The sequence below is a fragment of the Bacteroides sp. D1 genome (genome assembly GCF_000157095.2).
Taxonomy (GTDB): Bacteria; Bacteroidota; Bacteroidia; order Bacteroidales; family Bacteroidaceae; genus Bacteroides; species Bacteroides xylanisolvens.
This window is the reverse complement of record NZ_JH114348.1, coordinates 111,648-166,892: the sequence shown is the minus strand read 5'-3', so window position 1 is coordinate 166,892 and position 55,245 is coordinate 111,648. Positions and strand designations below refer to the sequence as shown.

Genomic DNA, 55,245 nt, shown 5'->3' with positions numbered 1-55,245 from the left:
CGTAAATAAACGGCTTTACCACGGATAGGGAAGTCCTGAACTTCAATCTCAGGGAGGAAACCTTTTGAGTGAAGATGGAGATCAGAGTACTCAGCAGGAATAGTGGCTTTCTCCTCTAAATAAAGAATAAAGCAAGTATCCTGAGAAACATGATTGACTAGGGTAAAGTAATCAAGGATTCCTGAAGGCAAGAACAAGCTTAAAGAAGCAACAGGATCAATCGTTTGGGAAGAGGATGTTTTCATGATGCAAAAATAAGAATTTTAACGCAATCCCCCAAGGTTTCAGACTGAGCCTTCTACACGGGGGTACGGAACCGCCATATAGAATGAACATGAACAGGCATAAAAATGCCTGCCACGGAAATTGGCAGGTTTCCCCGCCTTCTGGTATGAAATGCACTACAAAGGTACGACAATTTTCTTCTTTGTCAAGAATAAAGTGATAAATAAAAAGGTAAGAGTAAGCATTTCTCTTTTTTATGCAGTTCTTAATTAAATGGGAATTTATCGGTTAAATGAGAATTTATCGGTTAGGCTGAAAGCCTTACAATTATATATTTATTGGGGTGCCCTGAAAGGGCTTAATTATATAGCGTAGGGCAACGCCCTACGAAAAAGACACACCAGCCACAAGCCCTGAAAGGGCGGAACTGTATACAATTATGCCCTTTCAGGGCGCAAATTCAAATTGTCGTTTTTACGTAGGGCGTTGCCCTACACTATATAATTAAGCCCTTTCAGGGCACTCCGCAAAATTATCATTTAGTTCATTTATGCACCGTTATGAATCAAACTAGCGGTGGTTTGATTATTTTCAAAAATCATGGTAAAATAAAGTATATCAACTTCTCTGCCAACTTAGAAATAAAAGTTTACTTTTGCCTTCCACAAGTTTCACAGACTCGTAAGTTGTAGTATGACAGATGTTTGCTGTGATTTAATGACCTCGTTTTAGCTTTTCACACTCTTCACACTCTAACGAAAAGCCCCCCGGTTCAAACAAAAGCTTAGGCGTTTCCTAATATGGAAGGATATAAGAAGATGAATATGACCGGATAACAGATTGAAATAGTTAACATGGTATCAGCCGACTGCTGTTGACCATACAGCCGACTGCAGTTGTCTAAGTCGCTGACTTTAGTTGACCGAACAGACGACTCTAGTTGTCTATTCATAAATCAACTTTAAAATCGTGATATAGAGTCGATATTACGTAGTATCAAACCATATACTTCATGTTAGGTATTGGTTTGATTTTATTTTATCCCATACTTGACACTATTCAACAAAAAAACTCTATCTTTGTTCTATAATTGAGATACAAGATATAATGGGAAGATTTATCAATCCCTTTACCGATTTTGGCTTTAAGTTTTTATTCGGCAGAGAGGTAGAAAAGGAGTTATTAATCGACTTCTTGAATGATTTGCTCGTAGGAGAGCATGTAATTACCGACATCCAGTTCCTAAACAACGAACAGCAGCCGGAAGTAAAAACAGAACGAGGACTTATCTATGATATATATTGTAGAACCAACACGGGGGAGCATATTATCGTAGAAATGCAGAACCGGGAACAGCCTTACTTTAAAGACCGTGCCCTCTTCTATCTTTCGAGGGCCATTACCCAACAAGCGAGAAAGGGGATTTGGAACTTTCAATTAGATGCTGTGTACGGAGTGTTCTTCATGAACTTCGTGATGGACAAGGATATACCCTCTAAAATCAGAACGGATGTTGTCCTTTCTGACAGGGATACAGGTAAGCTTTTCAATAGTAAGTTCCGGCAGATTTTTATTGAATTGCCGAACTTTAATAAAGAAGAGGATGAATGTGAAAATGATTTTGAACGCTGGATTTATATATTAAAGCACATGGATACACTTGATCGAATGCCTTTCAAGGCTCGTAAAGCCGTTTTTGAACGACTGGAAAAGTTAGCCTCCAAAGCGAATATGACCCAGGAGGAAAGAATGCAGTACGAGGAAGAATGGAAAATTTACAACGATTATTTTAATACGTTGGACTTTGCAGAACAAAAAGGTATACAAAAAGGTATACGAGAAACAGCCCGTAAATTGAAAGAACTAGGAGTGGATGATGATATTATCATAAAATCTACGGGTATTTCGAAAGAAGAAATAGAGAAATTATAATCTTTCTCCTATTATTAATAGACGACTCATGCATTCAAACATGAGTCGTTTTTGTTTATTCTTATATTCATATTAATCCAGTGTGAAAAGCTTCCTTCCCCTGATAACTCTTTTTAGTAGCTTAATTCCATTGCTTTTCGATATTCTTTTTTATATTTGCCTACGTTAATGAAGGAGATACGACGATTGAGAGATAAAATATTGATAGGATGCATATTGTGCCTGTTCTCTTTTATAGCAAAGGGGGCAGCCAATAATTATATAATGAATCCTTATACTCATCAGGAAATCTCCGCTGATTCCATTATAGAACGTGTGATGACCTTTGCACCTTTGTATGAAACGATAGTCAGCGATTATCGCGCGAACCTATATATAAAAGGTAAGATGGACATTCAGAAGAAGAATTTTATTCTCCGTTACGTGCCTTCGATGTTTCGTTTGCAAAAGGGGGTTCGCGAATATCTGCTTGAAACATACAGTGACCTGCATTATACGGCTCCCAATATTTACGACCAAAAAGTAAAAGCCTCTCAGGGAACTGTGAGGGGAAACAGAGGGTTGCCGGGTTTGCTCGAATACTTTAATGTAAATATCTACTCTTCGTCTCTGCTGAATGATGAACGCTTATTATCACCGTTGGCTAAAAACGGACAGAAATACTATAAGTACCGGATAGACAGCGTGATGGGTGACCCTAATAACCTGGATTATCGGATACGTTTTATTCCCCGTACCAAGAGCGATCAGTTGGTGGGTGGCTATATGGTGGTTAGCAGCAACGTTTGGAGTGTTCGTGAGATTCGTTTTTCGGGAAGATCGGAACTGATAACATTTACCTGTTGGATTAAGATGGGAGATGTAGGCAAGAAAAATGAATTTCTGCCGGTGCGTTATGATGTAGAAGCCCTTTTCAAATTCCTCGGAAATAAGGTAGATGGTAATTATACAGCTTCTTTAGATTATAAATCCATCGAACTGAAAGAAAAAAAGGTACGTAAGAAAGAGAAGAGGAAATATAATCTTTCGGAATCTTTCTCTTTACAGTGTGATACGAATGCTTATAAGACGGATGCCTCTACCTTTGCTATCATGCGCCCGATTCCTTTGAACGAAAGTGAGAAGAAACTATATTTCGACAATGCGCTTAGACGTGACACGGCTACCATACAAAAGCCATCCAAGAGTCAGGCCTTTTGGGGAACAATGGGCGATTTGATGGTAGAAGATTATAAATTCAATTTGTCCAATATCGGAAGCGTACGGTTCTCTCCGTTTATAAATCCGCTTTTATTCAGTTATAGCGGAAGCAACGGTTTGTCTTATCGACAGGATTTCCGTTACAACCGTCTTTTCAGAGGGGATAAATTACTTCGTATTGTACCTAAACTCGGATACAACTTTACGCGTAAGGAATTCTACTGGTCATTGAATGCCGACTTTGAATACTGGCCACAGAAACGGGGATTCTTCCGGTTGAATGTGGGTAATGGTAACCGTATTTATAGCAGTAAGGTGCTCGACGAACTGAAAGCCATGCCGGATAGTATCTTTAATTTCGATTTAATTCATCTTGATTATTTCAAGGACTTGTATTTTAATTTCCGCCATACAGTTGAGGTAGTCAACGGACTGGATATCGGTCTGGGTTTCTCTGCCCATAAAAGAACAGCCGTAGAGCCTTCCCGTTTTGTGATTACCGGTGATTATCCGATGCCACCTCCGGAGTTTATGGATAAATTCAAGAACACTTATATCAGTTTTGCTCCCCGCATCCGGATAGAGTGGACGCCGGGACTCTATTATTATATGAACGGAAAGCGAAAGATAAACTTACATTCTATCTATCCAACTTTCTCGGTCGATTATGAACGGGGAATTAAAGGAGTATTTAAAAGTACGGGCGAATATGAAAGAATAGAGTTTGACCTTCAGCATCAAATCCGGATGGGATTGATGCGTAATATTTATTATCGTTTCGGATTCGGGGCATTCACCAATCAGGATGAGTTGTATTTTGTGGACTTTGCCAATTTCTCCCGCCATAATCTTCCCGTAGGCTGGAATGATGAAATCGGCGGAGTATTTCAGGTGCTTGACTCACGTTGGTATAACTCCTCCCGTCGTTATGTGCGGGGACATTTCACCTACGAAGCTCCGTTCCTTATTCTCCGGCATCTGATGAAGTACACCCGTTATGTGCAGAATGAACGTATTTACATCAGTGCACTTTCTATGCCGCATCTTCAACCTTATCTGGAAGTCGGATATGGCATCGGTACGCATATTTTCGACGTGGGAGTCTTCGTAAGCAGCGAAAACTGGAAATTCGGAGGAATAGGCTGTAAGTTCACGTTTGAGTTGTTCAACCGATAGTTTTTCCCCGTTCCGGTTGTTTTATCGAAAGATTATACTTATCTTTGTATAAGAGAGGATGAGGGCCAAATTTAGCATCAAAGAGGTGTAGTCGCCTCGTAAGCACAGGTATTTTTCCTAGAAAATAAATTCTAAGGTATAAATACCTAAATTTATTTTAGTAAATAACTCATCCTCTCTTCTCTTTGTTTATATACATAATACAAAATGGACGGAATTCTAATAACGATACTTATTGTCACTGGTTTTCTGATTTATAAAATGATTTCCTCAAGCAGAAAACAAGAGGGGTATAAAAGATGGAAAGCGACAGACGGTAGTAAAGAAGAAAAGACTACTAAAGTAAAATGGGAGCATGGAGCCTGGCTTAGGCATGCTTTGGGAGCGACAGTTCCAAGAGCACAGTATGTTCAAAAGTATGATGAATCGGCTGTTGTCTGGTGTGCTAATCTGTTGGGAATGGAAACGGGACAATTGAAGGAAATACTACGAAACGTTTCTGTACATTACCGGGAATTTTGGATGAGAAAAAGAAAAGGAGGGTATCGTATGATCTCTGCTCCTAACAAAACAATGCAATCCATTCAAGCGACTATTAATTCTCGTATATTATCACCTGTAACAATGATTCATCCGGCAGCGGTAGGTTTCCGGAACGGTCATTCTGTAGTCGACAATGCCAATCCTCATTTGGGAAAGCGGTATGTGTTGAAAATGGATATTCATGATTTTTTCTTTTCTATACGGAGTCCGAGAGTGAAAAAGACATTTGAGAAGATCGGTTATCCGGAAAATGTATCTAAAGTATTGGGAACGTTGTGTTGTTTGCACAGACACTTGCCGCAGGGAGCGCCTACAAGTCCGTCGTTAAGTAATATCGTTGGTTATGAGATGGATCGGAAGTTGGCGGCATTGGCGGCGGAATACGGATTGACTTATACCCGGTATGCCGATGACCTGACTTTTTCGGGAGATGTATTTCCCAAAGAGCAAATCATTCCCCGTATTAAACAAATCATTCGTGATGAGAAATTCGAACCGAATCATAAAAAGACCCGTTTCATCAATGAGTATGGTAGAAAGATTATCACGGGAGTGTCCATCTCTTCCGGTGTGAAACTGACTATCCCTAAAGCCAGAAAGAGAGAGAGCCGGAAGAATGTCTATTTCATTCTGACAAAAGGTTTGGCAGAACATCAACGACGGATTGGTTCGAGTGATCCTGTCTATCTGAAACGGCTGATTGGAGAGCTTTGTTATTGGCGGTCAATAGAACCGGACAATAGCTATGTATCCGATTCTATTGCTGCCCTGAAACGTTTGGAGAAAGGGTATTAATCTAATTTCTCTCACCTGAATCTACTAGACAGGATCACTCGAACCAACATTTAATCCGCAATCGTCACCCGTTCGTTTTCAATTTTGGCATAATTCCTTTTCACGGCTTCGCGAATACCTCTTTGCATGGCAGCGTCTATGTTCGATCCCATACGGGCAAAGCCGAATTGTTGTGCACATGCTTTTATCAAATCTGCCACAGGCAGGCTGATGGAGTCTGTCAACAGTTGTCGGATGGCATTGGCTATCTCTTCGGGAGCTATATCTGTCGCTTCCCGCTCGGAAACCGGACGATAAATAGAGTAGGAGATGCATTGCTCTCTATCTTTCCAGCAGAAAACAAATCCTTCATGTTCGGTGCGATAGATATTTAGTGTATCTAAAGCCGTCTCTATCTGTGTTTCTACCCGTGCTCCCAGACGACTGATTCCCCATTCAGACAGAATCTTCTTGCAAAGTAATGATTTGCTGACCGGAGCTTCATTCTCTATAATCTTCCGTATTTGAGAAGTGAGGATAGAATAGCTTTCACTAAAGAAAAAGTCTTCCGGCGAATAGCTGCCTGGAGTGATCTTTGCCGATCGGTACTTTTGCTGTATTCCGCTTTGTGCGGAAGATGCGGAAGCAGTTTGCTTTTCAGAAGTGGCAGGTGATGCTTTGAGTACAAATGAAATTTCATTGTTATCTCTCTCTGCAGTCGGTACTGCTTCTTTTATTGACTCTTCTTTTATTGGCTCTTCTTTTGTTATTTTTTCTTTGTCTGTCGACTCTTTGTTCACAGATTCTTTTTCTGCTGTCATTGGGGCAGAATCAATTTCGGTGGTTGTCGTTGTTTGGGCATTAACCTTTGAACTCTTTTTGCGTGCGATAGCCTCTTGAATAGCAGCTATTACTTCGTCCGGTTTTTCCCACCAGTCCATAGTCCATATCCGGTAGATATCCCAGCCGAGTGCTTTCAGTACATTGTTTTGCACAATTTCCCGGTCACGTGCGGTCTTGGTACGTTTGTAGTTTTTGCCGTCGCAGATAATACCTAATTGATAGTTGGAGGTATTTTCGGTGTCAACGATACCTATATCTATTTTGTAACCGGAGCATCCGATGTCTGTATGCACGGTGTATCCCAATGAACGCAGTTTATCGGCAATGATATTCTCGATGGAGGCTGCTGTTTCCGTTGATTGGGCTGTCACACTGTTGATTGTATTCCTAGTTCCTTTCTCCGCATATTCGAGGAAACGTTTTAATCCGGCTACTCCGATAGAGGAAGTCCGGTTCAGGTCAATCATATCCGATCTTAAAGTGGAATAGATAATCATCTCATACCGGGCACGGGAAACGGCCACATTCAACCTTCTTTCGCCACCTACCCGGTTCAATGGGCCGAAATTCATGCTGACACGTCCTTCCGCATCCGGACCGTAGCCCACAGAAAAGAGAATAACGTCCCGTTCATCTCCCTGCACATTCTCCAGGTTTTTGATAAACAACGGTTCGTCACATTCCAGAGCAAGAGTTTCCAGTTCGGGATGGAAGATAAAGAGGTCGGAAAGTAAGTCTTCTATCAAGGCTTGCTGAACGATGCTGAAAGTCACCACACCGATACTTTTCTTTCTCAATTCCTCGCTTCTCAATCTTCTGGCTATTTCGTCTACCACCGCTTGAGCTTCCGCCCGGTTTTGGCGCGATTTGCCTTTATCATAATAACCGTTGATGTTGACTATCCTGACTTTCGATTCAATGTTGTCCGGAGAAGGGAAAGTCATCAGTTTGTTATCGTAATATTCGGAGTTGCTGAAAGCGATGAGGCTCTCATGTTTGCTTCGATAGTGCCACAATAAATATTTGGAAGGGATAGACAAAGCAAGGCAGTCGTCAAGAATACTCTCCAAATCCTCCATCTCAATATTATCTTCATCTACGGTGCTGACCGAGAAGAAGCTGGTAGGAGGCATTTGTTTCGGGTCCCCCACGATAATCACGTTTTTGCCTCGGGCAATAGCGCCCACCGCTTCATAAGTAGGCATCTGTGACGCTTCGTCAAAGACAATCAAATCGAATTTGTCAGCATCCGTATCAATGAATTGAGCAACGGAAAGCGGGCTCATTAGCATACACGGACACATACGCGACAATAAAGTAGGAATCTGATCGAACAGCTTGCGGATGGATATGCCACGAGCATTGTTGCGGATATTCTTTTGAAGGATGCCCACTTCGGAACTTTGGATAGCTTCGTGAGTAAAAGACGGAATGTTGGAAGCCAGCCGCGCAAACAATTCTTTTTTGGTCGTTTCTTCGAATTTGGCGGATATTTGTTTGTATTTAGCAATAATATCGTTGAAAATTTTGCCGTTGAATAATTCCAGCGTGGGTTCTTTGGCAATGATATACTGAATAACCGCCTGGTAGAAACTCTTGCAGAAGATGTCTGTCAGTTGGTCGGTAGGGATATTCTTTTCCTTATATTCTGTCGCGACAAATCCGATTCCTAGTTTATTCAGAGTTTGGTATGCTTGTAACCACTGATACCAGTCTTTGAGTTTGTCGAGGTTATGTTTCCAGGTTTGGGCTTTCGATAGCGCGATCGTTATCCAGTCGGCTGAAGAGGTATAAAGCTCTTCTGTTGATATACCCAACGTGCCGGACAACTTCTTTTCAATGACTGTGAGTGTATCCGACAACTGATACAGTTCATTGAAAGAGTGAGCGTGAATATCTCTGAATGTTTGAATCCCTTCTGTGAGCTGTACAGACAAATTCTGTTTGATTTGTGACACCTTGGCAATGTCCTTTGCGTAATTCAGCAAATGTGAGTGAAGAGAAGCCATATCATTGATAATCTGCTCAATGGCAGTCCAATCCTCATTCTTGCCGAATCGTCCGAACAAAGAGGGGAGTTGGCCAGTGTATTTCTGAACAGCGTCCTTTTCTTCCTGATACCGGATAATCCGGTGGAGTAGCGGTTTGATGTCTTCTGTTTCAATGGTTTTTAAAGCATAGATGTTGATAGCCTTTTTGATTTTTCGCTGACCGAAATATCTGGGAAGGAACCATTGATCGGATACCCGGTTCCATTCGGCTACCGTCTGCTTTGCGTTGATAGACAGAATCTCTTTGGTGAATCCTGCCTCTATTTCTTTTCTTTGTTCATCACGTTTTTGCCCATGAACCACCACTTCACGATATTCATTCAGCGTTTCATTCAATAACGGCAGAGTCAGCAATCCCGGAGTCAGCTCCGGAATATCGAGTATTCTCCGGATGATACAGGCAATCGTTTGGAAATCCTTGCGTGTAGGGTGTATATCCGTATCTTTCAGAAGTACGGAAAATACATCCAACTTCTGCCGGATGGTATTTAATAAATCTATGAAGCCGGTAAGTAATTGAGAGGCTTCTTCTTTTCCGGCAGATGAATACTCGGAAATCGAGATACCTGTTAATGGATGCCGATAAGGGTGTCCGCACGCATTGGCGGTTCTGACTAACGATTCGATAGCCTCTTCCCATTGCGCAAATGTATCCTTGTCTAATGTATCCAGATAAGGTTGTGGAATCTCAAAACAAGGTTCGACGTCTACAGATTGATAATGGATAATGGCGTCGTATAGTGAAACTCCGAACGGATATTCTTTATGCAGGGCTTCAATATACTGATTCAGTTCTGCCCGCAAATTCAGCAAACGTTCCGCTTCCTTTTTGAATTCTTCGGGAGGTGTCTGCCTGATAATTTCCGTTGTTTCTTTCAGTTGTGAAATAACGGCGGATTTCTTTGTTTTGTTGGAATGAATTTCCAAACAGAACGGAGCCAAACCGATAGCTGCCAGTCGGTTTTGAACAACGGAGAGGGCAGCCATTTTTTCCGCAACGAATAAGACACGTTTCCCTTTGTAAAGCGCGTTGGCGATGATATTGGTAATTGTTTGCGATTTACCCGTTCCCGGAGGGCCGTGCAGGATAAAAGTCTTATCGTGTACGGCTTCGTAAATGGCTTCCAATTGCGAAGAATCGGCGATGATAGGCAAAACGATGTCCGTTGGCGACAGTTGTTTGTCCATATCCGTTGCGTCTATTTCTTCTGTTGCGGCTTCCCATTCTATCTTTCCGTTGATGAGGCTTGACACAATTTTGTTCTGAACCAGTTTATTGGCATTATTGTGAATGTCATTCCACATGATGAACTTATTGAAAGAGAAGATGCCTAAGATGGCCTGCTCTTCCACGTCCCATTTGCGTTGGTTTTTGATACTGTTACGAATGATGGAATAAATCAGTTTGACGTTAACGCCGCTTTCATCGGTGGGCAACGGGTCTAATCCCGATACGGTAATTCCGAAGTTTTGGCGAAGCATTTCTAATAACGTAATATTCATCATCGTTTCCTCTTCCCGTGAACGGATTACATAGCCTTTAGCTGCCGATTTACGGATGATTTCAACCGGCATTAGCAGGATGGGAGCGTAGCGGAGACGTTCGCTGGAAGGAGTCTCATACCATTTCAAAAGTCCGAGAGCCAGATAAAGAGTGTTGGCTCCGTTTTCTTCAATAGAGGTACGCGAGGAACGGTATAGGTGAGTCAGTGCTTTGCCTAAATCGTTTTCGGACAGATAAAAACGCAGTCTTTTCTGTGAAAGCTCCGAGTTGATGAAACCAACCACCGGATCAGACTCCGGTACAGAGGAATAAATTCCGAAATCCATCGCCGGGCTTTCCCAATCGGCAGGGCGGTGCAGGATGCGGAATTCTTCACCGTCGGCCAATGCATCTTCCAGGCAGGCCAGATTAGCCGGGATCAGTTGGAGCGTGTTTTTGGTAATCCGGATATTCAGCAGGTTGTTGCGAAGGCTCAAGTCCAGCAACCGCCTTTCCCATAACAGTTGTTTGGTGATTACGGTCTGGGTTTCATTGCCCGATAAATCATACGGATTGATACTTTGCGGGGTGGCATGAACGGCACTTTTCTGAATGTTGGTCTCTTTTTCGTCGACTTCCCATACCTGTCCGTGCAAAATACGTTGAGGGATGGGGCGTACACCCGAATATCTCGCTCTCTTGATGTCTATTGCAAGAAGGAAGTTATTCCCGTCCGCCAACTTTCCGTTTGCTTTCTTCACCGCATCGTCAAAATCGGACGAATGTCCCATATTCATGCAGGTCGTTTCAACCAAAGTAATGTCGTAGATTCCTTCCGCTGTTCTTTTCGTTAATAGAGAAACATCATCAATCGTAGGATCCGGGAAAGTTTCCGGCACCAGCCAGGCGCCTGCAAAGGCATGCCCTTGCGTGATGACGATTAAAGCATTCAGCCCGATTGCCTCCAGACAGGAAGCATAGAGCAAAGCCATATCCAGGCAGGTTCCCAATTTCTGTGCCATCACAGAATCGGCTAACCGGACACGCTGCCCATATTCTTCGAAACTGGCGGGAACGGTACTGTATATAATCTGTTGCTCCGCGATAGCTGTATAGATGGCAGCCATCTGTTTCCTCACCCTGTCCGGAGTGCGGCTTTGATATTCATCGAGAGACGGGTTGCCGGTCCATTGCCCCAGGATGGAAGCAGCTCTTTTGATAATCGGCGAGATAGCCGTATGATTGGGAGTGATGAAAGCAGCCAGCATTTCGGGCAATACGTTGAGTCCGCCCCATTGGTCGTATGCCAGGATGTCGATAGGATATGTTTGGCAGAATATCGGTTCTGCTTCAGCAGTAATTTCAATTTTCAGGTTGCCGGATAAACGTTCGGTCAGTTGTGTGAAGTAGTTGGCGGACAAAGTGAGATTGAATGACGACAGACGGATCGAATCGTTGGCCGGGATCTGTTCAACAGCCATCGGAGCGGCGTTTCCGAAAGTCGGTTCTGTCGTGATTACTACTTGAATGTCCTTCAGTGGGACAGGTGTCGTGTTCTCAATAGAAAGCTGATGAATGATCGATGCTCCGTTTTGTTGTATCGCAAAATTAATAAGCGGTAAATAGTCGCATTGCACCTTGACTTTGTCCAATCTCTCGTCCATGGCAAAAACTGTATAAATTAAAGATTGCAATATTACAAAAAATACGGATATAAATCTCTTTTCTTCTGCCATTCTTTTGTCAATCAAGAAAATATTTCTACCTTTGCGCCCGATTTATAGATAATATAATGTCTTATTTAATTAAAGTATTAAACAATTTTATTATTAATGGAAAACTTAAAGAACGTAGCTCCTATTGAAGATTTCAACTGGGATGCTTATGAAAATGGCGAAACAGTAACCAACGTTAGCCACGATGAACTTGAAAAAGCTTACGACGGTACGCTTAACAAAGTGAACGACCGTGAGGTTGTTGACGGAACCGTAATCGCAATGAACAAGCGTGAAGTAGTTGTGAACATCGGTTACAAATCAGACGGTATCATCCCTTTGAATGAATTCCGTTACAATCCGGACCTGAAAGTAGGTGATACTGTAGAAGTATACATCGAAAACCAGGAAGACAAAAAAGGACAGCTCGTTCTGTCACACAGAAAAGCCCGCGCTACTCGTTCTTGGGATCGCGTTAACGCTGCTCTGGAAAATGAAGAAATTATCAAGGGTTACATCAAGTGCCGCACGAAGGGTGGTATGATCGTAGACGTATTCGGAATCGAAGCATTCTTGCCGGGTTCTCAAATCGACGTTAAACCGATCCGCGACTATGATGTATTCGTTGGCAAAACAATGGAATTCAAAGTGGTTAAAATCAACCAGGAATTCAAAAACGTTGTTGTATCTCACAAGGCTCTTATCGAAGCTGAACTGGAACAACAGAAGAAAGAAATCATCGGTAAACTCGAAAAAGGACAAGTTCTTGAAGGAACTGTTAAAAATATCACATCTTACGGTGTATTCATCGACCTTGGTGGCGTAGACGGTTTGATCCACATCACTGACCTTTCTTGGGGACGTGTTAGCGATCCGAAAGAAGTGGTTGAACTGGATCAGAAGCTCAACGTTGTTATCCTTGACTTCGATGACGAAAAGAAACGTATCGCTCTTGGCTTGAAACAACTGACCCCGCACCCATGGGATGCGCTTGATACTGACTTGAAGGTTGGTGACAAGGTGAAAGGTAAAGTGGTCGTTATGGCTGACTACGGTGCATTCATCGAAATCGCTCCGGGCGTAGAAGGTTTGATCCACGTTTCAGAAATGTCTTGGAGCCAACACCTGCGTTCTGCACAAGATTTCATGAAGGTAGGCGACGAAGTAGAAGCTGTTGTTCTTACACTTGACCGTGAAGAACGTAAGATGTCTTTGGGTATCAAACAACTGAAACAAGATCCATGGGAAACAATCGAAGAAAAGTATCCTGTAGGTTCTAAGCATACTGCAAAAGTACGTAACTTCACTAACTTCGGTGTATTCGTAGAAATCGAAGAAGGTGTAGACGGCTTGATCCATATCTCTGACCTTTCTTGGACTAAGAAAGTGAAACATCCGTCAGAATTTACACAGATTGGTGCTGACATCGAAGTTCAGGTATTGGAAATCGATAAAGACAACCGTCGTTTGAGCCTTGGCCACAAACAACTCGAAGAAAATCCTTGGGATGTATTCGAAACTGTGTTCACTGTAGGTTCTGTACACGAAGGTACTATCATCGAAATGTTGGATAAGGGTGCTGTTGTAGCTCTTCCTTACGGTGTAGAAGGTTTCGCAACTCCGAAACACCTTGTAAAAGAAGACGGTTCACAAGCACAGTTGGATGAGAAACTTGAATTCAAAGTGATCGAGTTCAACAAAGACGCTAAGAGAATCATCTTGTCTCACAGCCGTATCTTCGAAGATGTAGCTAAAGCTGAAGAAAGAGCAGAAAAGAAAGCTGCTTCTGGCGCAAAGAAAGCATCTTCTGGTAAGAGAGAAGATTCTCCGATGATCCAAAACCAAGCTGCTTCAACTACTCTGGGCGACATCGACGCTCTGGCTGCATTGAAAGAACAGTTGGAAGGAAAGAAATAATCTGAACAGAATATTTTCTGATGAAGGCGCTCCCGGTTGGGGGCGCCTTTTTCTATTCACCACAGAGGACGTAGAGGACACAGAGGGTAAGAAGGGTAAGGAGGATATGGAGAGGATATGGAGGACAGGAAGGATATGGAGAATACAGAGGATGTGAAGGATTGATTTAACAAACTAACGATGGCGATATATTTTATTTATATAAATCTACCCTCTTCTTCTCCTCCGCATCCTCTCCATATGCTCCTTACCCTTCTTACCCTCTGCGTCCTCCGTGTCCTCTGTGGTGAATAGAAAAAAAAGTTTCTTCCTTTGCAAGATTGAATCTGAAATGCTTTATCTTTGCATACCATGGAAAAATTTGAGTTACATATATTGGGATGCGGTTCCGCTTTGCCTACTACGCGACATTTTGCGACCTCTCAAGTCGTAAACCTGCGTGAAAAACTATTTATGATTGATTGTGGCGAGGGAGCACAAATGCAGTTACGCCGTTCGCGACTGAAATTTTCCCGATTGAATCATATCTTCATCTCTCATTTACATGGTGACCATTGTTTCGGATTGTTGGGGCTGATTTCTACATTCGGATTATTGGGAAGAACAGCCGATTTGCATATTCATTCTCCACGAGGACTGGAAGAACTGTTTGCACCGATGCTTGCTTTCTTTTGTAAGACTTTGACTTATAAGGTGTTCTTCCATGAATTCGAAACGAAAGAGCCGATGCTTGTCTACGACGACCGTTCGGTGACTGTAACTACTATCCCTTTAAAACATCGAATTCCCTGCTGCGGTTTCCTTTTTGAAGAGAAACAGCGTCCGAACCATATTATCAGAGACATGGTGGACTTTTATAAAGTCCCCGTCTATGAACTGAACCGTATCAAGAACGGAGCAGACTTTGTAACTCCCGAAGGAGAAGTAATACCCAATTTGCGTCTGACCCGTCCTTCGGCTCCGGCTCGTAAATATGCTTATTGCTCCGATACAATCTATCGCCCGTCGCTTGCCGAACAAATCAGCAATGTAGATTTGCTTTTCCATGAGGCTACCTTTGCGCAGACAGAGCAGGCACGTGCCAAGGAAACTTATCATACTACGGCTGCGCAAGCCGCACAACTAGCTTTGGACGCCAATGTGAAACAATTGGTGATCGGACACTTTTCAGCCCGTTACGAGGATGAATCTATTTTGCTTAATGAAGCGTCTGCCATTTTCCCGCAAACCATTTTAGCGAAAGAGAATATGTGTATTGACGTTGATGGAGGAACTGTGTATGAGAAATAGACGCCTGCTTTGGGGAGCGGTAATCCTGTTCGTCGTTTGTTTGGCAGCCTGTAAGAAAGAGAAACCCCAATCTCCGATACCGGACTCTCTGGCTTCCCTGCAAGAACTGTTCAACCCTGCTTATCAAATAGATGCCGACAGTATTCGTCTGATGATTCGTTCCTATTTGAACGAAAACCCTATAACTCCCTGGGATTCGGCTTTGTTGGCCCATTATCGGGAAAAAGATGAATTCTTCTGGTTGAATGACTCGCTTGTGTCCGATAAACCTGCCGCACAGGTGGCGGACTCTATGTTGTTCTGGTTGGGAGACATCTCACGGCATGGCATTAACCCGAATCTTTATTCGGTCGATAGCATCCGTGAGAGATTGCAACAAATACGTTCTTTGAAGTTGCAGGAAGGAAAGACAATGAACCGTCTGTTGGCAGATGTGGAATATCAGTTGACAGCCGCATATCTTTCGTATGTGTGCCAGTTGAAGTTTGGTTTCTTGCCTTCGGAACGCAGATGGAATGATTCGATCAATCGTATTCCCTTAAAACATTGTGATGTTACTTTTGCAAATGCCGCCCTCGATTCCTTGCGTGCAAATCCAATTGCTGCTTTTCACGGAGCACAGCCTTCTTCTCCGCTTTATCGCAAGATGCAGGAAGAACTGGTTCGTGTAAATGCTTGGGGGAAAACGGATACTACGGATTATTACCGGAATCGTCTGTTGGTAAATATGGAGCGGGCACGTTGGCAATATGCATTGGACAAAGGACAGAAATATGTGATAGCCAATGTGGCGGCATTCATGTTGCAGGCAATCAACGAAGAAACGGACTCTATCCTGGAGATGCGTATCTGTGTGGGGAGTGTGAAAAATAAAACTCCTCTGTTGTCGAGCAGGATTTATTATATGGAACTGAATCCGTATTGGAATGTACCTCAAAGTATTATCCGGAAAGAAATCATCCCTACTTATCGCAGAGATACGACCTATTTCACCCGTAATCGCATGAAGGTATACGATAAGAACGGCTTACAAGTAAACCCTCATCAGGTTAATTGGGCTAAATATGCAGGAAAAGGTGTACCTTATACGGTGAAGCAGGACAATAAAACGGGGAATTCATTGGGACGCATCATCTTCCGCTTTCCTAATCCTCATTCTGTATATCTGCACGATACTCCTTCCCGGTGGGCTTTCACGCGAAACAATCGTGCGGTGAGCCACGGTTGCGTCCGCCTTCAGAAAGCACTCGACTTCGCTTTCTTCCTGTTGAAAGAACCGGATGAATTATTGGAAGACCGTATCCGTATTGCAATGGATATCAAGCCGGTAAGTGAAGAGGGGAAGAAGCTGCCTGTCAGTGCGGCCTACCGCGAACTGAAACATTATAGTTTAGAGAAATATATACCTTTATTTATAGATTATCAGACGGTTTATCTGTCTGCCGATAATAATTTGAGGTATTGTGAGGACACTTATAAATATGATTCGTCTTTACTAGAGGCAATGAACAACCTGAATTTGAAACCATAAATAAACATACAGATACAAGAGATTATGATTCCTTATAACGAACGCGAAGTTCTGAAACTCCTTCAGGAGGAGAGTACACAGCGGAAAGGATTTGAAATGATTGTGGCGCAGTATAGCGAGCAATTATATTGGCAAATCCGCCGGATGGTACTGTCGCATGAGGATGCGAACGATCTCCTGCAAAACACTTTCATCAAGGCATGGACGAATATTGATTATTTCCGTGCCGAGGCGAAACTGTCTACCTGGCTCTATCGCATCGCGCTGAACGAATGTCTTACCTTTCTGAACAAGCAGCGCGCTATGACTACCGTGGATATTGACGATCCTGAAGCTGCGATTGTGCAGAAGCTGGAAAGTGACTCCTACTTTTCGGGCGACGAAATACAGTTGTGTCTGCAAAAAGCTCTATTGACTTTGCCGGAAAAACAGCGTATGGTGTTCAACCTGAAATATTATCAGGAAATGAAATACGAAGAGATGTCGGAAATCTTCGGCACATCGGTTGGTGCGCTCAAAGCGTCATATCATCATGCGGTGAAGAAAATAGAGAAGTTTTTAGAAGAAATAGATTAAACCTTTTAAATTGGACGTTGTCTAAGTAAAAGAGAGGAGAAAAACGTATGAAAGAAGAAGATATCCTATTGAAGAAGCTTGGTAAGGAAAATTCCTTCAAAGTGCCTGATGGTTACTTTGAAAACCTGACTTCGGAGGTAATGAATAAACTTCCTGAAAAAGAAAAAGTTGTTTTCAAGGAAGAATCTGTCAGCACATGGACAAGACTGAAACCATTGCTCTATCTCGCTGCTATGTTTGTAGGTGCGGCCCTGATTATCCGGGTAGCGTCGACAGATCACAAGCCTGCTGCGGTCGATGAAGTGGCGGTGACGGAGGTGGATACTGAAGTCGTATCGGACGAAATGCTGGATGTGGCACTGGACCGTGCTATGCTGGATGATTATTCGTTATATGTTTATTTGAGTGACGCAAGTGTAGAATGATTTATTAAAACTGATTGAATACAGAAAATGAGAAAACTAATCGCATGGGTTGTTTTGTTGTGTGGCTTTATGCCTGTTCTTTGGGCTGCTGACGGATGTGATCAGCATTTATCCCGGGAGGAGTTCAGGGCAAAACAAAAGGAATTCATTACCGAACAGGCAGGATTGAGTAAAAAGGAGGCAGCCAAGTTCTTTCCCGTCTATTTTGAACTCCAGGATAAGAAGAAGAAGCTGAATGATGAATCGTGGGATTTGATGCGCAAAGGTAAAGATGATAAGACAACGGAAGCTCAATATGCAGAAATCAACGATAAGATAGCCAACAATCGTATTGCTGCCGATCAGCTTGATAAGACTTATCTGGGTAAGTTCAAAAAGATTCTTTCCAGTAAGAAGATATTTCTCGTGCAGCGTGCGGAAATGCGCTTCCACCGGGAGATGATAAAAGGAATGAATCGTGGCAAGGATAAAGGAAACGATTCGAAGAAGAAATAAAGAAAAATAGAGCGTCTGACTCGTATGAATAGACGTTCTGTTTGAGTAAAATAGAGGCTCTACTCGCACGGAATAGAGCCTCTATTTTTTTATTTAGATAGCATTGATTTTAAGTATTCTATTTCTGCAATCAATAGTGGAATATCCTGTTTGGCATGTATTATGAACTCCCAATCATCTTTCAATGATGGCATGTAAATCAATGTTACTCATAGGTCTTACAGTCCTTTTTTCTTTGCTTCATTCCAAATAGCATCCATCTCTTCAAGAGACATATCCTTCAGGCTTTTTCCTTCCTTGATAGTATGTTCCTCCAAATAATTGAAGCGACGGATAAACTTTTGGTTGGTAAGTTCCAAAGCGTTATCAGGATTGATCTTGTAGAGACGCGCTGCATTGATAAGGCTAAACATGACGTCACCGAATTCAGCTTCCGCCTTGTCCTTATTCATATTAGCCACTTCATCCTGAAATTCTCCGATTTCTTCCTTCACTTTATCCCATACCTGTTCACGCTCTTCCCAGTCGAAACCTACATTGCGGGCTTTGTCTTGAATACGATAAGCCTTGATGAGCGAGGGGAGGGCAGCGGGTACACCGCTCAATACACTCTTATTGCCGTCTTTCTCCTTTAGCTTCAACTGTTCCCAATTTTCGGAAACTTGTCCTGCTGTCTCTGCTTTTACCTCTCCGAATACATGCGGGTGACGGAAAATCAGTTTATCACACAGTTTGTCGCAAACATCTTTGATGTCAAAATCTCCTGTTTCCGAGCCTATCTTGGCATAGAAAGCAACGTGCAATAATACGTCACCCAATTCCTTGCAGATTTCTTTCTTGTCATCCCTCATCAGGGCGTCGCAAAGTTCGTAAGTCTCTTCTATGGTGTTGGGACGCAGACTTTCATTGGTCTGTTTGCGGTCCCAGGGACATTTAACACGCAGTTCGTCGAGAATGTCCAGGAAGCGTCCGAAGGCTTCCATCTGTTCTTGTCTGGTATGTGACATAAATATATTTTGTATTAAAATTGTTATAAGGCTATTATTAATAATTCATTCCGAAATTCCAAAGTGGAATAATATTCCCGTATCCGGTTTCTATATCATCTTTTACAATGTATCCTTCTTTGGCTCCGGTTATTTGTTGTTGTCCTTTGTTTTTTCCGCCTATTTCAAATGTTCTTTCTCCTATTTGGAAATCTGAGATTTTGGAAGATATAATATCCTGTTTAACTCGCATTTGGTTATAAAAAAATGTTTCGCGGATATTACCGATATTGGAATTCTCTCTTCCTAATGCATAAATGAGATTAGTATTATCAAGATATATTTTTTCTACTTTGCCCAGACCTCTGACCCCGCCTGTGTCATCGCGAACTTGAGCTATCATCCCCGCTTTCTCGATATAAAGTAAGTAATCGCTTAAATAATTACGACTAACTCCAATGATGTCAGCAAGTTTTTGCATGACAGGCTTAAATGGAACGCTTTTGGCAATAATCATCAACAGTTGTTTCAATTTACGTCCTGTGGAGACATTCATATTAGCATATTGAGGTATGTCATTTTCCATAGTCTGGTTGATTACTTGGTTCAACTCGATTTCAAAAGTGATATCTTTGCTAAACGGGTAATAGCCGTGTTGTATATATTCAGCGAATAGCGGAAGTGGATGTGCTATTCCCGGAATTTCAACTTTATGTTCCAGTATCTCTTCTAATGTGTAGACTGGTACATGAATTTGATGGAACATACTTAAATATTCTCTGAAAGACAGCCCTTGCATTTCATAGATGGGGGCACGTCTGCTTAAATCTGCCGTTCCTTTATAAATATCCAAAATAGAGGAACCGGTGAAAAGAACTTGCATATCAGGATAAGAATCGAATATCTGCTTCAATTCACGAGACCAGTTAGGGTATTTGTGTATTTCATCAATAAATAGGTGCTTGCCACCTCGTTTGCTGAATTTGTCTGTTAGGTCAATCAGGGAATTATCGGCAAAGTACATATTGTCTGCTGAAACATACAATGTGTCTTTCGGATTCATGTTCTGCTTGATATGTTGAAGGAACATGGTGGTTTTACCTACCCCGCGTGGCCCAACAAGTCCGAGCATATGGCTATCCCAGTTTATTTCAGTATACTTGTATCGGATGAAATCGGTACTTGTAGCTTTAAGGAGTTTATTGAAGTTTTCGTATAATCTGTCCATGGTTGGTATATATTTATATGCAAATATACGTCAATTGCACAACAAAAGTGCAGAAAACTATAATTTTCTGCACTTTTGTTGTGCAATTGGTAAGGCTAATCAAATGAAAATGTCTTCTTGAGGGATTTAGTTGGCTCAATCCGTTAATAATTCCGCTTGTATATATAGAATATAGCTGATTATCCAAAACTCAATAAAAGAAATAATTGTATTAGTCATACTAAATTCATCTTCTGATATTAGAGCGGCGGCAGATATAACTATGATTAGAGATGCCAACATTCCCCATCCTAATTTATTTAATAGTCCGTTGAAGTGTCGGATAAATTGGACTCCAATTATGGTTGATGTAATAAGCATACCTAATATAACAAAAAGAGAGATAAGTATTCCAATGTAATCTTCGTCTGCAATAGAGATTAAATCCATACATAAAATCAAAAAAGATACTACTACAGTGATTATAATATTGGTAATTAATAAGCCGCTCATGGGTTTGGTTTGTTGTTTCATCCCTATATATAAGGCGTAAGCGAATATTATATCGACCAAGCCAGACAATAAGTCAGCCACCCATTCTGGAATATAGGTTGCCCACTGCATGATTTGTAGCCATTTGTGTGGATTGGTAAGGTGGCATACTCCACTTTGATGTGACATTGAAATGAATGTCGCAATGACTCCTGTCCAAAATAGGATTAGGACAAAGTCAGAAATGGGAGTTTTTAAATGATTCACTTCTGTTTTATGATTATTTGAATCCCTTTGAAAGGACACTTCTGTAGTGGCTTGATTTTTTGTATTGGAAACTGAGTCTTCCAACCATTCTCCGCAGTGCCTGCATTTCTTTGCAGTTGCTTGTATCTCTTCGCCACAGAAAGGGCATTGTTTGGTATTGTTTATCATGTTTTCAAGTTTTATTTTATTCTTATCAGTTTAATAACTCCATCTGTTGCATCGAACGACATATTGTCTCCTTTAATATTCACATTCTGGTAACAGTCTTCGTTGTTTTCGTTTTCTGAATACCAATTATAGAGATGTTCTTTCAATTCTTCTATTGATTCTTGAATGAGTGATTGCCCATAGTTTTTAATAAAACTTTGTGCAAGAGATTCGGATAATCTATCTGCGCCCGGGAAACTAATCCCCTCAAAAGTGACTTTCAGAGTCGACAGGTCGTAAGTGAAATAGATGTCACCGACTTCTATCTTCCATGTACCTTCAATGATACTTTTGCATTGCATATTATATTCTTGTCCGTCTTCAACTTCTCCACATTCGGTGAAGTAGGTTGTTTCTTTTAAGTCTCCTCCAGGAATACTCCCTTTCACAGAACCGAAATCATAATAGGTTTTCTCTTTGCATCCGTCTTCTTCGACTATGCGGATGCTTTCCCATGTGCCGCACGCTTTTTTTGCCATTTCCATATCGTTGCATGAGGTGCAGAAGATACACAAAAGAGATAATAGAGTGAATGATGTAAGTAAGTTGTTATGTTTCATGATGGTAAAATTTAATTCGTTGTAATGGTAAGTCCGTTGGCATAGCTGACGTTATATACGAAATTGGGAGATATGTTGTGAAAACCATCGAATACAACCTGATACTCTTTATTTCCCAAATTATGAAACTCTTCTATTTGTACTTCGTCATGGGGCAGATAGTTGTCGAATATCTCAAACCATTGGCTGTTGAAAACAACTTTGCGTTTTTTAAGACATTCTATTGCTGTATGCCCCAAGTCACTCTCGGTGAAATCACTCCTGAAGCTCCTGTTGCCACTTGCGTATGCCTGTAATAGTCGAGAGAAGTTTGAGAAATCGAATTGTTGCAATAACCATTTAAATTCGGTATTGGAGATGACAAGTAAATCGTCATTTTCTACAAGTTCTTCGGTGAGGGTTAGCAAACCTTCTCCTTTGTATCCTTTAGTTATGGCTTGTTTCATGTTGTAGCAGAAGGTATAAATGGCATAATAGCAAGAGAAATCGTGTATAATGCGTTTTTTTATTTCCGCATTGTTTCCGCTATTGATGCTTTGCCTGTTTTTTGAATAACCTATATTGCCCAATGTATCCACTCCTGCGGTGTCTCCGTCAAGAGTCCAATCGCTGTGTTGAAGTTGAGGCATTTGGAGATGGTTGGCAGATTTGAAATAGGTGAGTACAACCAGAATGGCTACAACTACTATCGACGCATTGAGCACAATTTTGTCGGTAATGGTTAAAGGAGTGGAGGCGTTAGCTGCATTTCCTTTCTTGCACAGCAGGAAGAGTAGCCAAAAGATACCGACTAAGGGGAGGAGGACAATCAGAAACCACCATCCGCTTTTTCCAATGTCGTGCAAGCGACGTATACCGATGGCGAGTGAAGGAATGGTGAGAGTCAGTGAGACGATTGTGAATAGCCAACCATAGCCGAGGCTTTCTCCAAATAGTTGGAAGTCGATTCCCGATAATATATCTATGCATGATGCGGCAATAGCTATGATGTTGTAGAATAGGATGTAAAGCCAATATTGCTTTCTTGTGGCCATTCCGTTAAAGTCGGCATATTGCTTGCATATGACACGGATGAAATAGTGGGATAAGAAAGAGGGCTGTGGGGTCTCTTTGTTCTCGCAGCTTGTGGCATCTTCTTCTCTTTGTTCGGTGCAAACAGGGCAGGCAACCATTTTCTTAGTTACCGTTTGCTTTTCTTCTAACCATTCACCACAGTATTTGCATTTTTTGGCTACAGCCAAAATCTCTTCTCCGCAAAAAGGGCATTTTTTTGTTTCTTTTTCCATAGTATCTTATTTCTTTTGAAGTGAAGAAATTGTATATAAAACATTTTTTTTCTCATTGACAAAGAATGAAACTTTCACGCTAAACGTTTTTTTTCCTTCATTATTACGGAATTGATAGGTGAAGTTGGTTCCATCTATTCTTTGAATGGTATATTCCCCAATTAATGATTTGTTATCAGTACGTAATTGTTCCAGATATCTTTTCCCTGCATTTATTTCCGGACTGTTGCTATCCGCCATTTCTTGATATACCGTTCCGGTGAATTTGGCACCCAATTTTGTTTTAATTCTATTGTAGGTGTTCAAATCAATTTCTCCTTTGCGTAGCCTTTCTTGTGCTATACGGAGTTTGCTTGCATTGGCTATCATTTCTTTATATACAGGACTGTCAGTCGGCTCCAGCTGTTTTTTAAGTCCTAATTTCTGTTTTATGTATTCTTGGGTTTTAGGTGATTCTTTTTGTATCTCATATTTGTTATTCAGAAAATCTTGTTGGCATAAAAAAGTCATCACGTCTATGCGAAAACAACGTTCTTTTTCGCTATTGTTTTTATTGTTTTTAGCCGGATGGCATACTCCTACTAATTTTCCATTCAGATAGGCATTTTGGTCTATTACTTGATATTGGGGAAATAGTGAATTTACTTGGTAATGCTCTTCTTTAGGATATGAACGGTCTATTGTTTCCCATTTTCCTTTCTTATCATGTAACCATTCCCATGTTTGGGCGGCCCGAATTAAATATAAAGAATCAGCTATTCTTTCTTGTACTATTCTTTCGGCATCATTGACCTTTTGGATGGAGTCTACTCTTTTTTGTTCTAACTCTTTCTTGCTAATAGCATTTTCTATTTCTACTTTGATTTTTTCGAATTCTTTTGATTTAGCTTTTAAACTTTCCATTGATTCACCTAAGTAAATAGTTGGAAATTTATATTTGAAATCTTCTAATTTATATATTTTGCAGATTCTTAGAAGTGAATCTCTCGTATTTTGTAATTTTTGAGAGAATACTTCTGTCTTGCTTTTCTTTGCCTTAACGAATTTTGATAAGTCTACTATTTGTGCACTTGTCTTACATATTCCTGTACAGAGGAATAGGCATATTAATAGAAATTTTCCCATAGTTACCAATATCTTAACCAAAACTCGTTAAACAAATCGCTTTCCGAATCTTGCTGTTCATAATCATTTAAATCTCCCAAGCAGAATGGAATATATCCGTTCTCTTTACATTCGTTTGCCAGCATAGCCGGCATTTCATCCAAGGCGGTGATTAGTATATAATGCCTTTTAGTATTAGGCATATACTCTTCACATACTTGGTCGAAAATGGCCTTGTATCTTGCTAATTGATTATGGTGAGTTGGTGTATACGCTTTGTTCTCAATCAAAACAGCATGAAATTCTTCTTTTCCATTGCATGTAATCCGTATGTTTGCCCATAGGTCAATATATTTCCATTGTTTCCAAGTTTCAACAGAAGTGACTTGCACGTCGTCTGTCATTTCGATGCCAATCAGTTTGCCGAGAATCTTTCTACAATATTGATAAAGGATAGGTTTCTCTTCACTGTATTGCTGTATAGATCTACGTAATGTCCATGAAAGAATAAAGTCTATCATGGTTTCTTTTTGAGAATCTCCTTCGGAAGAATCTTTCATTAGTAATGATACTTTTTCCATGTTTTATATAATTTAAAATGAATGTATGGGTACAAAAAAAAGAGCGTAAAACTAACTTTTAGCTTATTTGATTAGGTAGGTTCTGGTAAACCTTATGATCCAAATAAGTAAAAGCAGTCCACGCCCTATTCGGGTGTGAACGTCACTTCAACTTATTATTTCGGATCATTGAATAAATTTACCAGATTTACCTAATCGAAATAATACGTCTTAACGTTCAATCAATATGTCTGAAAATTTTAGTTCTCTGTTTCTTACTACTTCTTTTTAATGATTATACATCACAAAACTAAGAAACATTTTTTAGAATTAAAAGAATTTTATCAGAAAAGATGACCGGACTGCTTTATTATTTACTAATGAATACTCACTTCATTACATTTATGATAATATTCATTGATATAGTTGATTCATTTTTTGAATCATTGTTCCGATTTGAATTCTGAACCATTGAGGTTCTAGAACTTCTACAAGATTTCCATGCGATAGTATAGCTTGACAGAAATCATAGGTAGGACGTAATGAATAATCGAAAATGGAATAGTTACTATGTGTTTCACTTTCTTTTTGAGAATGGTGTAACGGGAGGGAACGGAAATACTTACATTGGTTTCCGTAGACTTTTATTCTGATTTTTTCTACATCATATTCTTCATCGACAATAACTCCGAAACTGTTGTCGAAGTAGACTTTAGGATTGAACGTTTGAGGACACTCAAATGATAAATCTGTTTGTTCCATTTCGAGTATTCGCTCGAGGGAGTAGATCAACACTTTGTTGTAATACGGACTTCGTGCTGCGATATACCAACGCTGTTTGAAGGCTTTTATACAATAAGGTTCAATTTGAAATGTATATGATTTGTCCTGCCAATAACTTTGATATGTTATTTCCAACGTTATACAATTATGAATAGCTTCAATGGCTGGTATCAGATATTGTTCTCCTGAGGGATAGTCTTCTAGTAGAATTTTATCCTTTAATTTGTGGCTTTTATTGAGGGTTGTATTGACTGCAAATGTATTCAAGAGCCATTTTCTGAGTCCTTCCTTTTTAAGTTCTTCAGTGTTTTCTATGTAATAATTACATCCGTTATGTCTATCGCATTCTATGTTAATGTCGAATAGTTCCTCAATAGCTTTCCGGTGATTATGAAAAGTCCGATTGGGGATTTCCTCTCCATTACTCATTTCACACTGCAGCCATTTACGATTAATTTCATCCAGTGTTATTGTTCCAGCCCGATAGATTGTGTCTACTAACCAGAGATATCTATTAAAGAGATCTTTTGCCATAAAGAAATCAGTTTATCCGTTTTATATTAGTGCTGCAAATATCGTGAAACTATGTGCCAAAACAAGGCACAATCTATACTTATTTCTTTTTCCACTCCTGATAGGAAATCAGCAGTCCCACTACTTCCGAGTAGTTCTGCCGTCCGCTTTCTATCTTATTCCCTTTCAGATAAAGATCGTATATCCAATCCTGCACAGCACCAACTACAGGGCTATACTTGGCAGCCCAATACGCCTGGTTATTCTTAGCCAATTCGATAATTTCCGGTCGGATGCGTTTAAACAGTCGGGTGTATTTTTCTTCCGGGAGTAATCTTTGCGCATTTCCCAATACATGTCCCAATATAGAAAAATATCCGGAAAAACGGATTCCCATCGCTTCTGAACGGGTGCAAATCTGATAAGCATAGAAATTAGCTTCCGCTTCGCTGGTGATACCTAATAAATGGGCTAGTTCGTGAGCATAAGTGGCCGGATAATTAACGGGAAGCAAATCTCCGTTGAGTGTAAACTCGCAGAAGAAAGGCCCCATGCTACCCGTTACCCCTACCATCGAAATGAAGGGAGTGAATAACATTGTTTTTACCCTCGGATGCTCGTGTGGAGGGCGATTTACGCCCAGGCTATCACTTAACTGATGATAGATTCGCACAGTTTCCTCTCGTATCAAATCTTGATTGATACTATTGACAGGAGTATACGAACGGTTCAGTTGAGTAATATAATCATCTACGAATTCTTGGAAAATCTCGGGAGTATAGGCGGTATACGGGATTTCTGTTCGTTGATAGAAATTTTTCTGCGAGTAGTTCAGTCCCCATGCCAGATAGAACCATACATAAATCCATAATAAGTATTCCCCGTCGCGCAATAAGATTTTCTTCCAAGGCAACTTCTTGCGGAGACGGGCATAAAAGGGATAAACAATCACGCCTGTGATGCTAAGGAAAATAAATAAATCCCCTATGGCAAAAGGAAATAAACCGGAAAAAAACGACAGGACGTAGGAGATAAGGGGATAGATTGTTTGAGAATAGATCGTTGCCAGAGCAGGAATCCATTGCGTTAGCCACACCAGGATTAATAATGCTCCTAAGGCTACATATCTTACATTTGGCTTATTTTTCATCATTTGTATAAAATCAGTCAACAAAAATATGCATTTAATAAACGTCGCGCGAAAAAATACCTCTATATTTGCAAAAAATCTGTTAACAGTGACTTTGTGTACCTGCGTAATCAGAGAAAGTTATTCAACATAAACCGGATAAGATGGCTACATCAGAAGAAATAGAAAAGTATTGCAGGAATTGCGTGTCACGTGATTTTGTGAACGGAAAAGGACTCGTTTGTAAACGTACCGGAGAACTTCCCGCTTTTGAAGAAGAATGTGACAGTTTTGAGCAAGATAAGGAACTGGAAAGATTAGCGCCTCCCAAGCCGGAAGATTTTCCGGTATTCATGACAGAAGAGGAAATGCTTGCCGAAGAGAATCTGCCCAAAGGAATATTGTGTGCAGTTGTCGCATGCATCGTTGGTGCGGTGGCATGGGGGCTGATCTCCGTTTCTACAGGTCGTCAGATAGGATTTATGCCCATTGCTATCGGATTCATGGTAGGTTTTGCGATGCGGCAGGGCAAGGGAATACGTCCCATTTTCGGAATTACCGGTGCGGCATTATCTCTGGTTAGTTGCATCTTAGGTGATTTCTTGTCTATTATCGGGTATATCTCCCAAGATTATGAAATGGGCTATTTTCAAGTCCTGGCAGGTGTAGACTATGGAGAGATATTCTCTATTCTGTTGAAAAATGTAATGTCGATGACTGCCCTGTTCTACGGATTCGCTCTTTATGAGGGATATAAATTCTCTTTCCGTGCACAGAAACACCCCGAGGGTGGTAAGATTTGAATTTAAATTATTAATTTTGCACCCGTTATTTTTAGAATATACATTATCATATACATAAAACAATATGGAATTAGCAAGTAAGTACAATCCCGCTGACGTGGAGGGAAAGTGGTACCAGTATTGGCTGGACCACAAATTATTCAGTTCAAAACCCGATGGCCGTGAACCTTACACCATCGTCATCCCGCCCCCGAACGTCACCGGTGTGTTACACATGGGACACATGCTTAATAATACCATCCAGGATATTTTAGTTCGTCGTGCCCGTATGGAAGGCAAGAATGCTTGCTGGGTGCCGGGAACTGACCACGCTTCTATTGCTACCGAAGCTAAAGTTGTAAACAAACTCGCTTCTCAAGGTATCAAGAAAACCGATCTATCTCGTGACGAATTCTTGAAACATGCCTGGGAATGGACAGACGAGCACGGTGGTATTATCCTGAAACAACTCCGTAAACTCGGCGCATCCTGCGACTGGGATCGTACTGCTTTCACTATGGATGAGAAACGTAGCGAAAGTGTAATCAAGGTATTTGTCGATCTGTTCGATAAAGGATTGATCTACCGGGGCGTCCGCATGGTAAACTGGGACCCGAAAGCCTTGACTGCCCTTTCTGACGAGGAAGTAATCTACAAGGAAGAACACGGAAAACTGTATTACCTTCGCTATAAAGTAGAAGGTGATCCGGAAGGTCGCTACGCGGTTGTTGCAACAACCCGTCCTGAAACAATTATGGGTGATACGGCTATGTGTATCAATCCGAACGACCCGAAGAACGAATGGCTGAAAGGAAAGAAAGTGATCGTTCCGCTGGTAAACCGTGTCATTCCTGTGATTGAGGATGATTATGTAGACATCGAATTCGGTACGGGTTGTCTGAAAGTAACCCCGGCCCATGATGTAAACGACTATATGCTGGGTGAAAAATACAACTTGCCTAGTATCGATATTTTCAATGACAACGGTACATTGAGCGAAGCTGCCGGTATGTATATCGGTATGGACCGTTTCGATGTTCGTAAGCAAATAGAGAAAGACCTCGAAGCTGCCGGATTGCTGGAAAAAATAGAAGCCTATACTAATAAGGTAGGATATTCGGAACGTACCAACGTTGTGATCGAACCGAAATTGTCTATGCAATGGTTCCTCAAGATGCAACATTTCGCAGATATGGCATTGCCTCCGGTAATGAACGACGATTTGAAATTCTACCCTGCAAAATACAAGAATACCTACCGTCACTGGATGGAAAACATCAAAGACTGGTGTATCAGCCGTCAGTTGTGGTGGGGACATCGTATTCCTGCATACTTCCTGCCGGAAGGTGGTTATGTAGTAGCCGCTACTCCCGAGGAAGCTCTGGCAAAAGCAAAAGAAAAGACGGGTAATGCCGCCCTGACAATGGAAGACCTTCGTCAGGATGAAGATTGCCTGGACACTTGGTTCTCTTCTTGGTTGTGGCCTATCTCTTTGTTCGACGGAATCAACAACCCGGGCAACGAAGAAATCAAATACTACTATCCGACAAGCGACCTTGTGACAGGACCGGACATTATCTTCTTCTGGGTAGCCCGTATGATTATGGCAGGCTACGAATACGAGGGACAGATGCCGTTTAAGAACGTATACTTCACAGGAATCGTTCGTGATAAACAGGGACGTAAGATGTCTAAATCGCTCGGTAACTCTCCCGATCCATTGGAACTGATCGAAAAGTATGGTGCCGACGGTGTGCGTATGGGTATGATGCTTTCAGCTCCCGCCGGAAACGACATTCTTTTCGACGACACCCTTTGCGAACAGGGACGTAACTTCTGCAACAAGATATGGAATGCTTTCCGTCTGATTAAAGGATGGACTAATGGCAAAGGTTCCATTCCGGTTCCACCCGATGCTCATCTGGCTGTTCAATGGTTCGACCAGAGACTGGATGCAGCTGCGGTTGAAGTTGCCGATTTGTTCTCTAAATATCGTTTGAGCGAAGCATTGATGTTGGTTTACAAACTGTTCTGGGATGAGTTCTCTTCCTGGTTGCTGGAAATTGTGAAACCTGCTTATGGACAGCCCATTAATGGCTTTATTTATAGTATGGTGCTTAGTTCTTTCGAACGTCTGCTTGAGTTGCTTCATCCTTTCATGCCGTTTATCACAGAAGAACTGTGGCAACAACTGCGTGAGCGCGAACCGGGTGCAAGTTTGATGGTTACTCTCATGAAGGAGCCTCTTGAGGTAAACGAGCAATTCCTGCAAGAATTTGAATTGGCTAAGGAAATTATCAGCAATGTTCGCAGTATTCGTTTGCAGAAGAATATTGCTTTGAAGGAACAACTCGAATTGCAGGTTGTGGGTAGTCATCCGGTAGAAAAAATGAATCCGGTGATTATCAAGATGTGTAACCTTTCTGCTATTAATGTAGTATTCAAAAAAGCAGAAGGTGCTGCTTCTTTCATGGTTGGAACGACAGAATTTGCCGTACCATTGATTGACATGATTGATATAGATGCGGAAATCACTCGTCTGTTGGCCGAACTTAAACATAAGGAAAGCTTCCTGCAAGGCATCGTGAAGAAATTGAGCAACGAGAAATTCGTGAACAATGCTCCGGCAGCCGTCATAGAACTTGAACGCAAGAAACAGGCGGATGCGGAAAGTATCATTCGTTCTTTGAAAGAAAGCCTTACTATCTTGTTGAAGAAATAACTCTTTGATACCTGGTTTTATATAATATAAGGCATCTCAATTAATTTTGAGATGCCTTTTTTTTGCGAAATAGAAATAAATACTACCTTTGCCGTAGCTATTATAGAACATCACAAATGAAACAAGTACTCCGAACCATCTCATTCTTAGGCTTATTCCTTTTTATAGAAGGATTCTTATTATCTGTGTCAGCCCGAACTGAAATAACAAATAAAGAAGTACTGGTTTTAAACTCCATTAATTTTAATCTGCCTTGGGCTAAAAATTTCTATTGGTGCATACACGATGCTCTTCAGAAGCAGGGGATATCTGCCAAAGCGGAATCTCTTTCCGTACCAGCTTTGGTGGATAAGATGGAAGCAGATGCCGTAGTCACCCATTTGCGTGAGAAATACCCGGTAGCTCCCGCTGCCATCGTCCTGATTGGAGATCCGGGATGGATTGTCTGCCGTGAACTGTTTGATGACGTATGGAAAGATGTTCCGGTAATAGTGACAAATGCCCGCGACCGCCTGCCTGCTTCTCTCGACGTTTTGCTGTCTCATGCTCCACTAACAGAAACCAATAGTGTCCCCGGTGAAGAATGGAGAAGAGGCTATAATCTGACACTTTTAAAGCAGCATTATTATGTGAAGGAAACAGTGGAACTGATTTATAAACTAATACCGGATATGCAACGTCTGGCATTTATTTCAGACGACAGATATATTAGTGAAGAAACCCGTAGAGATGTAAAGGAAGCCGTCGAAGAGAATTTTCCGGATTTACGTCTGGATTTGCTTTCTACCACTCAATTATCGACAGAAATGTTGCTGGATACCCTGCATAGTTATAAACCTAATACAGGGATTATTTACTATTCCTGGTTTGAGTCTCATAATGAAAATGATAACAATTACCTTTTCGACCACATACAGGAAATTATAACCAATTTTACTCCCTCACCTCTGTTTTTGCTATCTCCCGAAAATTTATCGAACAATACTTTCGCAGGAGGGTATTATGTATCGACGGAGTCTTTTTGCGATTCTTTGCTGGAAATCCTGAATCGCATATTGAATGGAGAACAAGCCCGCAATATTCCCGGTGGAGTGGGAGGGGAAGGAAATTCCTATCTTTGTTATCCTGTATTAAAGTCTTATAATATTCCGTCAAGTCGTTATCCCGACGATGCAGTATATATTGATAAACCTCAAACTTTTTTTCAGCAACACTATGTTAAGATTATTGCTAGTTCTGTTTTTCTATTACTTTTGATAGCTGCTATTGTCTATTATATTCGTATTCTTCGGAAAACGTATAGCCGTTTGAGTGAAGCGGTGGAGAAAGCGGAGCAGGCTAATCAATTGAAATCTGCCTTTCTGGCGAACATGAGCCATGAAATACGTACTCCTTTGAACGCAATCGTGGGCTTTTCAAATATGCTTCCCCATACAGAAGATCCTGTCGAAATGCGCGAGTACGCAGATATCATCGAAACAAATACCGATTTGTTGCTCCAATTAATTAATGATATTCTGGATTTGTCGAAGATTGAAGCCGGAACATTTGATTTCTATCCTTCCTCGATCGATGTTAATCAGACAATGGAGGAAATCGAACAAAGTATGCGGTTACGTTTGAAAAACAGTGATGTTACCCTTGCATTTACCGAACGCTTGCCGGGTTGTCTTTTTTATATTGATAAGAATCGACTGATACAATTGCTTGCCAACTTTGTCAATAACGCTATCAAATTTACTCAAACAGGCACTATCTGTATGGGGTATCGTATGACAGATACCGATACTATTTATTTTTATGTATCAGATACCGGCTGTGGTATGTCAAACGAACAGTGTGAACATGTTTTCGAACGATTCGTAAAATATAACCCATTCATTCAAGGTACCGGCTTAGGACTTTCCATCTGTCGTACGATTGTTGAGCGTCTCGGGGGAAAAATAGGAGTAGATTCAGAAGAAGGTAAAGGATCTACTTTCTGGTTTACACTTCCTTATAGAAAGAGATGAAGTTAGTTAATAGATAAGTTACTGTCTCCTTATTGCAAACTTCCTTTTCCTTACTGCCAAAGTTGTTTTTGTCTAAGAGAAATCTATAAACGGAAGCTTTGTTTTTATAAATGAAACTTGCATTTATAAAAATGAAGGTTGCATTTATATAATTGGAACTTTTGTTTATAGTTTGTTTCAGGTCAAAGGGAACTTTTGCCTTAGAGGAACGTAAGTTTATCTTTAATACAACGTAAGTTGTCTATTAATACTTTAGCTGACAGGTAATAGCCAAATGGAATAATATTGGTGGTTACTTATATGTTTCGTCTCTCTAGGGAAATAAGAGAGGTAGTAGTAACGGGAGGTAATCTTTCAAATCCACGCGCAGTTGCTTTAACGCTTGTTGAATACGGTAATCTATTGTTTTGGGAGATACCCCCAGTGTTTCTGCAATCTCCTTGTAACTCATATCCCGGAATCGGTGCATCACAAAAGCTTCCCGATAACTTTCGGGCAGTGCCGCGACAGCATCTTCAATCCGTTTCGCAAGTTCTTCAATCTGATAATAGTCCGTATCTTGCAGCATTTCCTGCATTTCTTCATAAAAGCGGGTATCCGCCCGTTGGGTGGCATCGATATGTGCAAGCTTGTTCAAAGCCCTGCGATACACCATCTTAAAAAGATAAGAATTAAGAGAGGACTCGATAACCAGTGTTTCCCGATTTTCCCAAATCCATAAAAGAGAATCCTCTACAATCTCTTCTGCATCTTCCAACTCGACAAACCGGTGACCATACGCGCACAGCATCGGATAATATCTCCGAAACAGTGTATCGAACGCTTTTTGATCTCCGCGTTGAACGGCTGATAATAGAAAATCATTGTCTGATTGATAAGTTCCTTTCATGTATTAGCTCCATAATTTAACTGCAAATATAGCTTTTTTAGATAGAAACAAAGATTTTTCTAAAAAAAATGGTTTTTAGTTTAGGAGTCTTCCTATTCTCCCTTGTCTTATAGTAAAAGGCAATAAAAACAGATATGGATAAAACAGATAGAAATACGATAGAAGAACTGCTTCCCCGTTATTGTGAAGGGGTGGCAACGGAAGAAGAACGTCTGCAAGTTGAGATGTGGATGAGTGAATCGGACGAAAATCGACGGATGGCAAAACAGATACATGCTCTTTTTCTTGCCACGGATACAGTTAATGTTATGAAGAAAGTCGATACGGAGAAAGCATTGTTGAAGGTGAAAAGTAGAATGTCGGGTAACAGACACAAGGGAACGATGTGGTGGCAATGGGCACAACGTGCGGCAGCAATTTTGTTCATTCCACTTCTCGTTACATTGATGCTCCAATATTGGGGAGGAAACGAACAGGAATTGGCACAAATCATGGAAGTGAAAACAAATCCTGGGATGATGACCTCATTGACCCTGCCCGATGGTACGCTTGTTTACCTGAATTCGGAGTCAACACTAAGTTATCCTTCACGTTTCGATAATGATACAAGAAATGTGACTTTACAGGGAGAAGCTTATTTTGAAGTGGCTAAGAATCCGGAAAAGAAATTTATAGTCTCCACTTCCCATCAATCACAAATAGAAGTACTGGGAACTCATTTCAATGTAGAAGCTTATGAAAAGGAAGACAGAGTGTCGGCGACATTAGTTGAAGGAAAGATCGGCTTTATCTTCAAGCGTGACAATGTTTCGAAAAAAGTGCTGATGAAGCCAGGACAAAAATTGGTCTATGATTTTAAAGACAGTAAGGTGCAACTTTATACTACTTCCTGTGAATCTGAGATTGCTTGGAAAGAGGGGAAAATCATTTTCAAGGACACTCCTTTGGAAGAAAGCTTGCGAATGTTGGAGAAACGATATAACGTAGAATTTATAATAAAGAATGAACGTTTGAAAAAATATTCGTTTACCGGAACATTTACACATCAGCGTTTAGAAAGAATATTGGAATATTTTAAAATCTCATCCCGAATTCGTTGGCGATACATAGATTCTGCTGATATAAAAGATGAGAAAAGTAGAATAGAGATTTATTGATTTACAAACCTTAAAAAATAAATAATATGAAAAACAGAGCTCCTTAAAAGAAAAACATACGGGAAGATATTGGCGTATCTCCCGTATGAAAATAAGTAAATCTTTCTACCGCTTGTTTGGCGACAAGCTTAGATAAACTTTTTATTAACTTTAAGTCATTACAAAATTATGCAAAATTATTGTAGCATCCAATTATTACGGATGATAAACTCGTTTTGGATTACCTTAAAACAAATTCCACTATCTATGAAACTATTTATTATTTGCCTCATTTGTTCTGTCAGTATCACATGGGCTACTGAAGTGTATGCGCAGCAAGCAATGATAAGTATTGATGTGCGTAACCAAACAGTAGGGGAAATCTTGGAGGAAATAGAATCTCAATCGGATTTTGACTTCTTTTTTAACAACAAGCATGTTGATTTGAGCCGCCGTGTATCCGTATCTGTCAATAACAGTAATATCTTTCAAGTTTTGAAAGAAGTTTTTGCCGGCACGGGTGTAAAGTTTTCAGTATTGGATAAGAAAATAATTCTGTCAACAGATATTTTGGTACCTGAACAAGATAAAAAAATGAAAGTTTCTGGTAAAGTCGTTGATAGAAATGATGAGCCTGTCATAGGAGCTACTATTAAAGAAGAAGACGGTTCTGTTGGTACTGTAACTGATATCGAAGGAAATTTTACTTTATCCGTATCGTCAGATAAAGCAATGATTAACGTATCCTATATCGGTTATCAACCTCAATTAGTTAAGGTAAAAGAAGGAAAAACACTAAAAGTAGTCTTGGAAGAAGATACAAAACTGCTCGACGAAGTAGTAGTGGTGGGTTATGGTACGCAGAAAAAGGTAAATTTGACCGGTTCTGTTGCGACTATTTCTTCTAAAGATATAGCAGAAACTCATGCAAGTAATACTTCCACTTTATTGGCAGGTAGATTACCCGGTGTGATTTCAATGGCTGCAAATGGATTTCCGGGACAAGGAGCATCAGTGCTGATTCGTGGGAAGTCATCTTGGAACGATGCGCCCGTATTATATGTTGTTGACGGGATTCAAGTGAATAAAGAAGCTTTTGATGCGATTAACATTGATGAAATAGAGAATATTTCGGTATTGAAGGATGCGTCTGCGGCGGTATATGGTTCTCGCGCAGCTAATGGTGTAATATTGGTAACGACGAAACGTGGTGAGAATGGCAGACCTAAATTCTCTTTCTCTACAAATTTAGGTATCTCTACACCTACTGCTTATCCGGAACTACTCAACGCTTATGAGTATGCAACTCTTTGGAATGAGGCGCAAACTAATATGGGATATGATATAAATAACTCTTCAGACGCGCATTTGTTTTACAATGATGAACAAATTCAAAAAGCACGAACAGAGAGTTCTGATTGGTTTGGGGAAACTTTCAAAAAGCATTCATTGAATCAGAAATATAACATGAGTGTGAACGGTGGAAGTGACCGAATTAAGTATTTTATGTCTTTGGGATATTTGCACGATGAAGGGATGTATGATGGAATTGATTATAAACGCTATAATCTGAGAGCTAATATTGATGCAAAAATTAACAATTATATCAATGTCCGTTTAGATTTGGAAGGGATGGAGAGTACTTTAGAACAACCGCAAGTCGCTTCTGCTTCACTATTTGAGTATGTGGTTAGACGGTCTCCATTAGAAAAGATTTATAACGCGGATGGTAGTTACTATGATATGGGTAGTAGACATCCAGTAGCAGAACGTGACGATAGCGGGTATAAAAGAAATAAAAAGAATAATTATCGGGCTAAACTGGGTTTTGATATAAAAATTCCTTATGTAGACGGATTGAAGTTTAATGCTTTGTTTAGCTACGTGCGAGGTGCGAACCATTCGAAGTCATTTTTAACTCCTTATTCTCTCTATTTGTTGGGAGATGATGGTAGTGTTGCCAATGAACGCATTTTTGGTAAAACCTCTCTTTCGGAAGAAATGTACATTGGAAATAATATGACATCTACTTTGACATTAACATATAATAAAAAGATAAAAGGACATTCTATGTCCGGATTGTTGGTGTACGAACAATTTGAATCATTGGGATCTACATTAGGGGCTTCAAGAACTAATTTTCCATTCACTTCTATTGATCAGCTGTTTGCAGGTGGAGATGATGAAGAACAGTCAAATTGGGGAACTCCTGCTCAGGATGCTCGCAAAGGTCTCATAGGGCGTTTTAATTATGATTACAAAGGCAAATATTTGGCTGAATTTTCGTTCCGTTATGACGGGTCATTAAAATTTCACCCGGATCGTAGATGGGGATTTTTTCCTTCAGTATCTTTGGGATGGCGGCTATCGGAAGAAGCTTTCATGAAGAAGTTTTCTAATTTGGATAATTTGAAAGTCAGAGGTTCGTATGGTATCTTGGGTAATGATGCTGTAGGAGGCTGGCAATGGTTGACTAATTATTCGTTTGGTAATGCCTATATTTTTAATCAAGCACCGATAAAATCAATTGTAAGCGGTGGCATTCCGAATGTTGATTTAACTTGGGAAAAAACTGCGACATTCAATTTTGGGGTGGACGCATCTATTTATAAAGGATTACTTGCTGTGGAAGCGGATGTGTTCTATAAACGCACATACGATATCTTAGGTTCAAGAAATGCTTCAATGCCTCAAACTTTTGGTGCAACTTTGCCTTCTGAAAATTATGGTATTGTGAAAGTGAAAGGGTTTGAACTGCAAGTAAAGCACGATAATAAAATAGGAGACTTCCGGTATCATGTGGGTGGAAATGTGAGTTGGTCAAGAAATAAGGTTATAGAAAAAGATTATGCTGCAGGGGCGGAACCTTGGAATATTCCGGTAGGAAAAACAATGGGATATCGGGCTTGTTTTGTTGCACTCGGATTATTTCAGAGTGATGAAGAAGCAGCCGCATGGCCGCGGTTTAAAGGAACACAGCCAACGGCCGGTGATGTGAAATATGCAGATTTAAATAATGACGGAATTATGGACGAACGTGATAAGAAAGTCGTTTCTCCTTATAGCAACACTCCTGAAATAATGTTTGGCTTGAATCTTTCGGCTTCATGGAAAGGTTTTGATTTTAGTGCTTTGTTCCAGGGAGCTGCCAACAGGAATGTGATGTTAAGTGGTTTTGCCACTCAAATGTTTATTAATGGTGCTTCCAATTTGCCTAAATATTTGTATGAAGACCATTGGACTCCGGATAATCGTGATGCACGCTATCCTAAGGCCTGGGGCCCTGACCATCCGTCAAATAATAAATCATCCACATTCTGGTTGATTAATGGTAACTATGTTCGATTGAAGAATGTAGAATTAGGATATTCCATATCAAAAGATTTATTGTCGAGAGTGGGAGTGGACCGTTTGCGGATATATGTTGGCGGAAGCAATTTGTTCTCTATAGATCATATGCCGGGGTATGATCCGGAAAAACAGGATGGAGGACCGAATTATTATCCTCAACAAAGGGTTTTCAATATGGGAGTAAACATAACTTTTTAAATGAGTATACAATGAAAAAATACATATTTTATTTAATCGCATTTTTAGCCGTTTCTTGCGAAGATGTTTTGGATAAAAAGAATTTAGGCGCTATTGATGATTCGTATGTGTGGAGTGATCCTAATATGATTGAGCTGAATGTTAATTCATTTTATGCCAATTGGATGCCGACCGGTTTATTTGAACGACCCGGACTCGCTGAGTTGGGAATAATTTCCGATGAAGCTCGTAGTGGATATAATGGTCGTGCAGTGAATTGGATAAATGGTGTGCGTTTTGGTGCCGATCGTACGGATGTACCGTATCAAAAATGGTATTATGGTGGTATACGCAAGGCTAATGAGTTTTTGCAGAATATTGAAGAACGATATATTTTACCAACTAATGCTACTCAGGCTCAAAAGGAACGACGTGACCGTTTTATAGGAGAAGTGAGATTTTACCGTGCTCATCTGTATTGGGAAATGATAAAGGTGTATGGAGGAGTACCTATCATAACTAAAGTAATAGACAAAGATGAAACGGATGAGAGTTTGTTATATCCTAAAAGGAATACGACAGATGAAAGTTTTGATTTTGTTATAAAGGAATTGAAGGAAGCTGCAGATTTGTTATCGATTACATACAGTGGGGATAACTGGGGAAGAATTACAAAGGGAGCAGCACTTGCATATTGTGCAAGAATACAGTTGTATAGAGCAAGTCCGATGTTTAATCCGACTAATGAGAGAAAATATTGGGAGGATGCATACGACACCTATAAGGATGTGATTGAACTGGATGTTTATGATTTGCATCCGATGTTTTCGGAAATTTGGAAAGAAAAAGGGGAGAACAACAAAGAAATAATATGGTTTAAAGATTATAAAAAGGGAACTATTACTCATGGTTGGGATGCGGGTAATATGATGCGTTCGCAGGCAGTGGGTGATGCAACAGCCAATTGTCCGGTACAGGAGTTAGTAGATGCGTTTCCCATGAAAGATGGTACTCCGTATGTAAAAAGTAATCCGGAAACCAATCCGTATGATTATCGTGACCCTCGCCTTCGAGCAACTGTCGTATGGAATGGAGATACATACGGACCAAGAAACGAAAAGGTGTATACATTTGTTTCAGAATCCACCGACCCTAATTCTCCAATGTATAATTTTGATGGTATTGATTCTCATCAATCTGCAACAAGTACAGGATATTATATGAGAAAAATGACAGATGAGTCTTTGGACGGAACGAAAGGTGATTATGGCTATGGAAAAGGAAGCTATACACAATGGGTTGAACTTCGATATGCTGAGGTCTTGTTGGGCTTGGCTGAAGCAGCGAATGAAATCGGAGAAACGGAAGAAGGCGTAGAACAACTAAAATTAATTCGTAAGCGTGCCGGTATACTTCCAGGTGATGACGAACGTTATGGAATACCAGAAAACATATCTAAAGATGATTTTAGGACATTGGTTCAAAATGAAAGATATATAGAATTGGCTTTTGAAAATAAACGTTATTGGGATTTGCGTCGTTGGAAATTAGCACATCTTAAACTAAACAATCAATTGACAGCAATGGAGATACGTAAAAAGATAAATGGTGAAGAGATTTCTTATACCTATACACGTCGCGTACAGCGTCATGATAAAACGAATAAACCGGTGTTTTTAGAGAAATTTTATTTTTTGCCTTTACCTAAAGAAGAATTGCTCAGAAATCCGAACTTAGAACAAAATGAAGAATGGAAATAAAAAACATGATTATGAAAAAGATTTGTTTATATATATTGGTTTGTATGTTCATTGGTTATTCGTGTGATGACATGAACGAGTTTGAACAAGGAACATTAAGTGGATACGTGTTGGATGCTGTAACAGGTGAAGGGTTAGCTGATGTGGATGTCGTTTTGGAGCCTGTTGTAGCGGCTAATGGCAGTGTGACTTCAAAACCTGACGGTCATTTTAATTTATCACGTTTAGTTGCAGGTACATACAGAGTGAATGTTCGTAAGAACGGGGCTTCTATTATAGATAATGCTCAGGATGAAATAACGATAACGGATGGTTGTACTCTTGATAGGGAATATAAATTGACTCCCAGAGTTTCAGTATTTGATTTTAGTGTTGACTATGACAAGAGTGATCCTACGAAATTTGTAGTACATTTCAAGGCTCGTGGGAACGAAGGTAATAAGTTTAATTATTATTCTGTGATGTGGAACGAGTATCCGAATTTTATATTTGCGGATTTGCCTAATACTCAAAGAAAGGCAGTGAAGCATGCGACTTCAGAAGAGGCAGAAGTCACCTACGAAGTAAGTGGTTTGGATTTGAAAAAAGGGACGACCTATTATATCCGTGTAGGAGTAACTCATATTGCCAATGGAGGAGATTACAATCATAGCAAAATGATTCCTATAATGTTTGAGTAAGTAATGAATTTTTGTGATAAACTTTTTATCGTAGGAGGGATTTGTCCCTCCTACTTTAGAGCTATTTGCCATAAAAATACAAGTGTTTCATTGAGGAAACATTCACCAAGAAAATACATTTAGAGTTAAAGTGAATCAAAGATGAAAAATAACTTTTTTATTTCAGGATTGTGTTTGTTAACCGCTTCTCAAACGATGGAAGCACAAGATAATAAACCGGAAAATGTGAATATACTTTTTATTCAGGCGGACCAACACCGTTATGATTGTACAGGGTTTTCAGGGAAAGGCTTGGTGAAAACCCCTAATATCGATAAACTCGCTTCGGAAGGAGTTATTTTTACTAATTCCTATTCGTGTATACCAACAAGTTGTCCTGCCCGTCAAAGTTTGATTTCCGGTAAATGGCCAGAACAACATAAGGGACTTTGGAATTATGATATAACGCTGCCTGTCACTCCTTTCAATGGTCCGACGTGGACAGAGAAATTATCAGAGAAAGATATTAAGATGGGATATGTTGGTAAATGGCATGTCAGCGACCGGAAATCACCGAAAGATTTCGGATTTGATGATTATGTGCCGGAGTGGAGTTATAATAATTGGCGTAAGAAGAATAATCTTCCTGATTATGTCTGGCAGGACTCCCGATGGGTAATGGGAGGATATGATCCGGTTGATAAAATGCAGTCCCGTACACATTGGTTGGCACAACGTGTGATTGAAATGATTAAGAAATATCAATCCGAAGGTAAAAAATGGCATGTCCGTTTTGATACGAGTGATCCGCATTTACCATGTTATCCTGTTCGTGAGTTTCTCGCTATGTATGATAAGGAAAAAATACAGGAATGGCCGAACTACAGGGATGATTTGTCGAATAAACCCTATATTCAGAGACAGCAGATTTATAATTGGGAGTTGGAAGATTCGAATTGGGAGATGTGGCAGGGTTATTTGCAGCGTTATTTTGCTAATATCACTCAATTGGATGATGCTGTGGGTATGGTTATTGAGGCTTTGAAGGAAATGGGAGTGTATGATAACACGTTTATTGTATATACTACAGATCATGGAGACGCTGCCGGTTCACATAACATGGTGGATAAGCACTATGTTATGTATGAAGAGGAAGTACATGTACCTCTAGTGATGAAAATTCCCGGAGTGTCACATCGGATCATCGATCGGTTTGTCAATAATCAACTGGATATGGCTGCAACATTTTGTGATATGTATCAGTTGGATTATAAAACGCAGGGAGAGTCCTTGTTACCTCTGATCGAAGAAAAAAAGGAGGCCTCAGACTGGAGGGAATATGCGTTCAGTAATTACAACGGTCAGCAATTTGGTTTGTTCGTGCAACGTATGATACGTGACAAACGTATGAAATATGTATGGAACCTTACAGATACGGATGAATTGTATGATTTGGAAAGCGATCCTTGGGAACTGAACAATTTAGTTTATTCAAAAGAATATAAAGCGGAACTTGTTCGTTTGAGAAAAGCCCTTTATGAGGACCTAAAGCAAAGAAAAGATCCGTTGATTTGGCAGAATGCGGCAAAAAGACAACTGATTGATAATAAGAAGTTGTAATGTTGGGAGTATAATCTCGATTTGCAAGCGATCGGGCAGTGACAATTAGATTATTTTCAGTAGGTATAAACAAAAATAGAACTATAATGAGATGAAACGTTCAAGCATAACGAAAGTTTGGTTGTCTTCTTGTTGTGCACTGCCGCTCTTGGGCTTTGCGCAGAAGCGTCCGCATATTATTCTAATCTTTACGGATCAACAGAATGTAAATGCCATGAGTGCGGCGGGTAATCCTTTCCTGTATACCCCCAATATGGATGCTTTGGCTAATGATGGAATTCGTTTTACGAACGCTTATTGTACTTCTCCTGTTTCCGGCCCCTCACGTGCAAGTATCGTGACGGGACTGATGGCTCGTGAAGCGGGAGTTGAATGGAATGACAATTCAAAACTAAGCGAAGGCATACATACCGTCGGTGACCTGTTGGGTGAGAATGGTTATCGGACTGTATGGGCAGGAAAATGGCATATTCCTGAAATTTATCCGCAGCGCTCAAAAAATGAGATTAAATATTTGCATGGCTTTGAATTACTTCCTTTTTGGGACGCACCTAACAAGCATTGGTTGCTGGGAGCGGAAACAGATCCTCCATTGACGGATGCGGTCGTTTCGTTTTTGGATGGTTATGATGAAAGGGAGAAGCCCCTGTTTTTGGCGATCAGTTATCATAACCCTCACGATATTTGTATGTATCCCCGTAAAGTCGGTTGGGAAACAATGTCGGATTCTTTGTTGAATATCCGTCCTTTTGGAAAATATAAATTACCAGAACCAATGGGGGTACATCCTGATTCGTTGTCTTATTTGCCGCCATTGCCCGGAAATTTCAGTAAAAATGTAGATGAGCCGGAGTTCATAATAGACAAACGCGTCAAGCCGAACCCTTATGGAGATGAGGTGCAGTTGTCGTCCCGGTTTTCCGGAAGAGAGTGGCAGGCTTACTTAAATTCGTATTATCGATTGACGGAGTTGGTTGACAAGGAGATTGGTGAGGTGATAGAAGCCTTGAAACGTAATGGAATGTACGAAAATTCTCTTATTATATTTACTTCAGATCATGGTGACGGTATGGCTGCTCACGAATGGGCGGCAAAACTTAGTTTTTACGAGGAATCTGTCAAAGTTCCTTTAATTATGGTATTGCCGGAAAAGTGGCAGCGGGGGGCTGTTAACTCCGGTTTAGTTTCTTTAGTCGATCTTGTCCCGACATTTTGTGATTATGCCGGGGTGAGCCCGAAGACGAATTTTGCGGGAATGAGTTTGCGTCGGGCTATATATCCAACTGAAGAACGCTGGCGTGATTTTGTGGTGGCGGAGTTGGCGGATCATTTGAAAGACAGGACAAGAAAAGGGCGCATGATTCGTACCGGACGCTATAAATATGCTATATATTCATCGGGTGAACGTAATGAGCAATTGTTTGATTTAATGACAGACCCCGGTGAAACGATAAATTTGGCCTATTCAAAAGAGTACTGGGAGATTCTTAAAAAGCACCGTAGTTTATTGGTTAAATGGATGAAAGAACGTGGAGATAATTTTAAAGTAGTGACCTATGAGAAATAATATATATTTCATATATCTTTTATTACTGGCTGTTTTGCCGGTTCATTCAAGGAATACTTCACTTTTTAGCGTTTATGAGATAACATGTGAACAACAAATTGAACCGTCGGGAATAGAAAGTAAGTCCCCGCGTTTTAGTTGGAAGGTTGCATGTCAGCAACGTGGTTATCGCCAATCTGCTTATCGCATATTGGTGGCAGATACTGAGGATGCCCTGACAGCCGATAAAGGTACTGTTTGGGATTCAGGAACGTTTCTTTCTTCAAATTCCGTCCTTGTTCCTTTCCAAGGTAAAGAACTTCATTCCGCGACTAGATATTATTGGAAAGTCAAGGTTTGGAATGAAGCAGGCGAAGAATCCGCATGGAGCAGACAAGGTTCGTTTGTGACCGGCATGATGAAGGAACGGGATTGGGGAAAGGCTCAATGGATTGCTTTGGAAAAGGATGATTCTGCGAAAAACTTATATCCGGGAATACATGCTCCATTGGTTCGGAAGATGATCGGTGATCGGAAAGTGGGTGGATATAAATTGCCAATGTTCCGAAAAGAACTACCTATAAATAAAGAAGTCAAAGAAGCGATTGTGAATATTTCAGGATTGGGACATTTTGATTTCTATATAAACGGGGAGAAAGTGGGGAATCATTTTTTAGATCCGGGATGGACAAATTATGCAAAGACGGCTCTTTATCAGACTTTTGATGTGACAGCATTACTGAAGAAAAGAAATGTGATGGGAGTTATGCTGGGAAACGGGTTTTATAATGTACCTCGTGAGCGTTATTTCAAACAATTGATTTCTTTTGGAGCTCCCAAGGTGAAATTAGCCTTATCTTTAAAGTATGCGGATGGTTCTTCCGAGGTAGTTGTTACGGACCAGAGTTGGAAAGTCTGTGAAAGCCCGATTACTTATTCGAGTATTTATGGAGGAGAGGATTATGATGTCCGAAAATATCAGGTTTCCTGGATGAATCCCGGATTTGATGATGATTCGTGGAAAACTCCGGTTATTGCAAAAACGGAGATGGGGTTGAAAGCGCAAGTCTCTGCTCCGCTTACAGTACGTGATATACTTCCTGTTGTCCGGAAGTATAAGAATTCAAAGGGGAATTGGGTTTTTGATTTCGGACAGAACTTTTCAGGAATAATCCGTTTGAAAGTAAAAGGCCATAGCGGGCATAAAATAACGATGAAACCCGGCGAACTTCTGGAAAAAGATAGTACGCTCAATCAACGGGCGTCGGGTGGACCTTATTTATGGAATTATACGTTAAGTGGGAAAGGTGTGGAAGAATGGCAACCGCAGTTCACATATTATGGATTCAGATATGTTGAAGTATCTGATATTGAAAAGCTTGAATTGATAGAATTGGCAGGGATGCATACTACGAATTCGGCTCCAGAAGCAGGATCTTTTTCTTGTTCCCTGCCGATGTTCAATAAGATCTATGAGTTAATTGACTGGTCGATACGTAGTAATTTGGCAAGTATTTTGACCGATTGCCCTCACCGGGAGAAACTAGGATGGCTTGAAGTGGCTCACCTTATGCAGCATGCCATGCAATACAGGTATCAGTTGGATGGTTTGTATAGCAAAGTGATGGGGGATATAAAAGATTCTCAGACACAGGAAGGCATTGTTCCTTCTATTGCTCCGGAGTATGTACGTTTTGCCGATGGGTTCGAGAATTCTCCGGAATGGGGAAGTGCATTTATTATTATACCTTGGTATGTTTATAGATGGTATGGAGATAAAAGTCTGCTATCTACTTATTATCCGTATATGAAGCGATATTTGGAATATTTGTCGACTCGTGCGGATAATTATATTGTTGCTTATGGCTTGGGGGATTGGTTTGATTTGGGGCCTAAGCATCCGGGGTATTCGCAGTTAACATCGAATGGAGTGACGTCAACCGGTATGTATTATTACAATGCGTCGATAATGTCTCAAATAGCAAAATTGCTTGGAGAGGAAAAGGATGAAGAGCGTTTTAAACAATTGGCTACTTGCATCCGAAAGGCTTATAATGAGAAATTTTATAATACTGTCACTAAGCAATATGACCGTAACAGTCAGACTGCGAATGCAATTTCTCTCTATTTCGGATTGGTGGAAGAACAGAATCGGGAGGTTGTATATCAGAACTTGATTAATGATATTAAGAATCGTGATTACGCTTTGACATCCGGAGATATCGGTTATCGTTATCTGTTGAGAGTCTTGGAAGAAAATGGAGATTCTGATATCATTTATAAAATGAATACAAAATATGATGTTCCCGGATATGGATGGCAACTGGCTTATGGTGCTACTGCGCTGACAGAATCCTGGCAGGCGTATGGGTTTGTATCGAATAATCATTGTATGCTTGGGCATTTGATGGAATGGTTTTTTAGTGGTTTGGGTGGAATAGGCCAGCAAACGGAATCTGTTGGTTTTAAGAAAGTAAAAATAAAACCTCAAATACCGATAGGAATTAATTCGGCTTCTACTTCATATACTTCGCCATACGGGGATATTGCTTGCCGTTGGGTGCGTAAATCAGGTAAAATCCGGTTATATGTACAAATACCGGGCAATTCCGAAGCGATTATTTATTTGCCGGCAAAAACTGTTGAAGAAATTACAGAAAGCGGTATACCTTTGAAGGATGTCGGAGAATGTCGGATTCTTGAGGCTCATAATGAAGACTATATATTAGTATCCGTGGGTTCCGGCAATTATATTTTTGAGGTGTAGAATCGAGTGTTAAATGTAACAATATGAATAAATAATGAAGTATAATTTGTTTTCGTTGGGAATTTTGGCTTTGAGTTCCCAAATGGTGATGGCTTATGAAAAAGGAAAAATGAACATTGTGTTTCTTTTGGCGGATGATTTACGATATGATGCGGTTGGGTATATGAATAAGACCACTATTCAAACTCCTCATATCGATTGTTTGGCAAACGATGGTACGGTTTTTACTAATATGTATGCCACATCTGCCATTTCTTGTTGCAGCAGAGCGAGTATATTTACTGGTATGTATAATCGCCGTAACGGAATTACGGACTTTTCGGGTACTTTACGGGGAGAGGCACTGAAAAACACATATCCAATGTTAATGAAAGACAATGGGTATTATGTCGGTTTTATCGGAAAGTATGGTGTAGGAAATTATTTACCTCAAAAAGAGTTTGATTATTGGAGGGGGCTTGCGGGACAAGGAACATATTATCAAAAAGATAAGGATGGCAATCCCAGGCATCTGACGGGGCTGATTTCCGAACAGATAGACGAGTTTTTGGCTAATAGGGATGAAACGAAGCCCTTTTGTCTGTCAGTGAGTTTTAAAAGTCCACATACGGAATCGGAACAGGATCCGTTTCCTTTTGATAAGAAATATAGTTTTATGTACGAAGACGAATTCTTTGATAAACCGGAGACTTTTGGAGAAAATTACTATCGATTATTTCCCGAATCTTTTAGAAAAGATGGTAAATGGGAAAATGAAGGATATGTGCGTTTTAAGAATAGATACGGAACGGATGAGAAGTATCAGTCTTCTGTGAAAGGATATTATCGGTTGATTGCGGGGATTGATGAGGCAATAGGCAAGTTGAGAAAAAGGCTGAAGGAAATGGGACTCGATAAGAATACACTGATTATTTTCACTAGTGACAATGGTTATTATTTGGGAGAGCATGGTTTGGAAGGGAAATGGTATGGACATGAGGAGTCAATCAGATTGCCTTTGGTGATTTATGATCCGCGATTAGAGAAACCGGTAAAGAAAATTGATGAGATAGCGTTGAATATTGACCTGACCTCAACCATGCTGGATTATGCAGGGATAAGGCAGCTTGAAAAGATGCAAGGAGAAAGTCTGCGTCCTTTGATGGAAGGTAAAAAGATAAAATGGAGGCAGGAATTTCTTTACGAGCACCTAATGAATTTAGATAAAAAAGGATGGTATGTGTATATACCACAGACGGAAGGACTTGTAACGAAGCGTTATAAATATATGCGATATTTTGTGAATAATCAATCGCATACTCCTATTTATGAGGAACTTTTTGATATTAAAAAAGACCCTTATGAAAAAAAGAATCTGATTAAGAATAAAGCTGATTTGGCCGGGCGTATGCGTACGAGAGTCGATAATTTGATAAAAGTAATTAAATGATAAAACTAAATAATAGAGAAAGTATGAAGACATTTGTAAAACTTGCTACGGGAATGTTGTTTTTGGTTTCGTGTGGAGGAAATATATCGGATAAGGTCTCTACACTTAGTATTCCCGATAAATATGAACAGAGAGTTGATTCCGTATTGAAATTGATGACTCTGGATGAAAAAATTGGGCAGTTGAATCAATATACTGGCAATTGGCAGGCAACCGGACCGGTAGTGGAAGATCCTACTAAAATAGAACAAATTAAAGCAGGGAAAGTCGGTTCCATGTTGAATATAAAAAGTGTCAAACATACCCGTGAGTTGCAGGAATATGCAATGCAGTCACGTTTACGTATTCCTTTGATGTTTGGTTTGGACGTTGTGCATGGTCTGCGGACTATCTATCCTATTCCATTGGGCGAGGCTGCCAGTTTTGATCTTGACTTGATGAAACGTACAGCTGCCGGTGCTGCAAAAGAGGCTTCTGCGCAAGGTGTTCATTGGACTTTTGCTCCAATGATTGATATTAGTCGTGACGCCCGTTGGGGGCGTGTAATGGAAGGAGCAGGAGAAGATACTTGGTATGGGTGTAAAGTTGCCCAAGCCCGGGTTAGCGGTTTTCAGGGAGATGATTTGTCGGAACCACACACTATTATGGCTTGTGCCAAACATTTTGCGGCGTACGGAGCATGTATTGCAGGAAAAGATTATAATACGGTAGATATTTCCGAACAGACATTGCATGAAGTTTATCTTCCGCCTTTTAAAGCGGCAGTTGATGCAGGTGTTGCTTCTTTTATGAATAGTTTTAATGATATAAATGGTATACCGGCAACAGGGAATACTTATATTCAGCGTGATTTATTGAAAGGTTCCTGGAACTTCAATGGGTTGACTGTTTCTGATTGGGGGGCTATTCGTGAGATGATTCCTCATGGCTATGTTTCAGATTTGAAGGGGGCGGCAGAGAAGGCGATTCTAGCAGGTTGTGACATTGATATGGAGTCCAGAGCTTATCATATTCATTTGAAGAAACTTGTTGAAGAAGGTACTGTGTCAGAAGATTATATTGATGATGCTGTGCGTCGTATTTTGTTTAAGAAGTTTGAGTTGGGATTGTTTGATAATCCTTTTCTTTATTGTGACGAGACACGTGAAAAGGAGGTTGTTCTTTCTGAAGAATTGAAAAACCTTTCCCGGGAGGCTGGTGCCAAGTCTATCGTTTTATTAAAGAATGACCAAGGTTCTTTACCTTTGAATAACCCGAAAAAAATTGCAGTTATCGGTTCTTTGGCTAAATCTCAGAAAGATATGCTGGGCTTTTGGGCGAATGAGGGTATTGTAGATGAGGTGGTGACTGTGTATGAAGGATTGAAAAATAAATATCCTGAGTCCGACGTTGTGTATGCGGATGGTTATGATTTGGCAACAAATGAACTTCATTTGATGGATGCCCGTAATGCTGCAATGCAGTCGGATGTGGTAATTGTGGCAGTAGGCGAGCGCTTTGAAAATAGTGGAGAAGCCAAATCACGTGCTGATATCAACATCCATCCCAATCATCAGTTGCTAGTGAAAGAGTTGAAAAAGACAGGTAAAAATGTGGTTGTTTTGCTGATGGGTGGCAGGCCAATGATTTTTAATGAAATGACTCCCCATGCAGATGCCATATTATTAACTTGGTGGTTGGGAACGGAAGCGGGAAATGCCATTGCAGATGTGTTGGCCGGAGATTATAATCCTTCGGGAAAACTTCCGATGACATTCCCGGCGCATGTAGGGCAGATTCCGATTTATTATAATTATAAAAACACCGGTCGTCCAGAGAATAAAGAGATAGGTTATTCGTGTCGTTATCAGGATATTGATTTTGAACCTGCATATCCTTTTGGTTATGGTTTGAGCTATACTGATTTTTTAATTTCAGAACCAGTAGTAAAGGATTCGGTATTTAGCCTGAAAACTCCTTTGGAAGTTTGTGTAAAGGTGAAAAATACTGGTAAATATGCAGGAAAAGAAACTGTACAATTGTATATCCGGGATTTGGTAGCTTCTCTTACAAGACCGGTGAAAGAATTGCGTGGGTTCCAACAAGTGGAACTGCAACCGGGTGAAGAGAAAGAAATCAGTTTTATGCTGACGGAAAAGGAATTGGGATTTGAATCCGCTTGTAAAGGTTGGACCGTTGAGCCCGGATTATTTGATGTGATGGTAGGGAATAGCGCTTTGAATGTGAAGAAAACAAGAGTTGAATTAAAACAATAATCAATGAATGAACTTAAAAAGCTAGTGTGTATCTTATTGAGCCTGATTGGAATGCACACGATTCAAGCTGAAATAATAACTTATCCGGCTGAAGTAACTCCCGGTTCCTGGCTATGTTTTAGAAAAGAAATATCGGTAGAGAAAGATGCGTCGCATAACTTGCTGAAGATTGCGGCTGATTCAAAATATTGGTTGTGGATAAACGGTGAACTGGTTGTTAGAGAGGGAGGGTTGAAAAGAGGTCCTAATCCGAAAGATACTTACTGTGATATTCTTCAGGATGTAAAAGGATTAGTGCCCGGGAAAAACACCATTGCTCTTTTGGTCTGGTATTTCGGAAAAGAGGGATTTAGTCATAGAAATAGTCCGACGGCAGGAATTTCTGTAGATTTGACGATTGGCAAACAACGATATATAAGTGATGATAGTTGGAAGGTGAGCATACATCCGTCATTTTATATTCCGAAGGGTATAAAGCCCAATTTTAGGTTGCCGGAATCCAATATCGGCTTTGATGCGGAAAAAAAGGTGGCTTTTTGGGACAAGGATTTTGACGATACACAATGGAAGAATGTCAAAGTGATCAAAAAAGAACTGTCAGGATGGGGGCAATTGGTAGAACGTCCTATTCCTATGTGGAAGGACTATGGATTGAAAGATTATGTGAAAGTTGAAAGGAAATCTGACACATTGCTTGTTGCTTATTTACCTTACAATGCACAAGTGAATCCCTATATAAAATTAAAAGCGAAAGCGGGAAGATTGATTGATATTCGGACCGATAATTATCGTGGAGGCGGAACTCCTAATGTGTATGCTGAATATATAACTAAAAGTGGAATTCAAGAATTTGAAGCTTGGGGTTGGATGAACGGTCATCAGGTTTTGTATACGATTCCTAAAGATGTAGAGGTTTTAGAATTAAAATTCAGAGAGACGGGATATGATACGGAGCTTGCCGGATCATTCTCTTGTGAAAAACAGTTTTATAATAAATTATGGAATAAGTCGTTACGTACTTTATATATCACAATGAGAGATACCTATATGGATTGTCCGGATAGAGAACGTGCGCAATGGTGGGGAGATGTTGTAAATGAATTGGGCGAAGCTTTCTATTCGTTGGATCAGAATGCACATTTGCTTACACGTAAAGCTATTCTTGAATTAATGAATTGGCAACGTCCGGATAGTACGATTTTTGCACCGATTCCTGCCGGTAACTGGAATCAGGAACTGCCGATGCAGATGCTTGCCAGTGTTGGATATTATGGTTTTTGGACATATTATATGGGTACGGGAGACAAAAATACGATTAAAGCCGTCTATCCTAATGTGAAGAAATATATTCATGTATGGAAACTTGATGAAGAAGGACTGGTCGTTCCTCGTAAAGGTGGATGGACCTGGGGTGATTGGGGAGATAATAAAGATCTTGTTTTATTGTATAATCTTTGGTATTCATTGGCACTTGAAGGTTTTCATTTGATGGCCGACTTACTTGGTGAAAAGGAAGATTCCCGATGGGCATGTCAGGTTAATGAAAGATTGAAACGTGCTTTTCATACAAAATACTGGAATGGTACCTTTTACCTTTCTCCTCATTATAAAGGTAAACCGGACGACCGTGCACAAGCATTGGCTGTTGTTGCGGGTGTTTTACCCGAAAGTGAGTATTCGGTAATCCGTCCATTTTTCAAGCAGCAATATCATTCCAGTCCTTATATGGAAAAATATGTTTTGGAGGCTTTGTGTGTGATGGGGTATTATGAGGATGCTTTAGATCGAATGAAGAAACGTTATCATGATATGGTCGAAAGTGAATTGACAACTTTATGGGAAGGTTGGGGTATCGGTAACAAAGGCTTTGGCGGAGGTTCATACAATCATGCTTGGAGTGGAGGTCCTTTGACGATTCTTTCTCAATATTTTGCAGGTATATCTCCTATGAAACCAGCGTTTAAAGAGTTTGCTATAAAACCTGCGTGGAACTGTTTCGAGCATATTCAGTCTGTAACTCCGACTCAGTGGGGAGAAATAGAACTTAATATTACGAATGAATCGGATATGATAGTTATGAAAGTAAAAATACCTCGAAACACAAAAGGATATTTTTATATTCCTGACAGAATTAAAAGGTATCGGATAAATGGAAAAGAGAAAATAAACAAGAAACGTGAAATTTTAAAAAAAGGAATATGGGACATAGAATTATATTGACTGTTATATTATTGAGTTTTACTATATGCTCTTTTGGAGATAATATCTTTAATGGTGCACAATGGATATCAGTTTCAGAATCTCAAAATACTCCTAATCAATGGTTTTGTTTTCGAAAACAAGTGGAGTGTGAGAGGAAGCATAGTATTGCAGAGTTAAATATAGCTGTTGATTCCAAGTATTGGCTTTGGGTAAATGATAGCTTAGTTACTTTTGAAGGTGGGCTTAAACGAGGGCCTAATCCATTGGATACATATTATGACTGTGTTGATATATCCAGGTTCTTGAAAAAAGGTCTCAATATAATTGCCATACAAGTATGGTTTTGGGGTAAAGACGGATATTGTCATAAGAATAGTGGGAGGGCGGGATTACTTGTTGACCTAAGATTAGGTAAAAAAGAGCGGGTACTTTCTGATAAAAGTTGGAAAGTGAAAGTGCATCCGGCATATGGTGAATCTTCATTACCTCATCCTAATTATCGTCTGCCGGAGGCAAACGTACATTTTGATGCACGAAAAGATATAGAAGGATGGCAGTCTTTAGATTATGAAGATCAATTGTGGGGTTATGCAACGGCATGCGGAGAATATCCATGTTTACCTTGGAATAAGGTGCATCTACGTCCTTTTCCAAATTGGAAAGATTCTGGCATTATTCGTTATGATTCTTTGAAAACTGATGAAGCGGGGAAAATAGTTGGTTTTTTGCCAAAGAATATTTCAATAACTCCTTATTTAAAGATAAAAGCTGATGCGGGAAAGTTAATTGATATAAGAACGGATAATTATAAAGGTGGAAGTGAATATAATGTCAGAGCTGAGTATATAACCAAGGAAGGGGTGCAAAGTTTCGAAGCTTTTAATTATATGAATGGTCATTCGGTGGTTTATTCGATACCTCAAGAGGTGGAAGTGATTGAATTGGGATATAGGGAAACTCGTTTCAATACCGAATTAGAAGGTTCTTTTGTTTGTGAAGATGAATTTTATAATAGACTGTGGTGTAAGGCTTTGAATACAATGAATTTGAATATGCGTGATGCTATTCAAGATCCGGATAGAGAACGTTCGCAGTGGTGGGGTGATGCTGTAATTGTTTCCGGAGAAATATTTTATGCTTGTGACTTAAATGGGAAATTACTGGTGAAGAAAGCTATTAAGAATCTTGTGGATTGGCAGAAGGATGATGGAGTTTTATATTCTCCTGTACCAGCCGGTTCTTGGGATAAAGAATTGCCAGTGCAGATGCTTGCAAGTGTTGGAAAGTACGGTATTTGGAATTATTATGTTTATACAGGTGACTCTGCTACTATAAAAGAAGCATATCCTGCCGTGAGGAAATATTTGTCATTGTGGAAGCTGGATGAACGTAATCTTGTCAAACATAGAACAGGGGGATGGGATTGGTCTGATTGGGGACAAGATATTGATGTCTGTGTTCTTGATAATGCTTGGTATAGTTTGGCTCTTGAAGGTCTAGCCAATATGGCTACTCTGTTAGGTGATCAGCTGATAGCCGAGGATTGTCTTTTTAAAATGAAAAAAGTTCGGGAAGCTGTAAATAAGTATTATTGGAATGGAAGGTTGTATCGGAATCCATTTTACAATGGAAGAACAGACGATCGTGCAAATGCTTTGGCTGTTTTGGCGGGATTTGCTACTGAGAATCAATGGAAAACTATTCAAGAGTATTTAAGTAACTATCAAGCTGCAAGTCCTTATATGGAGAAATATATTTTAGAAGCTTTTTTTTGTAAAGGGGATATAAAAGGAGGGCTTCAAAGGATGAAAAATAGATATCAATATATGGTAAATCATAGATTGACAACTTTGTGGGAGGATTGGAATATTGGTGGTGCTGGAGGTGGAAGTATTAATCACGGATGGGCTGGAGGTCCATTAAGTTTATTGTCACAATATGTTGCGGGTATTGCTCCTTTGACGGCTGGATGGAAAACTTTTATGATAAGACCAAGTGATGTCTTATTTAAAAAGATAAAATGTAGTGTCCCCTTAGGGCAAGGAGTAGTTGTTTTAAATATGGATGCTTATCAACGTAAAATAAATGTGGATTGTGATGTAAATCAAAATTTTATATTGGCTGTTCCAAGGACATGGTTTAAGGGGGCCAGTTTATGTATATTAAACGGAAAAGAATATGATATACAGGAACTAAAAGGAATACAGAATAAGAAAATAAGTTTTGATTCAGAGGATACACAGTCTTTTTATTTTAAAATAGTGGATCAATCAGTTCAGATTCATATCATTTGAACCCAATCCTTTTTGATATTGGAATAATAGATATTTTATTTGTGTTGATATAATTTTGATGTTGTTTTATGAAGAAGTTATTAGCCTTTTGTTTTTTTATTTGTTTTTGTGCTGTTTTTCTGTTGGCGCAAACCACTGCCCACAAATTTGAGGCGGGCAAGAACACATTCCTGCTTGATGGAAAACCATTTGTAGTGAAGGCGGCGGAGTTGCATTACACCCGTATCCCACAGGCTTACTGGAGTCATCGCATAGAGATGTGCAAAGCATTGGGAATGAATACGATTTGCATTTATATTTTCTGGAATATCCACGAACAGGAAGAAGGAAAGTTCGACTTCTCTGGTCAGAATGATATTGCCGCTTTTTGTAAA

The 55,245-nt window shown here is 40.1% G+C and carries 37 protein-coding genes; 24 read left to right on the top strand and 13 right to left on the bottom strand.

Annotated features, from left to right (window positions below; genetic code table 11):
• Both BSAG_RS25770 and BSAG_RS25040 read right to left on the bottom strand, forming a co-directional pair.
• The coding region (locus BSAG_RS25770) for a hypothetical protein (RefSeq protein ID WP_008997693.1) at positions 1–245 on the bottom strand (245 nt) is incomplete at its 3' end.
• 764 nt (positions 246–1,009) lie between these two features.
• Positions 1,010–1,177, bottom strand: a complete 168-nt coding sequence (locus BSAG_RS25040; protein WP_157442945.1) for a hypothetical protein — start codon at positions 1,175–1,177, stop codon at positions 1,010–1,012.
• A gap of 155 nt (positions 1,178–1,332) precedes the next feature.
• Here BSAG_RS25040 and BSAG_RS05305 point away from each other — a divergent pair, with 155 nt between their 5' ends.
• From BSAG_RS05305 to BSAG_RS05315, 3 genes are all read left to right on the top strand, one after another.
• Positions 1,333–2,157, top strand: a complete 825-nt coding sequence (locus BSAG_RS05305; protein ID WP_004315833.1) for an Rpn family recombination-promoting nuclease/putative transposase — start codon at positions 1,333–1,335, stop codon at positions 2,155–2,157.
• Between the two features lie 168 nt (positions 2,158–2,325).
• Positions 2,326–4,533: a DUF5686 family protein gene (locus tag BSAG_RS05310; RefSeq protein WP_008016819.1), complete on the top strand. Its 2,208-nt coding sequence runs from the start codon at positions 2,326–2,328 to the stop codon at positions 4,531–4,533.
• Positions 4,534–4,740: 207 nt separating this feature from the next.
• The gene (locus tag BSAG_RS05315) at positions 4,741–5,871 is read left to right on the top strand and encodes a reverse transcriptase family protein (RefSeq protein WP_008016821.1); all 1,131 of its coding nucleotides are present in this window, start codon (positions 4,741–4,743) and stop codon (positions 5,869–5,871) included.
• 50 nt (positions 5,872–5,921) lie between these two features.
• On the opposite strand, the gene BSAG_RS05320 is transcribed toward BSAG_RS05315, so the two are convergent.
• Positions 5,922–11,963 (bottom strand): DUF3320 domain-containing protein, encoded by a 6,042-nt coding sequence (locus tag BSAG_RS05320; protein WP_004315838.1) that lies wholly within the window; start codon positions 11,961–11,963, stop codon positions 5,922–5,924.
• Between the two features lie 96 nt (positions 11,964–12,059).
• Here BSAG_RS05320 and rpsA point away from each other — a divergent pair, with 96 nt between their 5' ends.
• From rpsA to BSAG_RS05350, 6 genes are all read left to right on the top strand, one after another.
• A complete protein-coding gene (gene rpsA / locus BSAG_RS05325; protein WP_004315839.1) occupies positions 12,060–13,859 on the top strand; it encodes a 30S ribosomal protein S1 in 1,800 nt (599 codons plus the stop codon).
• A 351-nt stretch (positions 13,860–14,210) separates the two neighbouring features.
• Entirely contained in the window at positions 14,211–15,149 is a 939-nt protein-coding gene (locus tag BSAG_RS05330; protein WP_008771150.1) for a ribonuclease Z, read from the top strand.
• Complete coding sequence (locus BSAG_RS05335; RefSeq protein ID WP_008771151.1) at positions 15,139–16,680, top strand: L,D-transpeptidase family protein; 1,542 nt, start codon at positions 15,139–15,141, stop codon at positions 16,678–16,680. Before BSAG_RS05330 ends, BSAG_RS05335 begins: the two co-directional genes overlap by 11 nt.
• Positions 16,681–16,704: 24 nt before the next feature.
• Positions 16,705–17,256 carry an RNA polymerase sigma factor gene (locus BSAG_RS05340; RefSeq protein WP_008016827.1) on the top strand — a complete coding sequence of 184 codons (552 nt, stop codon included), beginning with the start codon at positions 16,705–16,707 and terminating at the stop codon, positions 17,254–17,256.
• A 47-nt stretch (positions 17,257–17,303) separates the two neighbouring features.
• On the top strand, positions 17,304–17,681 hold the full coding sequence (locus BSAG_RS05345; protein ID WP_004315844.1) for a hypothetical protein: 378 nt from the start codon (positions 17,304–17,306) through the stop codon (positions 17,679–17,681).
• Positions 17,682–17,708: 27 nt separating this feature from the next.
• Positions 17,709–18,176, top strand: coding sequence for a hypothetical protein (locus tag BSAG_RS05350; RefSeq protein WP_004315845.1), 468 nt, complete (start codon positions 17,709–17,711; stop codon positions 18,174–18,176).
• A gap of 218 nt (positions 18,177–18,394) precedes the next feature.
• On the opposite strand, the gene mazG is transcribed toward BSAG_RS05350, so the two are convergent.
• The 9 genes from mazG to BSAG_RS05395 all read right to left on the bottom strand — a co-directional run bounded on the left by mazG (position 18,395) and on the right by BSAG_RS05395 (position 27,294).
• Positions 18,395–19,183: a nucleoside triphosphate pyrophosphohydrolase gene (mazG, locus tag BSAG_RS05355; protein WP_004315846.1), complete on the bottom strand. Its 789-nt coding sequence runs from the start codon at positions 19,181–19,183 to the stop codon at positions 18,395–18,397.
• Positions 19,184–19,220: 37 nt separating this feature from the next.
• Positions 19,221–20,390: an ATP-binding protein gene (locus BSAG_RS05360; protein ID WP_008771152.1), complete on the bottom strand. Its 1,170-nt coding sequence runs from the start codon at positions 20,388–20,390 to the stop codon at positions 19,221–19,223.
• Positions 20,391–20,525: 135 nt separating this feature from the next.
• On the bottom strand, positions 20,526–21,296 hold the full coding sequence (locus BSAG_RS05365) for a zinc ribbon domain-containing protein (protein WP_004315848.1): 771 nt from the start codon (positions 21,294–21,296) through the stop codon (positions 20,526–20,528).
• An 11-nt stretch (positions 21,297–21,307) separates the two neighbouring features.
• On the bottom strand, positions 21,308–21,895 hold the full coding sequence (locus BSAG_RS05370; protein ID WP_008771153.1) for a hypothetical protein: 588 nt from the start codon (positions 21,893–21,895) through the stop codon (positions 21,308–21,310).
• 11 nt (positions 21,896–21,906) lie between these two features.
• Positions 21,907–23,181 (bottom strand): DUF805 domain-containing protein, encoded by a 1,275-nt coding sequence (locus BSAG_RS05375; protein WP_004315850.1) that lies wholly within the window; start codon positions 23,179–23,181, stop codon positions 21,907–21,909.
• Positions 23,182–23,187: 6 nt separating this feature from the next.
• Positions 23,188–24,306 carry a hypothetical protein gene (locus BSAG_RS05380; protein WP_004315851.1) on the bottom strand — a complete coding sequence of 373 codons (1,119 nt, stop codon included), beginning with the start codon at positions 24,304–24,306 and terminating at the stop codon, positions 23,188–23,190.
• A 2-nt stretch (positions 24,307–24,308) separates the two neighbouring features.
• On the bottom strand, positions 24,309–24,866 hold the full coding sequence (locus tag BSAG_RS05385; RefSeq protein ID WP_008645402.1) for a PD-(D/E)XK nuclease family protein: 558 nt from the start codon (positions 24,864–24,866) through the stop codon (positions 24,309–24,311).
• A gap of 393 nt (positions 24,867–25,259) precedes the next feature.
• Complete coding sequence (locus BSAG_RS05390) at positions 25,260–26,162, bottom strand: helix-turn-helix transcriptional regulator (protein WP_004315852.1); 903 nt, start codon at positions 26,160–26,162, stop codon at positions 25,260–25,262.
• 79 nt (positions 26,163–26,241) lie between these two features.
• On the bottom strand, positions 26,242–27,294 hold the full coding sequence (locus BSAG_RS05395) for a DUF3810 domain-containing protein (protein ID WP_015532482.1): 1,053 nt from the start codon (positions 27,292–27,294) through the stop codon (positions 26,242–26,244).
• 140 nt (positions 27,295–27,434) lie between these two features.
• Between BSAG_RS05395 and BSAG_RS05400 the strand changes: the two genes are divergently transcribed.
• The 3 genes from BSAG_RS05400 to BSAG_RS05410 all read left to right on the top strand — a co-directional run bounded on the left by BSAG_RS05400 (position 27,435) and on the right by BSAG_RS05410 (position 32,786).
• Positions 27,435–28,073, top strand: coding sequence for a hypothetical protein (locus tag BSAG_RS05400; RefSeq protein WP_004315854.1), 639 nt, complete (start codon positions 27,435–27,437; stop codon positions 28,071–28,073).
• Positions 28,074–28,137: 64 nt separating this feature from the next.
• The gene (locus BSAG_RS05405) at positions 28,138–30,774 is read left to right on the top strand and encodes a valine--tRNA ligase (RefSeq protein WP_004315855.1); all 2,637 of its coding nucleotides are present in this window, start codon (positions 28,138–28,140) and stop codon (positions 30,772–30,774) included.
• Positions 30,775–30,890: 116 nt separating this feature from the next.
• Positions 30,891–32,786, top strand: coding sequence for an ATP-binding protein (locus tag BSAG_RS05410; protein ID WP_004315856.1), 1,896 nt, complete (start codon positions 30,891–30,893; stop codon positions 32,784–32,786).
• A 313-nt stretch (positions 32,787–33,099) separates the two neighbouring features.
• Here the strand turns inward: BSAG_RS05410 and BSAG_RS05415 are convergent, their stop codons facing one another.
• Complete coding sequence (locus BSAG_RS05415; RefSeq protein WP_004315857.1) at positions 33,100–33,675, bottom strand: RNA polymerase sigma-70 factor; 576 nt, start codon at positions 33,673–33,675, stop codon at positions 33,100–33,102.
• Positions 33,676–33,809: 134 nt separating this feature from the next.
• On the opposite strand from BSAG_RS05415, the gene BSAG_RS05420 reads away from it, so the two are divergent.
• From BSAG_RS05420 to BSAG_RS25765, 12 genes are all read left to right on the top strand, one after another.
• On the top strand, positions 33,810–34,832 hold the full coding sequence (locus BSAG_RS05420) for a FecR domain-containing protein (protein ID WP_008771155.1): 1,023 nt from the start codon (positions 33,810–33,812) through the stop codon (positions 34,830–34,832).
• Positions 34,833–35,078: 246 nt separating this feature from the next.
• Complete coding sequence (locus tag BSAG_RS05425; RefSeq protein WP_004315860.1) at positions 35,079–38,360, top strand: TonB-dependent receptor; 3,282 nt, start codon at positions 35,079–35,081, stop codon at positions 38,358–38,360.
• A gap of 11 nt (positions 38,361–38,371) precedes the next feature.
• A complete protein-coding gene (locus tag BSAG_RS05430) occupies positions 38,372–40,099 on the top strand; it encodes a RagB/SusD family nutrient uptake outer membrane protein (RefSeq protein ID WP_004315861.1) in 1,728 nt (575 codons plus the stop codon).
• 11 nt (positions 40,100–40,110) lie between these two features.
• Positions 40,111–40,779 (top strand): carboxypeptidase-like regulatory domain-containing protein, encoded by a 669-nt coding sequence (locus BSAG_RS05435; RefSeq protein WP_008997691.1) that lies wholly within the window; start codon positions 40,111–40,113, stop codon positions 40,777–40,779.
• A 141-nt stretch (positions 40,780–40,920) separates the two neighbouring features.
• The gene (locus BSAG_RS05440; RefSeq protein ID WP_008771157.1) at positions 40,921–42,378 is read left to right on the top strand and encodes a sulfatase-like hydrolase/transferase; all 1,458 of its coding nucleotides are present in this window, start codon (positions 40,921–40,923) and stop codon (positions 42,376–42,378) included.
• Between the two features lie 91 nt (positions 42,379–42,469).
• Positions 42,470–43,945 carry a sulfatase gene (locus BSAG_RS05445; protein WP_004315866.1) on the top strand — a complete coding sequence of 492 codons (1,476 nt, stop codon included), beginning with the start codon at positions 42,470–42,472 and terminating at the stop codon, positions 43,943–43,945.
• Positions 43,935–46,691, top strand: coding sequence for an alpha-L-rhamnosidase (locus BSAG_RS05450; protein WP_004315867.1), 2,757 nt, complete (start codon positions 43,935–43,937; stop codon positions 46,689–46,691). The genes BSAG_RS05445 and BSAG_RS05450 overlap by 11 nt, the downstream gene beginning before the upstream one ends.
• 34 nt (positions 46,692–46,725) lie before the next feature.
• Entirely contained in the window at positions 46,726–48,120 is a 1,395-nt protein-coding gene (locus BSAG_RS05455) for a sulfatase (protein ID WP_004315868.1), read from the top strand.
• 23 nt (positions 48,121–48,143) lie between these two features.
• Positions 48,144–50,375 (top strand): beta-glucosidase BglX, encoded by a 2,232-nt coding sequence (bglX, locus tag BSAG_RS05460; protein WP_004315869.1) that lies wholly within the window; start codon positions 48,144–48,146, stop codon positions 50,373–50,375.
• A gap of 3 nt (positions 50,376–50,378) precedes the next feature.
• Complete coding sequence (locus BSAG_RS05465) at positions 50,379–52,595, top strand: alpha-L-rhamnosidase C-terminal domain-containing protein (RefSeq protein ID WP_004315871.1); 2,217 nt, start codon at positions 50,379–50,381, stop codon at positions 52,593–52,595.
• Positions 52,574–54,871, top strand: a complete 2,298-nt coding sequence (locus BSAG_RS0223430) for an alpha-L-rhamnosidase N-terminal domain-containing protein (protein WP_008997690.1) — start codon at positions 52,574–52,576, stop codon at positions 54,869–54,871. The genes BSAG_RS05465 and BSAG_RS0223430 overlap by 22 nt, the downstream gene beginning before the upstream one ends.
• Positions 54,872–54,939: 68 nt before the next feature.
• Positions 54,940–55,245, top strand: a 306-nt coding sequence (locus BSAG_RS25765; RefSeq protein ID WP_008997689.1) for a beta-galactosidase, incomplete at its 3' end; no start/stop codon positions are given.

Coding starts and splice junctions, on each gene's coding strand:
- BSAG_RS05395 (WP_015532482.1), bottom strand. CDS start 27,294: ATGATGAAAAATAAGCCAAATGTAAGATATGTAGCCTTAGGAGCATTA.
- BSAG_RS05340 (WP_008016827.1), top strand. CDS start 16,705: ATGATTCCTTATAACGAACGCGAAGTTCTGAAACTCCTTCAGGAGGAG.
- BSAG_RS05465 (WP_004315871.1), top strand. CDS start 50,379: ATGAATGAACTTAAAAAGCTAGTGTGTATCTTATTGAGCCTGATTGGA.
- BSAG_RS25040 (WP_157442945.1), bottom strand. CDS start 1,177: ATGAATAGACAACTAGAGTCGTCTGTTCGGTCAACTAAAGTCAGCGAC.
- BSAG_RS05420 (WP_008771155.1), top strand. CDS start 33,810: ATGGATAAAACAGATAGAAATACGATAGAAGAACTGCTTCCCCGTTAT.
- BSAG_RS05345 (WP_004315844.1), top strand. CDS start 17,304: ATGAAAGAAGAAGATATCCTATTGAAGAAGCTTGGTAAGGAAAATTCC.
- BSAG_RS05425 (WP_004315860.1), top strand. CDS start 35,079: ATGAAACTATTTATTATTTGCCTCATTTGTTCTGTCAGTATCACATGG.
- BSAG_RS05320 (WP_004315838.1), bottom strand. CDS start 11,963: ATGGCAGAAGAAAAGAGATTTATATCCGTATTTTTTGTAATATTGCAA.
- BSAG_RS05315 (WP_008016821.1), top strand. CDS start 4,741: ATGGACGGAATTCTAATAACGATACTTATTGTCACTGGTTTTCTGATT.
- BSAG_RS05445 (WP_004315866.1), top strand. CDS start 42,470: ATGAAACGTTCAAGCATAACGAAAGTTTGGTTGTCTTCTTGTTGTGCA.
- BSAG_RS05430 (WP_004315861.1), top strand. CDS start 38,372: ATGAAAAAATACATATTTTATTTAATCGCATTTTTAGCCGTTTCTTGC.
- bglX (WP_004315869.1), top strand. CDS start 48,144: ATGAAGACATTTGTAAAACTTGCTACGGGAATGTTGTTTTTGGTTTCG.
- BSAG_RS0223430 (WP_008997690.1), top strand. CDS start 52,574: ATGGGACATAGAATTATATTGACTGTTATATTATTGAGTTTTACTATA.
- rpsA (WP_004315839.1), top strand. CDS start 12,060: ATGGAAAACTTAAAGAACGTAGCTCCTATTGAAGATTTCAACTGGGAT.
- BSAG_RS05370 (WP_008771153.1), bottom strand. CDS start 21,895: ATGAAACATAACAACTTACTTACATCATTCACTCTATTATCTCTTTTG.
- BSAG_RS05390 (WP_004315852.1), bottom strand. CDS start 26,162: ATGGCAAAAGATCTCTTTAATAGATATCTCTGGTTAGTAGACACAATC.
- BSAG_RS05440 (WP_008771157.1), top strand. CDS start 40,921: ATGAAAAATAACTTTTTTATTTCAGGATTGTGTTTGTTAACCGCTTCT.
- BSAG_RS05435 (WP_008997691.1), top strand. CDS start 40,111: ATGAAAAAGATTTGTTTATATATATTGGTTTGTATGTTCATTGGTTAT.
- mazG (WP_004315846.1), bottom strand. CDS start 19,183: ATGTCACATACCAGACAAGAACAGATGGAAGCCTTCGGACGCTTCCTG.
- BSAG_RS05380 (WP_004315851.1), bottom strand. CDS start 24,306: ATGGGAAAATTTCTATTAATATGCCTATTCCTCTGTACAGGAATATGT.
- BSAG_RS05335 (WP_008771151.1), top strand. CDS start 15,139: ATGAGAAATAGACGCCTGCTTTGGGGAGCGGTAATCCTGTTCGTCGTT.
- BSAG_RS05360 (WP_008771152.1), bottom strand. CDS start 20,390: ATGGACAGATTATACGAAAACTTCAATAAACTCCTTAAAGCTACAAGT.
- BSAG_RS05385 (WP_008645402.1), bottom strand. CDS start 24,866: ATGGAAAAAGTATCATTACTAATGAAAGATTCTTCCGAAGGAGATTCT.
- BSAG_RS05405 (WP_004315855.1), top strand. CDS start 28,138: ATGGAATTAGCAAGTAAGTACAATCCCGCTGACGTGGAGGGAAAGTGG.
- BSAG_RS05310 (WP_008016819.1), top strand. CDS start 2,326: ATGAAGGAGATACGACGATTGAGAGATAAAATATTGATAGGATGCATA.
- BSAG_RS05305 (WP_004315833.1), top strand. CDS start 1,333: ATGGGAAGATTTATCAATCCCTTTACCGATTTTGGCTTTAAGTTTTTA.
- BSAG_RS05410 (WP_004315856.1), top strand. CDS start 30,891: ATGAAACAAGTACTCCGAACCATCTCATTCTTAGGCTTATTCCTTTTT.
- BSAG_RS05365 (WP_004315848.1), bottom strand. CDS start 21,296: ATGATAAACAATACCAAACAATGCCCTTTCTGTGGCGAAGAGATACAA.
- BSAG_RS05375 (WP_004315850.1), bottom strand. CDS start 23,181: ATGGAAAAAGAAACAAAAAAATGCCCTTTTTGCGGAGAAGAGATTTTG.
- BSAG_RS05415 (WP_004315857.1), bottom strand. CDS start 33,675: ATGAAAGGAACTTATCAATCAGACAATGATTTTCTATTATCAGCCGTT.
- BSAG_RS05400 (WP_004315854.1), top strand. CDS start 27,435: ATGGCTACATCAGAAGAAATAGAAAAGTATTGCAGGAATTGCGTGTCA.
- BSAG_RS05350 (WP_004315845.1), top strand. CDS start 17,709: ATGAGAAAACTAATCGCATGGGTTGTTTTGTTGTGTGGCTTTATGCCT.
- BSAG_RS05450 (WP_004315867.1), top strand. CDS start 43,935: ATGAGAAATAATATATATTTCATATATCTTTTATTACTGGCTGTTTTG.
- BSAG_RS05455 (WP_004315868.1), top strand. CDS start 46,726: ATGAAGTATAATTTGTTTTCGTTGGGAATTTTGGCTTTGAGTTCCCAA.
- BSAG_RS05330 (WP_008771150.1), top strand. CDS start 14,211: ATGGAAAAATTTGAGTTACATATATTGGGATGCGGTTCCGCTTTGCCT.